Source organism: Arthrobacter sp. TJ-170 (assembly GCF_058269305.1).
On record NZ_JBZCNL010000008.1, the window covers coordinates 1 to 57,259 of the forward strand.

52 protein-coding genes, 1 tRNA gene, 3 pseudogenes and 1 riboswitch (1 of these 57 cut by a window edge) are annotated in these 57,259 nt (G+C 63.2%); of the genes and pseudogenes, 14 read left to right on the forward strand and 42 right to left on the reverse strand.

Translation table 11 applies throughout. From position 1 onward, the window contains the following. Window positions 1-29: 29 nt before the first annotated feature. A complete protein-coding gene (locus AC4D1W_RS14125) occupies window positions 30-467 on the forward strand; it encodes a hypothetical protein (RefSeq protein WP_490899152.1) in 438 nt (145 codons plus the stop codon). Between the two features lie 443 nt (window positions 468-910). Further along, window positions 911-1,461: pseudogene (locus tag AC4D1W_RS14130) on the forward strand (recombinase family protein); the annotation flags it as partial. 996 nt (window positions 1,462-2,457) lie between these two features. On the opposite strand, the gene AC4D1W_RS14135 reads toward AC4D1W_RS14130, so the two are convergent. Beyond that, window positions 2,458-2,832: a cupin domain-containing protein gene (locus AC4D1W_RS14135; protein ID WP_490899153.1), complete on the reverse strand. Its 375-nt coding sequence runs from the start codon at window positions 2,830-2,832 to the stop codon at window positions 2,458-2,460. Window positions 2,833-3,600: 768 nt separating this feature from the next. Here AC4D1W_RS14135 and AC4D1W_RS14140 point away from each other — a divergent pair. Together AC4D1W_RS14140 and AC4D1W_RS14145 are read left to right on the forward strand one after the other, a co-directional pair. Then, on the forward strand, window positions 3,601-4,338 hold the full coding sequence (locus AC4D1W_RS14140; protein ID WP_490899154.1) for a toll/interleukin-1 receptor domain-containing protein: 738 nt from the start codon (window positions 3,601-3,603) through the stop codon (window positions 4,336-4,338). Window positions 4,339-4,489: 151 nt separating this feature from the next. Beyond that, window positions 4,490-5,227 carry a class I SAM-dependent methyltransferase gene (locus tag AC4D1W_RS14145; RefSeq protein ID WP_490899155.1) on the forward strand — a complete coding sequence of 246 codons (738 nt, stop codon included), beginning with the start codon at window positions 4,490-4,492 and terminating at the stop codon, window positions 5,225-5,227. Window positions 5,228-5,265: 38 nt separating this feature from the next. Here AC4D1W_RS14145 and AC4D1W_RS14150 read toward each other — a convergent pair whose 3' ends face one another. Together AC4D1W_RS14150 and AC4D1W_RS14155 are read right to left on the reverse strand one after the other, a co-directional pair. Then, window positions 5,266-5,355, reverse strand: a complete 90-nt coding sequence (locus AC4D1W_RS14150) for a helix-turn-helix domain-containing protein (RefSeq protein ID WP_490899156.1) — start codon at window positions 5,353-5,355, stop codon at window positions 5,266-5,268. Between the two features lie 131 nt (window positions 5,356-5,486). Further along, a pseudogene (locus tag AC4D1W_RS14155) lies at window positions 5,487-5,690 on the reverse strand (recombinase family protein); the annotation flags it as partial. A 131-nt stretch (window positions 5,691-5,821) separates the two neighbouring features. Between AC4D1W_RS14155 and AC4D1W_RS14160 the strand changes: the two are divergent. Continuing rightward, window positions 5,822-7,001, forward strand: a pseudogene (locus AC4D1W_RS14160) (IS30 family transposase). Between the two features lie 756 nt (window positions 7,002-7,757). Here the strand turns inward: AC4D1W_RS14160 and AC4D1W_RS14165 are convergent. Beyond that, window positions 7,758-7,919, reverse strand: coding sequence for a hypothetical protein (locus AC4D1W_RS14165; RefSeq protein WP_490899157.1), 162 nt, complete (start codon window positions 7,917-7,919; stop codon window positions 7,758-7,760). Between the two features lie 71 nt (window positions 7,920-7,990). On the opposite strand from AC4D1W_RS14165, the gene AC4D1W_RS14170 reads away from it, so the two are divergent. After that, window positions 7,991-8,443: an SRPBCC family protein gene (locus tag AC4D1W_RS14170; protein ID WP_490899158.1), complete on the forward strand. Its 453-nt coding sequence runs from the start codon at window positions 7,991-7,993 to the stop codon at window positions 8,441-8,443. Between the two features lie 555 nt (window positions 8,444-8,998). Here the strand turns inward: AC4D1W_RS14170 and AC4D1W_RS14175 are convergent. The 5 genes from AC4D1W_RS14175 to nrdH all read right to left on the reverse strand — a co-directional run bounded on the left by AC4D1W_RS14175 (window position 8,999) and on the right by nrdH (window position 13,566). Then, window positions 8,999-9,217: a type II secretion system F family protein gene (locus AC4D1W_RS14175; protein WP_490899243.1), complete on the reverse strand. Its 219-nt coding sequence runs from the start codon at window positions 9,215-9,217 to the stop codon at window positions 8,999-9,001. Between the two features lie 347 nt (window positions 9,218-9,564). Next, on the reverse strand, window positions 9,565-10,539 hold the full coding sequence (nrdF, locus tag AC4D1W_RS14180) for a class 1b ribonucleoside-diphosphate reductase subunit beta (protein WP_490892331.1): 975 nt from the start codon (window positions 10,537-10,539) through the stop codon (window positions 9,565-9,567). 129 nt (window positions 10,540-10,668) lie between these two features. Beyond that, complete coding sequence (gene nrdE / locus AC4D1W_RS14185) at window positions 10,669-12,819, reverse strand: class 1b ribonucleoside-diphosphate reductase subunit alpha (protein ID WP_490892332.1); 2,151 nt, start codon at window positions 12,817-12,819, stop codon at window positions 10,669-10,671. Then, the gene (gene nrdI, locus AC4D1W_RS14190; protein ID WP_490899159.1) at window positions 12,816-13,274 is read right to left on the reverse strand and encodes a class Ib ribonucleoside-diphosphate reductase assembly flavoprotein NrdI; all 459 of its coding nucleotides are present in this window, start codon (window positions 13,272-13,274) and stop codon (window positions 12,816-12,818) included. The genes nrdE and nrdI overlap by 4 nt, the downstream gene beginning before the upstream one ends. 46 nt (window positions 13,275-13,320) lie before the next feature. Continuing rightward, a complete protein-coding gene (nrdH, locus tag AC4D1W_RS14195; RefSeq protein WP_490892334.1) occupies window positions 13,321-13,566 on the reverse strand; it encodes a glutaredoxin-like protein NrdH in 246 nt (81 codons plus the stop codon). Between the two features lie 425 nt (window positions 13,567-13,991). On the opposite strand from nrdH, the gene AC4D1W_RS14200 reads away from it, so the two are divergent. Further along, window positions 13,992-14,927, forward strand: coding sequence for a LysR family transcriptional regulator (locus AC4D1W_RS14200; RefSeq protein WP_490892335.1), 936 nt, complete (start codon window positions 13,992-13,994; stop codon window positions 14,925-14,927). Window positions 14,928-15,007: 80 nt separating this feature from the next. On the opposite strand, the gene metE is transcribed toward AC4D1W_RS14200, so the two are convergent. Next, entirely contained in the window at window positions 15,008-17,335 is a 2,328-nt protein-coding gene (gene metE, locus AC4D1W_RS14205; RefSeq protein ID WP_490899160.1) for a 5-methyltetrahydropteroyltriglutamate--homocysteine S-methyltransferase, read from the reverse strand. Between the two features lie 34 nt (window positions 17,336-17,369). Then, window positions 17,370-18,314, reverse strand: coding sequence for a methylenetetrahydrofolate reductase (locus AC4D1W_RS14210; RefSeq protein ID WP_490899161.1), 945 nt, complete (start codon window positions 18,312-18,314; stop codon window positions 17,370-17,372). Window positions 18,315-18,653: 339 nt separating this feature from the next. Between AC4D1W_RS14210 and AC4D1W_RS14215 the strand changes: the two genes are divergently transcribed. Beyond that, window positions 18,654-19,766 (forward strand): FUSC family protein, encoded by a 1,113-nt coding sequence (locus AC4D1W_RS14215; protein WP_490892338.1) that lies wholly within the window; start codon window positions 18,654-18,656, stop codon window positions 19,764-19,766. Here AC4D1W_RS14215 and AC4D1W_RS14220 read toward each other — a convergent pair. Both AC4D1W_RS14220 and AC4D1W_RS14225 read right to left on the reverse strand, forming a co-directional pair. Further along, entirely contained in the window at window positions 19,763-20,971 is a 1,209-nt protein-coding gene (locus tag AC4D1W_RS14220) for an App1 family protein phosphatidate phosphatase (RefSeq protein WP_490899162.1), read from the reverse strand. The two genes, AC4D1W_RS14215 and AC4D1W_RS14220, sit on opposite strands and share 4 nt — an antisense overlap. Before the next feature lie 80 nt (window positions 20,972-21,051). After that, window positions 21,052-21,273: a hypothetical protein gene (locus AC4D1W_RS14225; RefSeq protein ID WP_490899163.1), complete on the reverse strand. Its 222-nt coding sequence runs from the start codon at window positions 21,271-21,273 to the stop codon at window positions 21,052-21,054. A 111-nt stretch (window positions 21,274-21,384) separates the two neighbouring features. On the opposite strand from AC4D1W_RS14225, the gene AC4D1W_RS14230 reads away from it, so the two are divergent. Next, window positions 21,385-22,314, forward strand: a complete 930-nt coding sequence (locus tag AC4D1W_RS14230) for a 5'-3' exonuclease (RefSeq protein WP_490892341.1) — start codon at window positions 21,385-21,387, stop codon at window positions 22,312-22,314. On the opposite strand, the gene AC4D1W_RS14235 is transcribed toward AC4D1W_RS14230, so the two are convergent. The 16 genes from AC4D1W_RS14235 to AC4D1W_RS14310 form a co-directional block, all read right to left on the reverse strand. Then, on the reverse strand, window positions 22,311-23,513 hold the full coding sequence (locus AC4D1W_RS14235) for a MalY/PatB family protein (RefSeq protein WP_490899164.1): 1,203 nt from the start codon (window positions 23,511-23,513) through the stop codon (window positions 22,311-22,313). The genes AC4D1W_RS14230 and AC4D1W_RS14235 overlap by 4 nt on opposite strands. A 115-nt stretch (window positions 23,514-23,628) precedes the next feature. Beyond that, window positions 23,629-23,913, reverse strand: coding sequence for a hypothetical protein (locus tag AC4D1W_RS14240; RefSeq protein WP_490892343.1), 285 nt, complete (start codon window positions 23,911-23,913; stop codon window positions 23,629-23,631). Window positions 23,914-23,941: 28 nt separating this feature from the next. Then, window positions 23,942-24,373, reverse strand: coding sequence for a hypothetical protein (locus tag AC4D1W_RS14245; RefSeq protein ID WP_490899165.1), 432 nt, complete (start codon window positions 24,371-24,373; stop codon window positions 23,942-23,944). A 177-nt stretch (window positions 24,374-24,550) separates the two neighbouring features. Further along, window positions 24,551-24,626, reverse strand: a tRNA-Ala gene (locus AC4D1W_RS14250). Window positions 24,627-24,717: 91 nt separating this feature from the next. After that, window positions 24,718-25,419 carry a histidine phosphatase family protein gene (locus AC4D1W_RS14255; RefSeq protein WP_490892345.1) on the reverse strand — a complete coding sequence of 234 codons (702 nt, stop codon included), beginning with the start codon at window positions 25,417-25,419 and terminating at the stop codon, window positions 24,718-24,720. Next, entirely contained in the window at window positions 25,416-25,853 is a 438-nt protein-coding gene (rsfS, locus tag AC4D1W_RS14260) for a ribosome silencing factor (protein WP_490892346.1), read from the reverse strand. The genes AC4D1W_RS14255 and rsfS overlap by 4 nt, the downstream gene beginning before the upstream one ends. Window positions 25,854-25,878: 25 nt before the next feature. Beyond that, window positions 25,879-26,841: a hypothetical protein gene (locus tag AC4D1W_RS14265; RefSeq protein ID WP_490899166.1), complete on the reverse strand. Its 963-nt coding sequence runs from the start codon at window positions 26,839-26,841 to the stop codon at window positions 25,879-25,881. A gap of 99 nt (window positions 26,842-26,940) precedes the next feature. Then, a complete protein-coding gene (nadD, locus tag AC4D1W_RS14270; RefSeq protein ID WP_490892479.1) occupies window positions 26,941-27,585 on the reverse strand; it encodes a nicotinate-nucleotide adenylyltransferase in 645 nt (214 codons plus the stop codon). Between the two features lie 56 nt (window positions 27,586-27,641). Further along, window positions 27,642-27,881: a hypothetical protein gene (locus tag AC4D1W_RS14275; protein ID WP_490892348.1), complete on the reverse strand. Its 240-nt coding sequence runs from the start codon at window positions 27,879-27,881 to the stop codon at window positions 27,642-27,644. Window positions 27,882-28,031: 150 nt separating this feature from the next. Next, on the reverse strand, window positions 28,032-29,369 hold the full coding sequence (locus AC4D1W_RS14280) for a glutamate-5-semialdehyde dehydrogenase (protein WP_490899167.1): 1,338 nt from the start codon (window positions 29,367-29,369) through the stop codon (window positions 28,032-28,034). A 42-nt stretch (window positions 29,370-29,411) separates the two neighbouring features. Beyond that, on the reverse strand, window positions 29,412-30,560 hold the full coding sequence (gene proB, locus AC4D1W_RS14285; protein ID WP_490892350.1) for a glutamate 5-kinase: 1,149 nt from the start codon (window positions 30,558-30,560) through the stop codon (window positions 29,412-29,414). Between the two features lie 44 nt (window positions 30,561-30,604). Beyond that, window positions 30,605-32,203, reverse strand: a complete 1,599-nt coding sequence (gene obgE / locus AC4D1W_RS14290; protein WP_490892351.1) for a GTPase ObgE — start codon at window positions 32,201-32,203, stop codon at window positions 30,605-30,607. 131 nt (window positions 32,204-32,334) lie between these two features. Further along, the gene (rpmA, locus tag AC4D1W_RS14295; protein ID WP_026545518.1) at window positions 32,335-32,595 is read right to left on the reverse strand and encodes a 50S ribosomal protein L27; all 261 of its coding nucleotides are present in this window, start codon (window positions 32,593-32,595) and stop codon (window positions 32,335-32,337) included. Between the two features lie 56 nt (window positions 32,596-32,651). After that, a complete protein-coding gene (rplU, locus tag AC4D1W_RS14300; RefSeq protein WP_299165252.1) occupies window positions 32,652-32,960 on the reverse strand; it encodes a 50S ribosomal protein L21 in 309 nt (102 codons plus the stop codon). Between the two features lie 151 nt (window positions 32,961-33,111). Beyond that, complete coding sequence (locus AC4D1W_RS14305; RefSeq protein WP_490892352.1) at window positions 33,112-34,722, reverse strand: bifunctional hydroxymethylpyrimidine kinase/phosphomethylpyrimidine kinase; 1,611 nt, start codon at window positions 34,720-34,722, stop codon at window positions 33,112-33,114. Beyond that, window positions 34,714-34,829, reverse strand: a riboswitch (TPP riboswitch). Its footprint overlaps the gene before it by 9 nt. A 109-nt stretch (window positions 34,830-34,938) precedes the next feature. Beyond that, the gene (locus tag AC4D1W_RS14310; RefSeq protein WP_490899168.1) at window positions 34,939-38,406 is read right to left on the reverse strand and encodes an Rne/Rng family ribonuclease; all 3,468 of its coding nucleotides are present in this window, start codon (window positions 38,404-38,406) and stop codon (window positions 34,939-34,941) included. Window positions 38,407-38,728: 322 nt separating this feature from the next. On the opposite strand from AC4D1W_RS14310, the gene AC4D1W_RS14315 reads away from it, so the two are divergent. Further along, window positions 38,729-39,367: a vitamin K epoxide reductase family protein gene (locus tag AC4D1W_RS14315; protein WP_490899169.1), complete on the forward strand. Its 639-nt coding sequence runs from the start codon at window positions 38,729-38,731 to the stop codon at window positions 39,365-39,367. Between the two features lie 21 nt (window positions 39,368-39,388). On the opposite strand, the gene dxs is transcribed toward AC4D1W_RS14315, so the two are convergent. The 4 genes from dxs to AC4D1W_RS14335 all read right to left on the reverse strand — a co-directional run bounded on the left by dxs (window position 39,389) and on the right by AC4D1W_RS14335 (window position 47,790). Then, on the reverse strand, window positions 39,389-41,362 hold the full coding sequence (gene dxs, locus AC4D1W_RS14320) for a 1-deoxy-D-xylulose-5-phosphate synthase (protein ID WP_490899170.1): 1,974 nt from the start codon (window positions 41,360-41,362) through the stop codon (window positions 39,389-39,391). 169 nt (window positions 41,363-41,531) lie between these two features. Further along, entirely contained in the window at window positions 41,532-44,339 is a 2,808-nt protein-coding gene (gene acnA / locus AC4D1W_RS14325) for an aconitate hydratase AcnA (protein WP_490892356.1), read from the reverse strand. Between the two features lie 173 nt (window positions 44,340-44,512). Beyond that, on the reverse strand, window positions 44,513-45,817 hold the full coding sequence (locus AC4D1W_RS14330) for a class I SAM-dependent RNA methyltransferase (protein WP_490899171.1): 1,305 nt from the start codon (window positions 45,815-45,817) through the stop codon (window positions 44,513-44,515). Next, complete coding sequence (locus AC4D1W_RS14335) at window positions 45,814-47,790, reverse strand: APC family permease (protein WP_490892358.1); 1,977 nt, start codon at window positions 47,788-47,790, stop codon at window positions 45,814-45,816. Before AC4D1W_RS14335 ends, AC4D1W_RS14330 begins: the two co-directional genes overlap by 4 nt. 83 nt (window positions 47,791-47,873) lie before the next feature. Here AC4D1W_RS14335 and AC4D1W_RS14340 point away from each other — a divergent pair, with 83 nt between their 5' ends. After that, a complete protein-coding gene (locus AC4D1W_RS14340; RefSeq protein ID WP_490892359.1) occupies window positions 47,874-48,548 on the forward strand; it encodes a potassium channel family protein in 675 nt (224 codons plus the stop codon). Beyond that, entirely contained in the window at window positions 48,545-49,207 is a 663-nt protein-coding gene (locus AC4D1W_RS14345) for a potassium channel family protein (protein WP_490892360.1), read from the forward strand. Before AC4D1W_RS14340 ends, AC4D1W_RS14345 begins: the two co-directional genes overlap by 4 nt. A 6-nt stretch (window positions 49,208-49,213) precedes the next feature. Here the strand turns inward: AC4D1W_RS14345 and AC4D1W_RS14350 are convergent, their stop codons facing one another. The 4 genes from AC4D1W_RS14350 to dut all read right to left on the reverse strand — a co-directional run bounded on the left by AC4D1W_RS14350 (window position 49,214) and on the right by dut (window position 51,587). Further along, window positions 49,214-49,876, reverse strand: coding sequence for a DUF3159 domain-containing protein (locus AC4D1W_RS14350; protein WP_490892480.1), 663 nt, complete (start codon window positions 49,874-49,876; stop codon window positions 49,214-49,216). Between the two features lie 71 nt (window positions 49,877-49,947). Next, on the reverse strand, window positions 49,948-50,298 hold the full coding sequence (locus AC4D1W_RS14355) for a hypothetical protein (protein WP_490899172.1): 351 nt from the start codon (window positions 50,296-50,298) through the stop codon (window positions 49,948-49,950). After that, a complete protein-coding gene (locus tag AC4D1W_RS14360; RefSeq protein WP_490899173.1) occupies window positions 50,291-51,052 on the reverse strand; it encodes a DUF3710 domain-containing protein in 762 nt (253 codons plus the stop codon). Before AC4D1W_RS14360 ends, AC4D1W_RS14355 begins: the two co-directional genes overlap by 8 nt. A gap of 55 nt (window positions 51,053-51,107) precedes the next feature. Further along, window positions 51,108-51,587: a dUTP diphosphatase gene (dut, locus tag AC4D1W_RS14365; RefSeq protein WP_490899174.1), complete on the reverse strand. Its 480-nt coding sequence runs from the start codon at window positions 51,585-51,587 to the stop codon at window positions 51,108-51,110. 179 nt (window positions 51,588-51,766) lie between these two features. Here dut and AC4D1W_RS14370 point away from each other — a divergent pair, with 179 nt between their 5' ends. Continuing rightward, window positions 51,767-52,237 carry a DUF3093 domain-containing protein gene (locus tag AC4D1W_RS14370; protein ID WP_490892364.1) on the forward strand — a complete coding sequence of 157 codons (471 nt, stop codon included), beginning with the start codon at window positions 51,767-51,769 and terminating at the stop codon, window positions 52,235-52,237. Window positions 52,238-52,281: 44 nt separating this feature from the next. Here the strand turns inward: AC4D1W_RS14370 and AC4D1W_RS14375 are convergent, their stop codons facing one another. Continuing rightward, window positions 52,282-52,581, reverse strand: coding sequence for a DUF4193 domain-containing protein (locus AC4D1W_RS14375; protein ID WP_490892365.1), 300 nt, complete (start codon window positions 52,579-52,581; stop codon window positions 52,282-52,284). Window positions 52,582-52,868: 287 nt separating this feature from the next. Between AC4D1W_RS14375 and sepH the strand changes: the two genes are divergently transcribed. Then, window positions 52,869-54,143, forward strand: coding sequence for a septation protein SepH (gene sepH / locus AC4D1W_RS14380; RefSeq protein ID WP_490899175.1), 1,275 nt, complete (start codon window positions 52,869-52,871; stop codon window positions 54,141-54,143). Here the strand turns inward: sepH and AC4D1W_RS14385 are convergent. From AC4D1W_RS14385 to AC4D1W_RS14400, 4 genes are all read right to left on the reverse strand, one after another. Continuing rightward, window positions 54,140-54,871 (reverse strand): thymidine kinase, encoded by a 732-nt coding sequence (locus AC4D1W_RS14385; RefSeq protein ID WP_490899176.1) that lies wholly within the window; start codon window positions 54,869-54,871, stop codon window positions 54,140-54,142. The two genes, sepH and AC4D1W_RS14385, sit on opposite strands and share 4 nt — an antisense overlap. 3 nt (window positions 54,872-54,874) lie before the next feature. Next, on the reverse strand, window positions 54,875-56,068 hold the full coding sequence (locus AC4D1W_RS14390; RefSeq protein ID WP_490899177.1) for an alkaline phosphatase family protein: 1,194 nt from the start codon (window positions 56,066-56,068) through the stop codon (window positions 54,875-54,877). A gap of 8 nt (window positions 56,069-56,076) precedes the next feature. Then, on the reverse strand, window positions 56,077-56,754 hold the full coding sequence (locus AC4D1W_RS14395; protein ID WP_490892369.1) for a DUF5998 family protein: 678 nt from the start codon (window positions 56,752-56,754) through the stop codon (window positions 56,077-56,079). A 75-nt stretch (window positions 56,755-56,829) separates the two neighbouring features. Next, window positions 56,830-57,259, reverse strand: partial view of a bifunctional acetate--CoA ligase family protein/GNAT family N-acetyltransferase gene (locus tag AC4D1W_RS14400; RefSeq protein WP_490899178.1) — the 3' end only. It continues 2,267 nt past the right edge of the window; the window shows 430 of its 2,697 coding nt (coding positions 2,268-2,697); its start codon lies beyond the right edge, outside the window; its stop codon occupies window positions 56,830-56,832.

Consider the following 57,259-nt stretch of genomic DNA (forward strand, 5'->3'; position numbering starts at 1 on the left):
CGGCAGTACCCACCAAATAAGGAAACACCATGAAACTCACCAGAGAACATTGTCCTGCGTCCCGACCCGGAAAAGCTGCGGCGGCCCTCCTTCTGGTCGTTGCCGGCTTCCACGCATCACTGGCCGGCGGCGCACCGTGGGCCGCGGCAGCGTATGGAGGAGCGAATTCCGGGGTCTTGCCCGATTCCCTGCGTGCCAGCAGCGCGGTTACCGCCGCGATCTATCTGGCCCTGGCGGCCGTTGCCGGAACGTCATGGGTGCCCGTTGGGATCCGGCGCCGCTTCATGTATGGGACCAGCGCCCTGATGGTCATCGGAGCGGCATTGAACATCGCGTCCCCGTCGCTTATCGAACGCATCATCTGGGTCCCGGCAACCATCCTGCTGGTGATAACACTCTGGCGTGCGGCCAAGCTCGATGCGGCCCAGGTCCTCCGTAAATCAGCAGCACCCGTGACGATGCCATAACGCCACGGCACTGCAGAGCCGTTCAAGCAGCCATCAAAAAAGTCTGGAAATCGGAACAATCAATGTTGTGCCGAGGTCGGCATAACATTGACCTTCTGTTTACAAGCAGGAGTTCCCGGAACTTCCCAATAGCTCCCCAAATTACGCCCTGACCCGCGGAAACAGCGACAAGCCTTGAATAGGTACTCCCTGACCTTCCCGCTCAATTCTTGACATAAATTTGATTCCTCAAGCCTATCCGCGCTGGCAAGGCCGAGTAGCGGCACACCGAAGGGCAGTAAGGCTAGGGGCGCAGAGCTTAGCGATGCCGTGCCTCAGGGGGATGAATTGATGCGTATCTCATTGCGGCTTCTCATCACCTGCTCCCCGAGGTGCGCAGGAGTCGAGATAGCTGGCGATGGCCAACTTCCGGCTATGGGGGTAAGGACGTTGGCGTCTCACTAATACTTCTGCTGCGCCTACTGAGGGACACCGATCGGCAGGTTGCCGATCTACTCGCCGCCGGCGTTCGCCGCGACGATCTAATGTCGATCACGGAGTCAGTGGCGCCCATGCTCGACGACCCCAGTTCGACAAGGCACTCGACGCATTGCATGAAGGTGACACCCTAATCGTCACTACCCTTGATCATCTCGGCCGCTCCACTTCCAACATGCTCTCCCTGGCCGATGAGCTCCGGGCGCAGAAGGTGAATCTGCGGGTCTTGAACCTTGGCGGCGGAAATGTCGATACCGGCACACCCATGGGCTCGATGGTCTTCACCGTCATGGCTGCTCTCGCCCAGATGGAACTCGAGATTAAGCGTGAACGCGTCAACGACTCCAATACCAAGCGCCGCGAGGCTGGCCTCGACCTCGGCGGCCGACGCCCGATTTTCAGCGACAGCCAGATCGCCGATGCTCGCCGGCTCATCGAACAAGGCCAGCCCGCCTCCCACGTCGCACGTGACCTCGGCATGTCGAGAGCTACTCTGTACCGGCGAATCGCCCACCTCGACGCCCAACAATGGATTGCTACCTACCCGAGGGATACCGCCCCGTTGTCGGAAAGCAAGAGACGGAGTCAGTACCTAGCCGACAGATAGAGAAAGCCCCTCAGGAGGGGCTTTCATCCGGTTGGGTATTTAACATCTGGTATCCGTCAAGGTCGATATGCCACTCCCTCCCAGGCGCCGAAAGCGCCTCTGCCGTTTACGTCATTTCAAACTTTAGTGAACCTCCCGGCTGGGGGTCCAGTGGTGTGCCCAAACTTTTCGATCCTCCACGCTACGGGCCTCACACCCGGCTCCCCCAGCGCGCCCAGCAGCTGCTTCTTGGGTTCATCGAAGAGCAACGACTCAAGACCGTCTTTACGACCTTGGCCCCGGCGGCCTTCACGGCCTTCTTGCGCTTTGACACACCACCGATCACAATCGGCAGAAGTGTCAATTCTCGTTCCGGCACGGAATCGCCACGACTGATGTTTAGTACCTAACTTACGCCTACGGAACACACCACTTTTTGTGCAAGCGAAGGAAGCGAGGCAAAAGGGTCGTTTTTGACGAGCGAAGCTCTTCATTGTTTGCCGTTGAAGGCCGCTAAGTAACGGATGTTTCAGACCAGTGACAGCCACCGCAAGACTGCCCCCTTATGATTCCCCAATATCATGAGAAACAGGCTGTTTGAGTCTCCCTCTTGCCGGGAGCAATTCGGGCGGATCGGAGCACGGCCAGATTGGTAATGCAGCCCCGCGATCCTCCATTTGATGTCGAGATTCGCGCGCTGTATGTTCAGGACAGGAAAGCCTGCCGCTCCCCCAATCGACAGGCTTTCCTTTGCGCTACGTTCCAAAGCGCAGTGCCCTCACCACTTCTGCCATAGCATTCCGACATCCGGGCGGGCCGTTCAACAGGTTGATCACGTGTCCCATTTCCTTGGAACCGGAGTCTCAACAGCTATCTGCTCCTCGAACCAATAGCCCCAAGCGGTCGGGACTGACCCCACCCAATCATCTACTCCGGCTTGGCGTATGTGGCCGCACTCATGATTTCGTACCCCACAAACGTCTCGTCGTTTTCAACCCAAGCATCATGGCCAGGAGGAATGGCGTAGGCGTCACCGGCGTGGATTGTGTTGCGCGTCCCGTCTTCCAGCTGGACCGTGAGCGTCCCGGCGGTGCAGAAACCCAGATGGTTGCTTTGGCAGCTGTCGGTTTTGACAACGGTCTTAACGGTCTCGGACCAGCGCCAACCTGGCTCGAAGGTGAACCGGCCCAGCGTGGTACCACCAATGTTGACGACGTCGACTTCTGTCTTAGGCGGACGGCGCTTTTCATCCGGTTCATTGAAGGACTTTGATTCAAGGTTTGTGACAGTTACTGCGGGCATTTTCAGTTCTCCTCAACAGGGAGTGGTTTATAACTGCTCCTCCGGAAGCTCTATGAGTGCTCCGGGAATGCAGGTCCGGCGGAGCCTGGACCGACGTGCTGGAGAGGGGCTGAACCGAACTTGCGTATGAGGTTCTCAGGTTGCTCTTAGCCGGAGGCACTTGTCAATAGGTGCTGTCAGTGACTTCGGCCCCTCCCCGGCGGGCGCCCGTGCACGTTTGAACAGAAAGACATCGGAGGGGTATTTGCTTTGCTTGGAAACGCCGCCGTTGGCGTTGCCGCCCGCTGGCTGAACGTCGCGACCACAGTGTTTGGGACGATAACGGGGAACTCGTTTGGAACGTGCTCGACCTTCACCAACAGTCATAGGCCTCTGACCTGCAGGCATACTGGACGCATGGCCGGAACCAATACGTCGCTAATGCCCCCACCTACGGTCTTTGCGGCGTTCGGTGCGTCTGAGGCCCCAGGAAGTGCTTTACGCCCCGCCGCGCGCCGGCATCTGGCGCATGCCGCTCTACAACAACGACTGGTACCCCGAAGGGCACAGAGACGCCCAATGGAGTTCCTACGAGCAAACCTTCGAACGCGTCATGCAACAAGTTGCCTAATTCCTCACCATCGAAGCGGCGTTCCTGGAGATGTTCTACCCCAGCTGAGCTTGACTACCTCCACGGTCTACCTTCCGGACCCTATGGGTAACCAACGCGGAGTTCTTGTCGGCGCCACCTGACAGGATGGTTGCGTCAGTACTTATGAGGGGGCATACATGAGCAATGAATCAGAGCTCCGACGGCTGCGGTCGGAGGCTTCCCGCCTTCGGGAAGAAGTGGCACGTGCGAGCACGGTTGTCGCAACGCAAAGAAAAAAGGCCGCTACCGCTAGCGAAGCAGCAGGCAAATCCAAGAACCCCTCCACCATCAAGAGCAAACTTTCTGAAGCCCAACGAGCGACTAAAGCAGCCAATGATGCAGAGACGAAACGCGCACAAGCCGAGAAGAAACTCGCTGCGACTGAGGGCAAAGTAAACACTACGCTTCAGCGGTACGAGAAGGATCAACGCCAGGCCCAGCGTAAAGCGCTCGATGAAGTGACTCGACGTACCATCAGCGCCGCTGCCCAATTCGACCCTAGGACTCAGCCCCGTCCAACTCTCTCCATCACCGAAGAAACTGATACACCGTCTCGCGACGTTTTTCTCTCTCATGCAAGTGAAGACAAAGATGACATCGCCCGGCCTCTCATGGACGCCCTCGAAGGTCGAGGGGTAAGCGTCTGGTTCGACGAGCTCCGCATCAAGGTCGGCCAGAGCATCAGGCAGGAGATCGAATCAGGCATTGCGAACTGTCGCTTCGGAGTTGTGATCGTTTCCCCAGACTTCTTCCGCAAACAATGGACGCAAGCCGAACTGGATGCTCTCTTTGGTAAGAAGATGGAGTCCGGCGGAAACCTGATTCTTCCCGTATGGTTTCCAAAGACGAGGTCATCAAGAACTCACCCCTTCTAGGGGGGATTCACGCACTCAACTCATCGTTGCAAACAGTCGAGGAATTGGCGCAGGCAATCGCTGACGTTGTAAAGGCCCAGTAGGGGCGCCTCGAACGGTTAGCTCGGATTGCTCGTTGCGAGTCATAGCTGCCCAGCCATAGGGTTGCCGGGTGCCTGATGCAGTTTTCTCTAACCCACGCCTCGCTCGCGTCTACGATCCATTGGATCCGGATCGAAGCGATCTCGATACCTACACCCACCTGGTGGACGAATTCAGCGCCAGGACCGTTCTGGATGTGGGGTGCGGGACGGGTACTTTCGCCAGCCGTTTAGCGGCCAAGGGCATCCGTGTTCTGGGGGTTGATCCCGCCGTAGCATCTGTGGCAGTTGCACGATCGAAGGTGCACTCCGACCATGCGGAGTGGGTTGTTGGGACGGTGCTTGATGTGGCGGCTGATCCCGCCCAACAGAAGCGCTATGACTTGGCAACGATGACCGCGAACGTCGCGCAGGTCTTTCTCGACGATGACGAGTGGCTATCCACCTTGCACGCCGTTCACTCCTGCCTCCGTGAGGGCGGACACCTCGCCTTCGAGACAAGGAAGCCATCAGACCGCGGCTGGGAACGTTGGACTAAGGAACTGACCCGGCAGGTGGTGGAGGTCGAAGGTGAAGGTGCAGTAGAGGACTGGGTGCAGGTGACCGCCGTCGATGGCGAGTTTGTAACGTTCGATTCACCGACGATCTTCCACGTCGATGGTGAGCGCATCGACTCCACCTCAATGCTCCGCTTCAGGACCGAAGAGGCATTGCGGCACTCGCTAGCGGAGGTGGGCTTCGTGGGCGTCGAGGTCCGCGACCTGCCCTATGCGCCGACCCGTGGCTGGCTGTTCGTCGCGCACGTCTAAACCCTCCGTAATGCTTGTCCGATGTCTTAGGGCGAAGGTTAAGTCTTGTGTGCGAGTGTCCGGTACAGGGTTGATCGATCAACACCGAGCCGACGGGCAACTTCCGCCTTGGGCACTCCCGCGGACACGAGCCCACGCGCCCGTCGCCAACTGCTCGGCCGTGATCTTTCGTGTTCCGCCCTGGTAGACGCCGCGTGCCTTTGGCCGCTCGGATGCCTTCGGCTTGCCGCTCTTTCGTGATGGCGCGCTCAAGCTGAGCGAAAGAGGCCATGATGTTCAGCTGAAACTCCGCAAAAGGGTCCGAGCTTCCAGGAGAGAAGGTCACGCGTTCATTGATGAATTCCACCGCTACACCCTTGGTGGTCAGCTCCCCTACGATTTGGTTCAGATCCACGACCGATCGAGCGAGGCGATCCATGGAGGAGACAACAACTGTGTCCCGGTCGCGAGCATAAGCAATCATGTGTTGCAGTAGTAAGGATGGGACCCCAACGCGACGCTATTGGTCCGATACGGTCCGTTGCGTATGGGTGTACTCCAACCCACAGTTGGCCTCAAGGGGTCGTCGCAACACCTATTTGATGAGGTGTTGCTATGGGAGGAAATCAGGCTTCGAGGAATCGACAGGATCGGTTCTGGGGGCTCCTCCGGCAGGGCTACACGGCCGGGGCAGCGTGTGAGGCTGTGGAGGTGCATAGGACTCAGGGCTATCGGTGGATCAAAGCAGCTGGAGGCCGGTTCCCTGTCGCGGAGCGGCCCCGCTCGGGTAGGTATCTGGGCCAGGACGACCGGTTGAAGATCGCGGACCTGCGCCTGACCGGCGCGGGCGTTCGTCATATCGCCAAGGAACTCGGCCGGGCACCATCGACGATTTCCAGGGAGCTGCGCCGGAACAGCAGGCCTGGTACTGGCGCTTACCGCCCCTACGCGGCGCAGAAACGGTGTGATCAGCGAGCCTGCAGGCCCAAGCCCGGCAAGCTCACCGACGCCCGGTTGGTCGCTGTGGTCGAGGAACGATTGCGGAAGAACTGGTCGCCGCAACAAGTCAGCGATGACCTGAACCGGGTGTTTGCGGGGCGGGAGGAAATGCAGGTGTCCCACGAAACGATCTACCAGTCTCTGTTCGTCCAAGGCCGCGGGCACCTTCGCGCTGACCTGCATAAACACCTTCGAACGGGCCGGGCTGCACGTCAACCCCGCGGCCTGCACTTCACCTCGAAAGGGCGCATCAGGGACAAGATCCTGATCAGTGAGCGTCCCGCTGAAGCCTCCGACAGGGCAGTGCCTGGGCATTGGGAAGGTGATCTCATCGTCGGGTCCGCATCAGGTTCTGCGATCGGCACCCTTGTTGAGCGAACCACCCGCTATTTGATGCTGGTGCACCTACCGGACGGGCACAGTGCGGAGAACGTCCGGGACGGCCTCGTCGCCACGATCAGCACACTGCCGGCACCTACGCCGTTCACTCACCTGGGATCAAGGCACCGAAATGGCCCGCCACCGCGAGGTCACCGTCGCGACTGACATAGCAATCTTCTTCTGCGACCCCCACTCGCCGTGGCAGCGCGGGTCGAACGAAAACACGAACGGGCTGCTGCGCCAGTATTTCCCAAAGGGCACCAACCTCAACGCACACAGCCCCGAACACCTCCTCGACGTCGCCACCGAACTCAACCAGCGACCCCGCAGAACCCTCGACGGCATCACGCCCGCCGCAGCACTCGAAAAGCTACTCTTAGACCCATCGAAACCGTCTGTTGCGACGACCATCTGAAACCGCCCACACCTTTGGTGACTAGCTGGAATCGGGCGGGTGTGAGCACTTGGGCAGGATGTTGGTTTCGGATAGCTCAAAACTGCTGACCGGCACGCCGTCGCGGATCGACTTATGGGATGGTGACAAAAAGCCGAAGCAGTGCATTGAGCGTTACCGGTTCCTCCTCAATGCTGGCGTCAATTCCGCGGCGCCGACCTAGGGTTGAGGACGTGACCTCGACGTCGAATGTTCCAAGATCCCGAAGATCATTCTTAATCCCCCAAGATGAGCGCGTGTCGCCGCGCATGCTGCCGCACTGACGCCGCTTCTATCCGCTCTTTGGCGAATTTCCTTGATCTTCGGGTTTTCGGGCGGATTCACCGAGCAGGAATTAATCGACCTCGATGTAGCCGGATGGGGATGGGCTTACCTTCTAGTACTCAGCGTGCTGACAGAGTTCTTCGCTCTGTTAACCCTTGCTCTCATCAAGCCATGGGGAGAGGTCCTACCTCGCTGGGCGCCTCTGGTTGGTGGTCGTCTGGTTCCCACGATTCCGGTGGTTTCCGTGGCCTTCACCGGCGCAGCTTTGTTGACCTTCCTATGGACTCCACTGCTCTTTTGGTGGAGTACCCCGCACCCCGAGATGACCGCGCCCGGAGCGAACCTGGTTGGCCTTCTGTACCTACCCCTGGTCGCTTGGGGCCCATTGCTAGCTGCGGTCACCATCTCTTATGCCAAACGGCGCCGTGCAGCAGAGACTCCACATCAGCCACGCTAGTCGGCCCCCTTACGGACAGGCTTGGTTGCGCTGGGTGTACCCAGCGCGACACCGCTAATCACGGCGGCCAGGTGCCCCTGGGCGAGGTCGTCCTTGTAGTCGCCGCGCAGCCCCGCCAGGTAGAGCCCAGTGCGGTCCAACCTGATTGTGCGGTGCATCTGCTGGTGCGACCATGGGGATGGGTACAGCGCACTACCCTACAGCCAGCCCGACACTTGGAGTGGTTCTCATGCCCGAACGTCATATCACGGTGCAACGCCGCATGTCTGCGCCCCCGAGTTCCGTATGGGCCGTGTATGCAGACTTCTCGAATCTCGCAAGCCATTGGGATGGCCTAAGAGCCACGAGAGCCATCGGGGACCAGACCAGCGGCGTGGGTGCTCGCCGCCGCGTCGAGCTGAAGCCGATCGGCAGCATGGATGAAACCGTCACCACATGGCAGGAGGGTCGCAGGATCGACACTCAGAATCAGCCCAACGTGTCGGTGCCGTTCAAGCAGGCCGAGTCCTCGCTCACGCTCGAACCTGACGACGACGGAACGTTAGCCACATTCGACTACCGATATGTGCCCAGGGGTGGTCCAATCGGCCGATTCACCGGCCCATTGATCGACAAGATGCTGACGGCGACCTTCACCGACATGCTGGCCGCCACCGAGAAGGCCGCCCTACCGAAGGGTTAGCAAGGACTGAACCGCCCGGGAGCCCGAGGACCCGCGTGTATTTACGGACGGCGCAACTGAGATCGCTGACGGACACCGGGTCCGCGAGTTTGCCAAAGAATCCGCCGAGGCTGCCGGCCTCGACACGGTAGGTGAGGCGCGTTCCACTGGCCTCTGGTTCCAGGACGTTGCTGATGGTGAAGTCGAACTTGCTCTCGACGGAGCGGATGACCGTCTGCCTTGGTGGGTCAAAGTGGACGTTCTCAGTCAGCCAGTCAAACTGACACCGCTAACGAGTATCACCAGCTTGTAGTAGCGGTCCGCAAACCGACGTTTCAGGTTACACCCATGCGTTAGGAAGTTCCTCTAGTGCTTGTAAGGTGGCCATCTGCCTAGGCAGCAACCGGGGCACAGTGGCAGCATTTCGGCATCTAAACGATCGAGAAATGCATGCCGGTTGGATCTCGGCAGGAGCGACCCGCTTGAGCTTTGGGTTTCCCGACTTTAACAATTGTTAGAGATAGGAAAAGTTATGCCGAGAATTGTTAACTTTCCGCCGCACTGGACAACAACAAGTCAGTAATGGCTGACGATGTCGCCGAGCGAGAAGTATGGTAAGTAGATTGCCGCCGCGACTACGCCAATCATGATGGCAATTGTCACTAGGAAGAACGTCCGGATGAGCGCCTCCATCCGACTGGTGATCTCATCGATGACGCGGTCGTAGAGCCTGCCGACCGAGGTCAGCGAGGTGGACGGGTCGCCTGTCTCCTCACCGATCGAGATGAAGTTGATGAGTAACTTCGGGGGAAGATCGCATGCTTGCCCGGTTCTTCAGCGATGCTGTCATCCTGGTTTTTAGCATCGGCAGCTTCCCTGACCGGGCGTTCCATGACGACGTTGCCGACGGTGGTGGAGGTGAACAACCCCCACTACCAGCGACGGAGACGCCAAGGATTGCAATGCCAACCGGTTTCGGCGTAGAAAGCCTTGACCGCTGTAACTGTTGCGAGTCCGACTGACCCATTGGGACGTTGCCCTGATGTCCGTAATCGCCAACAAGCTCTGTTTCCGCCAGTTATCCGGTCCCGTATCGCCAACTAGTCGTCAAATCGCCAACTAGCTTCCGATCTCACACGGACCTAGAAGTCCCAATCCTCGTCTTCAGTGTTGACTGCCTTGCCGATGACATACGACGAACCCGACCCCGAGAAGAAGTCGTGGTTCTCATCCGCGTTCGGTGACAGCGCCGACAGGATCGCCGGGTTCACGTCCGTGACCGACGACGGGAACATCGCCTCGTAGCCCAGGTTCATCAACGCCTTGTTGGCGTTGTAGTGCAGGAACTTCTTGACGTCCTCGGCCAGGCCAACGCCGTCGTACAGGTCATGCGTGTACTGAACTTCGTTTTCGTACAGCTCAAAGAGCAGTTCGAAAGTGTAATCCTTGATTTCCTGGCGTTTTTCCTCGGAAACCTTCTCCAAGCCCTTCTGAAATTTGTACCCGATGTAGTACCCGTGAACTGCCTCATCGCGGATGATCAACCGGATCAAATCCGCCGTGTTCGTCAGCTTGGCACGCGAGGACCAGTACATGGGCAGGTAGAAGCCGGAGTAGAACAGGAAGCTCTCCAGCAGCGTGGAGGCCACCTTCCGCTTCAGCGGATCATCGCCCTGGTAGTAATCCATGACGATGTGGGCCTTCTTCTGAAGGTTCACGTTCTCCGTAGACCACCTGAATGCCTCGTCAATCTCCTTGGTGGAGGCCAGCGTGGAGAAGATGGAGGAGTAGCTCTTGGCATGCACCGATTCCATGAACGCGATGTTCGTGTACACGGCTTCTTCGTGCGGGGTGATCGCATCGGGGATCAGCGAGACGGCGCCAACGGTGCCCTGGATGGTGTCCAGGAGTGTCAGGCCGGTGAACACGCGCATGGTGAGCTGCTGCTCTACTGGCGTCAGCGTGTTCCAGGACTGGACGTCGTTGGACAGCGGCACCTTTTCAGGCAGCCAGAAGTTATTGACCAGACGGTTCCAGACCTCGACATCCTTGTCGTCCTGAATGCGGTTCCAGTTGATCGCCTCAACGTGCGACAGCAACTTAACCTTCTCGGTCATTGTGACCCCTTGTCCCGTTCGTTCGAACTGCCCTTTCAAGGGCGGTGAATTCCATTAACTAATGTACGACGACGGCGAGCCGGCTTTTGAACGCCGGCCCGCCGACGTCGTCGTTGGCTTACTACCGCGTTACAGCATGCAGCTGACGCAACCCTCCACCTCAGTGCCCTCCAGCGCAAGCTGGCGGAGCCGGATGTAGTAAAGCGTCTTGATGCCCTTGCGCCAGGCGTAAATCTGCGCACGGTTGATGTCGCGTGTGGTGGCAGTGTCCTTGAAGAACAGCGTCAGCGAAAGGCCCTGGTCCACGTGCTGGGTGGCAGCGGCGTAGGTGTCGATGACCTTCTCGAAGCCGATCTCATACGCGTCCTGGTAGTACTCCAGGTTGTCGTTCGTCAGGTACGGCGCCGGGTAGTACACGCGTCCCAACTTGCCTTCCTTGCGGATCTCGATCTTCGCTGCCACCGGGTGGATGGACGAGGTCGAGTTGTTGATGTAGCTGATCGAACCGGTCGGGGGCACGGCCTGCAGGTTCTGGTTGTAAATGCCGTGCTCCATGACAGAGGCCTTGAGCTCACGCCAATCATCCTGGGTGGGAATGTGCACCTTGGTAAACAGTTCCTTCACCCGCTCGGTCTGCGGGACCCACTCCTGATCGGTGTACTTGTCGAAGAACTCTCCGGACGCGTACTTCGACTTCTCAAAACCGCCGAAGGTCTGCCCGGTCTCCTTCGCCAGCAGGTTGGAAGCCCGCACGGCGTGGTAGACCACCGAGTAGAAGTAAATGTTGGTGAAGTCCAGGCCCTCCTCGGAGCCGTAGTGCACCCGTTCCCGGGCCAGGTAACCGTGAAGGTTCATCTGGCCGAGCCCGATGGCGTGTGAGGAGTCATTTCCCTTGGCGATCGATGGCACCGAGGTGATGTTGGACATGTCCGAGACGGCCGAGAGCGCACGGATGGCGGTCTCGATCGTGTTGCCGAAATCAGGCGAGTCCATGGTTTTCGCGATGTTCAGCGAGCCCAGGTTGCACGAGATGTCCTTGCCGGTGTCGGCGTAGGAGAGGTCATCGTTGTACGTGGTGGGCTGCGAAACCTGCAGGATCTCCGAGCACAGGTTGGACATGATGATCTTGCCGTCAATCGGGTTGGCCCGGTTCACAGTGTCTTCGAACATGATGTACGGGTAGCCCGACTCGAACTGGATCTCGGCGAGCGTCTGGAAGAACTCGCGGGCCTTGATCTTGGTCTTCTTGATCCGTGAGTCATCAACCATCTCGTAGTACTTCTCGGTGACCGAGACGTCCGAGAACGGCATACCGTAGACGCGCTCAACGTCGTAGGGCGAGAAGAGGTACATGTCCTCGTCCTTCTTCGCCAGCTCGAACGTGATGTCCGGGACGACGACGCCCAGTGAGAGGGTCTTGATGCGGATCTTCTCGTCGGCGTTTTCACGCTTCGTGTCGAGGAAGCGGTTGATGTCCGGGTGGTGCGCGTGGAGGTACACGGCACCGGCGCCCTGGCGGGCACCGAGCTGGTTGGCGTAGGAGAAGCTGTCTTCGAGAAGCTTCATCACGGGGATGACACCGGAGGACTGGTTCTCGATCTGCTTGATCGGCGCGCCGACCTCGCGGATGTTGGTCAACGCGAAGGCCACGCCGCCGCCGCGCTTGGACAGCTGGAGCGCCGAGTTGATGGAGCGCCCGATGGACTCCATGTTGTCTTCGATACGCAGCAGGAAGCAGGAAACCAGCTCGCCGCGCTGCCTCTTGCCGGCATTAAGGAAGGTTGGGGTTGCCGGCTGGAACCGGCCCTCGATGATCTCGTCCACCATGCGGGTGGCTAGTTCCTCATTGCCCCGTGCGAGGTGCATGGCAACCATGCAGACGCGGTCCTCGTAACGCTCCAGGTAGCGCTTGCCGTCGAATGTCTTGAGCGTGTACGAGGTGTAGAACTTGAACGCGCCGAGGAAGGTTTCGAACCGGAATTTCTTCCCGTAGGCACGCTTGTACAGGTCACGGATGAAGTTCATCGTGTACTGGTCGAGGGTTTCCCGCTCGTAGTACTCGTTCTTCACGAGGTAGTCGAGCTTTTCCTCAAGGTCATGGAAGAAGACGGTGTTGTTGTTGACGTGCTGCAGGAAGTACTGGTGCGCGGCTTCCCGGTCGGCCTCGAACTGGATCTCGCCGTTCGGGCCGTACAGATTGAGCATGGCGTTGAGCTCGTGATAGCCCAGGCCCTTGAAACGCTCGGGAAGTGCGGGTGCTTCTGTTTCAGCGACTGTCATGTCCAAAACTCTTCCAATCCTTGGGTTACCCGGTCAACGTCCTCGGACGTGCCCATAAGTTCAAATCTATACAGAACGGGAACACCGCACTTTGCTGCGACGATATCCGCAGCAAGGCAGTAGGTGTCTCCGAAGTTTGTGTTGCCGGCGCCGATCACTCCCCGAAGCAGGCGGCGGTTGTCCGCGACGTTGAGGAACTTGATCACCTGCCTGGGTACTGCTCCCTGGCCGCTGATTCCGCCATAGGTGGGCAGAACCAGCACGAACGGCCTCAGCGCGTGCAGCGTGTCTTCCTTGGTGAGGAGCGGAATACGCGCGGAACGGACGGGCAGTTTGCTGACGAACCGGTGAGTATTGTCCGACGCCGACGAAAAGTAGATAAGCGACGCGTCAGTCTCCAACGGCTCCCCAACTGCCCTTCCGCGGGCACTTCGGATGATGGTTGGTATTGTCATGCCGACTACATCCGCCCTCGCGAATGGGTGAAAGGTGCAGCCCGAACTAGGCTACGGAACTGACCGACCCCTGGGCGAGTTCGTTGATCTTGTCAGGACGGAATCCGGACCAGTGATCCTGGTCGGTGATGACGACGGGCGCCTGCATGTAGCCGAGCGAACGAACCCGCTCCAGCGCCGCAGGATCCTGTGAAATATCGACGCTCTGGTAGGCGATGCCCTTCTTGTCCAGGGCCCGGTAGGTGGCGTTGCACTGTACGCATGCTGGCTTGGTGTAAACCGTGACGGTCATGTCCCTGACTCCCCTTGTGAAGTGCTGTTATTCGGCTAATGTTGGTGAGCTTCATACCGCTCTTCCGACCGTCAAACGGTCGATGCGGAGACTGCCTCGCCAGCAGGTGATTCGATATCTAGATACTACATCTAGTGCAACGTGGCGGCGCCGACCCCAAGATGATGTATTACAAGTATGTCATTTGCTGGTCGATTCGTCCACAGGGAATCCACATGCACGAGGCATCGGAAACCGCTCAAACCCGCGGTTTCAGGCACCCCGGTCCACAGCCTGTGGAGCGCTGTCCACACAGGAAAATCGAGTGCGTGTCGTGTCTGCTCGGCGTGTCGCTGTACCCATCGGGCAGGATCTAACCACACGGAAACGGTCCGGCACGCAATGTGGCAGGTCGAAGCCGAAATGAGGCGTGAGAGGATGTCGACGTGGTCAATCCCGTTCATCTGCGGACCCTGCTTGAGGTCATTCGGCACGGATCCTTTGCGTCCGCCGCCACCCGGCTCGGGTACACAGCATCAGCGGTTTCGCAGCAGATGTCGGCCCTCGAACGGGACACCGGCGTCACTCTCTTCACGCGGTCCGCGCGGAGTGCGATTCCTACGGAGGCCGCCGTCGTAATGTCACGCCACGCTTCGAAGGTGCTGACGGATATCGACACTCTCATGGCGTCAACGGCCAAGGCCGGAGCGGCAGCGACGCAGGAATTGCGGTTGGGTATTTTCCCGAGCCTCGCCACTTTCGCTCTCCCCCGCCTCATTGGCACGCCGCAGTGGAAACAGCTCGGCATCAACCTGAAGGTCTTTGTCGGCGAGCCGGCGCAGACCATTCATGGGCTGCGCACCGGTGGGGAACTCGATCTCGCCCTGGTGTTCCAGGTGGGGCAGGGCGGGCTGGCCTGGCCCTCGTCGGTAAGCCGGCAGTGGATCGGCGATGACAATTTTCGCGTGGTGCTGCCGGCGGCATGGGGAATCGCAGAGGATTCCACGGTCTCGGCCGAGCAGCTGGCGGATATGCCCTGGATCATGCACCACCCCGGCACCTCAGATGCAACGGTCATCGAGAGATTGTTTGCCAGCTGCAACCTGCATCCGCATATCGCGGCGTACTGCGACGATTTCAACGCCAGCCTGGCCATGGCGGCGGCCGGCATGGGCGCTGCGCTAGTGCCCGAGCTTGCCATGCTGAGCTCACCGGAGGGCATCGTTGCGCTGGACGTTCCCGAGATCCGCCTCGCGCGCAGCATCTTCGCCCTGCAGATTGCGGGAAAGCAGACCACCGAGGTGCGCCTCTTCATGGACCAGCTCACCGATGTCCTGAAGGACCGGCAGATCGCCCCGCGGACGAGCAGCCGTCCGGCGTAATCTCCAGCGCATCAGATAATGCAGAAGCGCGGACCGGAAACCGGCCCGCGCTTCAGGTGCTTCTTCCAGCGAGGTAGTTGCTAGGAGACCGAAGCCTCCAGCTGGGAGCGGACAGCCACCGTGGCGTTGACCAGGTTCCGCAGCGACTCCTCGGTCTCGGCGTAGCCGCGGGTCTTCAGGCCGCAGTCCGGGTTCACCCAGAGCTGGCGTGCCGGCACATGCTGGACAGCCTTCTCGAGCAGTTCGACGACCTCTTCCTGGCCGGGAACGCGCGGCGAGTGGATGTCGTAGACGCCCGGACCGACGCCGCGCTTGAAGCCGTGCTCCTCGAGGTCGTGCACAACCTCCATGCGTGAACGGGCCGCTTCAATCGAGGTGACATCGGCGTCAAGCCCGTCGATGGCATCGATGATCGCGCCGAACTCCGAGTAGCACAGGTGGGTGTGGATCTGCGTCTCGGGAGCCGCGGACGACGTCGAAAGCTTGAAGGAGTTGACCGACCATTCGAGGTACTCGGCCTGATCCTCCTTGCGCAGCGGCAGGAGTTCACGCAGCGCCGGCTCATCCACCTGGATTATCTTGATGCCGGCGGCTTCCAGATCGGAGACCTCGTCGCGGAGGGCGAGGGCAACCTGGTTCGCGGTGTCGCCCAGCGGCAGGTCGTCACGGACGAAGGACCACGCGAGGATGGTGACGGGGCCGGTCAGCATGCCCTTGACCGGCTTGTCGGTGAGCGTCTGTGCGAATTCCGTCCACGGAACGGTGATCGGAGCCGGGCGGCTGACGTCACCCCACAGGATGGACGGCCGGGTGCAGCGCGAACCGTATGACTGGACCCAACCGTGAACGGTGACGTCGAAGCCGTCCAGGTTCTCAGCGAAGTACTGGACCATGTCATTGCGCTCCGGCTCACCGTGAACTAGGACATCGAAGCCCAGCTCCTCCTGGAGGTCGATGACGCGCTTGATCTCGTCCTTCATGAGCTGCTCGTACTGCTCGGCGGTCAGGTCACCCTTGTTGGCACGGGCGCGAGCCGAGCGCACCTCGGCGGTCTGCGGGAAGGAACCGATGGTGGTGGTCGGCAGCGCGGGCAGGTTCAGTGCCTCTTCCTGGGCGGCGAGACGCGCAGCGAAGTCACCGCGGGAGAAGTCCGACGGCGAAAGCGCGGCGGCGCGGTCACGCACCTCACTGCGGTTCACACCTGCTGCCCCGGCGCGTGACGCGAGCACCTCATCGGTTGCAGCGATTTCGGCGTCGATGGCTCCCGGGTTGCCGATCGCCCGCGCGAGCGTGACGACCTCGGTCACCTTCTGGTCTGCAAATGCCAGCCAACTGCGCAGCTGTGCGTCGAGCTGCTGCTCGTCCTCGACGTCGTGCGGGACGTGCTGCAGGGACGTAGAGGTGGACACGGCTAGCGCGGGCACGGAAGCTTCCAGTTCGGCCAGCTTGTAGGCGGCGGCCCCGAGGTCGGCCTTCCAGATGTTGTGTCCGTCCACGACGCCGGCGACCAGGATGGTTGATCCGAGGTTTGACAGCTCCTCTGCGGCAGGAACGGCGCCCTTGAAGACGTCGATGTGCAGGGCGTCGATAGCGGTCCCCGCGAGCACCGGCAGCAGCGAACCGAGCGAACCGTACTGGCTGGTGACCAGGATCGCCGGGCGGTTCTGCGCCTCCGTGGCGAGGACTGCGTAGGCACGCTCGACGGCGGCCGCTACCTCACTCTCAGGAAGCGCCTGGTCTGCAACGAGGGCAGGCTCCTCAAGCTGAACCCACTCGACGCCGGCCTCGGCGAGCTTGCCCAGCAGCTCGACGTAGAGCGGAAGCAGGTCGTCCAGGCGGCTGAGCGGGTTGAAGCCGGCAGGCGCCTCGTCGGCAGCCTTGCTGAGCAGCAGGAAGGTGACGGGACCGATCAGGGTCGGCCGCACGGTGTACCCGGCCTTGGCGGCTTCGGCGACGTCGCGCAGAACCCAGTCGTTCGCGAGTGAGAAGGCGGTCTCGGGGCCGATCTCGGGCACGAGGTAGTGGTAGTTCGTGTCAAACCACTTGGTCATTTCGAGCGGCTGGCGCTCCTTGTCACCGCGGGCGAGCGTGAAGTAGGCGTCCAGGCCCAGCGAGCCGTCGCCGTCGTACAGGTCCTTGAAGCGGTCCGACACGGCACCGAAGGTGACGGCGGTGTCCAGCACCTGGTCGTAAAGGGAGAACGACGCCGGGATGGAGTAGTTGCCTGCCTCCAGCCCGAGCTCGCTCAAGCGGGCATAGGAGGCGGCACGCAGCTCGGCGGCGGTGGTCTCCAGCTCTGCGGCTGAAGTGCGGCCGGCCCAGTAGGCCTCGACAGCCTTCTTCAGCTCGCGGCGACGGCCGATGCGCGGGTATCCGACGATGGTGGCTTTCGGGAATGCGGTGGTCATAAGAATGTCCTTTTTCTAGCGGTCGTTAGGTTTGTTAAGCGGTGCGTCCGAGCCCACCCGGAACGGGGGGTCGGCGAAGCTGAAGGTTTTCGAGCACGTCAAGCGCTGCCGCGTGCTCGTTGAAGGTGTACAGGTGGATCCCCGGAGCTCCGGCGTCGAGCGCTGCGTTGGCGAGGTCCACCGTGGCCTGGACACCGATGCGGCGGCGCGCGGCGTCGTCGTCGGCGGCTGCCAGCTTGTCACGCAACTGGTAGTCCATTTCGATGCCGGCAAGCTCGCTCAGGCGGTTGAGCCGTCGCACACTGGTGAGGGGCATGACGCCCGGGATGATGGGAATTTCGACGCCGGCACGACGGGCGGCCGACACCAGTCGCTTGAAGTGGTCGGAGTGGAAAAACACCTGTGTGATTGCGAAATCAGCCCCTGCCGCCTGCTTGGCGAGCAGCGCCTCGATATCGTGGTCGAAGCTCGGTGATTCCGGATGCCTGGTGGCGTATGCAGCGACGCCCACAGCAAGCCGGCCAGCGCATAGATGCGCCGTCCTGCGGCGCTCGGCCTGACGGATGAGGCTCACCAGGTCGCTGGCGTAGGACAGGTCACCCCGACCTACGGTGGGATCTTTCGGGGTGTCCCCGCGGAGTGCCAGAATGCCCCGGACGCCGAGGGTGATGAGCTCGTCGACGAGATCCGTCAGGTATTCGCGGCTGTTTCCCACACAGGTGAGGTGGGCTAGAGGCCGCAGTGAGGTCTCGGCGAGAAGCCTGGAGAGCAGTTCCACGGCGGTGTCCCGGTTGGAGCCGGAGGCGCCATAGGTCACCGAGACATAATCGGGACTGGTCTGCTCAAGTTCACGGATTGTGCGCCAGAGCGCTTCGGCTGCGCTGGTGCTGCGGGGAGGGAAAAGTTCATAGGACAGGGCGGGGTACGGTTCGCAAGCCGGCGGACCCACGGTATGGACGGACTTTGATAGAGGTGACATTCGTATCCTCGGTCGTTAGGACATCCGGTTGCCGCTCGAAACAACACTTAAAAGCAGGCACAACCAGCATGAAATAAGGAAAGGAAGCAGGACAAGACCCAAACACCACGCGGCCGCGCGGCAGGGAACTCCTGCGAAACAAATGTCAGGCCCACATGGGGGCACCCACACTCCCTGCAAAAGGGGAGTCGCTGACCCGTTACGGAAGTAACTTGACGTGAACGTTACGGCACTGCCGAGCCGGCCTTCAACAATGTTGCAGGGGGCTACGCAACATTTCGTCGCGCCCGTCATGAGTACACTCACGAGACTCTCATAAACGGTTGCCATACTGATGAAATGCCACGTTCACTTACCGGCTCGGGGGTACGGACCCGCGCCCGGCAGTTGCTCACCCATGAAAGGGTGCTCCTGGCGATCAAGACCGCCCTCGCCGCGGGCATCGCATGGTGGATCGCGCTGCGGATGCCCGGAGTCGCCGCCCAATACCCGTACTACGCCCCGCTCGGCGCGGTGGCCTGCATGTACCCAACGGTGGCCGGCTCGGCCCGTCAGGGATTCGAGACCCTGATCGGCCTGGCGATGGGGTTTGCACTGGCGTTCCCAATCATCCTCATCGGTGACGTCTCCGTAGTGTCCGTAGCCATCGTCGTCGGCGTCGGGGTACTTGCGGCCGGACTGCCAAGACTTGGTGCGGGCCGTGACTGGATCCCGATCGCCTCGCTGTTCGTCCTGTTGGTAGGCGGCGAGGACCCCCAGGAGTACTCCTTCAGCTATCTCATTCAGATGCTGGTCGGTGTGAGCGTCGGCCTTCTCGTCAACATGCTGGTGTTCCCGCCCCTGCACCTCGACGGCGCCGTCCGCGGTCTCCAGAACTTTCGTGCGCTGCTGGCCCAGCAGCTCTCCGACATGGCCGAAGCAATCAACGAGTCCTGGCCGCCCGAACACGAGGAATGGGCGGAACGCGAGAGCAAACTGTCCCGGCTCGGCCAAGAGGTCCGGTCCGCCGTCCAGCTCGCGGACAACAGCAGGCGTGGGAATCCACGACGGCGGCGCCACAAGCGCGACCTCGCTGCGGACTATCACTGGCTGCAGGCCATGGAGCGAATCGCCTTTTACGTTCAGGACATGACCGAGGTGCTGGCCGGCGTCATCTGGCACACCCCGGAGTCCACTCCCCTGCCCCCTGCCCTGGTACAGCCCCTCGGCGATGCGATCGCCCGCACCGCCGCAGCCATCGAAGAGTGGGATCCGGAAAGCTCCACCATGACAGAGGCTGAGGAGGCCGTTGAACACCTCCTCCAGCAGATAAACATGCAGGCAGCGGAAGGGCGTGTCCAGGCAACGGCGGCGCTCGGTATGGATCTGCGACGGATCCTGCTGACGGTGCGTTCTGAATCCGGACCCACCTACGATGGCACCGCCGACAGTCCCGAGGACCGGTTGGTTTAGGCTTCGTCCTCCGGGTCAATCCGGACGGCGCTTTCGACGATTCCCATGTCGCTCAACTGCTCGGACATGCCTGCACCGTCCCTCGCGTAGATCCACGGGATGCCGGGTGTGGAACCGGAGGGATTGGCCTTGGACCTACCGCCGGCCAGTACTGCCTCGCTCGCGGAGAGCTGCCGGATGGCAATCGCCCGGACGTTTCCCGGATGGTTCCGTGCGAACTCCGCATAGATTGCCTCGTCATGCTGGCCGTCGTCGCCGATCAGCAGCCACTTCACGGAGGGGAATTCTTCGGCAAGCCGCTCCAGCGAGGAACGCTTGTGCTCCCGGCCGCTGCGGAACCAGCGGTCGCGGGTTGGACCCCAGTCGGTGAGCAGCTTGGGCCCGGCGGGGTAGAGATTCCTCGACAGGAAGCGGGTCAGCGCAGGCGCCACATTCCAGGCGCCGGTGGACAGGTACAGCACCGGCGCTGAAGGATGCTTCCGGACAATTCTCTCCATGAGAACCGACATGCCGGGAGTGGGCGTGCGCGCATGCTCGTCCAGGACGAATGTGTTCCAGGCCGCGAGGAAGGGCCGTGGCAGTGCTGTCACCATCACGGTGTCGTCGATGTCGGACACAACTCCGAAGGTTACGGTGTCCTCGACGACCCTAACGGGAGCATCCGCCACCACGGAGTCCCCGGACTTGATCCGGATGGTATGCCAACCGGGCTCCAGCGAAGCTTCGACACGAACGTCGATCACGCCGCCCCGGTCCGCATGCACGACGGCGCTTGTTCCGTCGAACTCCAAAGTCACCTCGGCGTAGCGCACCGGCGCACTGACGAAGTTACGCCAGCCACGAAGCCCTTCCTTGAGGGGCTTCATCATCTCCTTGCCTTCGAGCGGCTTGAGGTCCCGCGGGTTGGACAGAACCACCCGTCCCAGGATCCGGACCCACTTGGTGGTTCCGTAGCCGGTGTAAGGAATGATTGTCTCGACACGGCCGCGCTGGTGTGCGATGCGTGTCTGCGCTGCGTGCCACGTGTCGCCGATCTTCAGGCCGAGATGTGTTCGCTCCCGGATCTCATCCTGGTGTGGCGGCAGCGGCGGAGGCGCGGACTGTACGTTCTCGGACGGAGCCGTGTCAGCTGGAGGTGCACTGAGTGCTTCGGCTGGTGCTCCGTCAGATGGTGCCTGCTCGGAAGGTGCCTGGTCGGTTGCCATGCCTTTAGTCTTGCATGATCGAACCGCGTTGCCACAGGTCAGTGGGATGCCGGCGCGCGATCATAGCTAACGCAAAAGGCCTAGGCCGTGGCTTCGGCGTGCTGCTCGGCAGGTTTCCACACGGTCACCGTCTTGTGGCCGGGATGGAGGAAGGTGTGGTTCCGGGAGGTGACTGTTTCTGCGGTCTTGGTCTCGACGATCCAGGTTCTCCGGCACTGGCGGCACCGCATCTGTCCACTCATGATTCCCCACATTTCGATTGTCTTCAGGTTGCCGAGACCAGTCTGAACCTGTCTACTCAAAGCTTCAAGGGTTTTCGTCGATCAAATGGATTTATTTCTGAAGGTGACATCGCCGCTTCGTTTCGTACCGGCGTCGTCGTTTCCGGGCTCCGCCCGTGAAAAGATCGGAGGGTGGCCGAACGACTGATGCTTCTGGATACTCCGTCCCTGTACTTCCGTGCCTTCTACGGGCTGCCCGACAGCCTCAAAGCACCCAGTGGGATGCCGGTCAACGCCGTCCGCGGGTTGCTGGACATGATCGCCCGCCTGGCGACAGACTACGAGCCAACGCACCTCGTGGCGTGTTGGGACGATGACTGGCGGCCCGCGTGGCGGGTAGACCTCATCCCCAGCTACAAGGAACATCGGGTGGCCAGGAAGGTTCAGGGAGGCCCGGATGTAGAGGAGACGCCAGAGGGCCTGGTTGCTCAACTCCCCCTTATCCGCGAGGTCCTTACCGCGCTCAACCTGCCGATCATTGGAGCGGCGGATCACGAGGCGGATGACGTCATCGGCAGCCTTGCCAGTCAGGCCACCTCGCCAGTGGATATCGTGACCGGTGATCGGGATCTGTTCCAGCTGGTCGACGACGGCACGGCCGTTCGCGTTCTCTACACCGCCAGGGGAATGAGCAAGCTAGAAGCGGTGACCGATGTGACGGTGGTAGGCAAGTACGGTGTACTTCCCGGCCAGTACTCCGACTTTGCCGCGCTGAGGGGTGACACCTCCGACGGACTCCCCGGGGTCTCCGGCATCGGTGACAAGACAGCGGCCAGCCTGCTCAGGGAATTCATTGATCTTGACGGGATCATCGAGGCAAGCAAGGATCCGTCCAGCGCCATGTCTGCGTCGGTACGCCAGAAACTGACAGCTGCTGCCGATTATCTGGCTGTCGCCCCTACGGTCGTGGGCGTGGTCCTGGACCTGGACCTCGGTACTTTCGACTCACGGATCCAGCCGCTTGATGCCGGGCAGGAGGAGACACTGAAGAAACTGGCCACCGAATGGAACCTCGGTGGCGCGGCGGACCGTGTGCTCAAGGCGTATGCCGCCCGGGGTTAGCCCGATCTCCGTTCCCTGAGCGCACGGCCCATGCGCTGGATGGCTTCGGTAAGGATCTCGGGATGGGTGGCGTAGTTGATCCGCGCGTGGCCCGCTCCCCCATGTCCGAACACATGCCCCGAACTCAGGGCGACGCGGGCGTGATCGAGGAAAAACCGTGCCGGTCCGGCAACCTCGGGAACGACGTCGGGATCACCGCTTGATGAGGGCTCGTCCAGGTTCAGCGCACGGAAGTCGAGCCACGCCAGATATGTCCCTTCCGGGCGTCGCAGCGATATCTCGGGGAGATGCTCGGCGACCAACCGGTGGAGAAGATTGCGATTGTCATCAAGTCCGGCCAGCAGGGCGTCAAGCCAGGAACCTCCCTCCCGGAAGGCAGCCGCGTGTGCTAGGACGCCGAGGTGGCTTGGACCGTGACTGACTTCTTCCGGAAGCCGGGCGAGGTCGGATGCCGCTGCCCGTCCGGCGACAAGGAGCGCCGCTTTCAGACCTGCAAGGTTCCAGGCCTTTGAGGCGGAAGTCAGCACAAAGGCGTCATCGCTTCCCTCAACGCTGAGGTAGGGCGTGAAGCGGGCGCCGGAGAGCACGAGCGGCCCGTGGATCTCATCCGAGATGACCCGTACGCCGTAACGGCGGGCAAGGACCGAGAGCTCTTCGAGCTCCTGCCGGGTGTGGACCACACCGGTGGGATTGTGCGGGTTGCTCAGCAGGAACACGGGGCGCTCCGACCGGGCCCGTGCCTGCTGGAACGCGCGATCGAGGCCGTCCAGGTCCAGGCGGTCATCGCCGCCAAGCGGCGCTTGGAAGATGGTCCGGTCGGCATGGGTGACGAAAGCGAAGAACGGTGCGTAGACGGGAGGAGTAATCACAACCACGTCTCCCGGGTTCGTGATCAGCCGCAGCGTCTCAACAATGCCCATCATGACGTCGGGGACGAGGGCCGTCCGGTGGAGTCCGACGTCGTCCCAGCCCCAACGGTCGGCCGCAAAGCCGCGGAACGCCTCTGCGTAGTCATCCCCCGCCGGGTAGCCGGTGTCACCACGGTCTATCGCCTGCTGCAACGTGGCATGGATGGGTGGTGCCAGTGGAACGTCCATCTCAGCGACCCACAGTGGGAGAACATCGGCCGGGTATTGTCGCCACTTGATGCTCGTCCGTTGTTGCAGCTGTTCCAGGGTGAGTTCGGTGAGCGGGTTCATGAGGTCAATCTAAACAAAAATGCCCCGCCGTGAGGCGAGGCACTTGATATTGAGATTTTGGTGGAGCTGAGTGGACTCGAACCCCGCTGTGAAAAGCATCATGACATCTGCGGAGTTAGGCGTCGGGCCGGCTGCTCGTTGTCGCACCACGAACCCCCGCCATCTCTTCCATCATCGACTCGGTGTGACGCATAACGAGCGATGCAGCCACCAGCGCGGCGGAGAACGCCACGAACGCGGCGATTAGGAATTGGTGAATGATCGTTACCATGACGGCCAGGATCGTACCGTCGACAAGCGTCGTGGTGCCGAAGTTCCCAACGATTTGCCGGCTGAAGACGACTAGGAGCACCGCTATCATCCCAAGTGCGATTCCAACCCGCATTGTCTTCCTGGACATGCTCGACGCTTCCATGTGATCCCCCGCCTTATCCAACCACCGCATACTGGCCGTCGAGTTCCTCGGCCAGATGCTCCAGGTCCCAGGTTGTCGGTTCACCATTAGCGACGTCGGTGACGTCGACCACCAACCAGTTACGACCGCGGACGAGGTGCACTTCGCCCTGGTGCGAGTCGGCCCAGATGTCGAAGCTCTGCTGTAGCGACTCCTCGTCCGAGTAGAGGTCCACCTGGACGTTTTCGGAGCACAGTCTTTGCTCAGAGGTCAGAGGGACGCCATCTCCCATGGGAACGATTGGATCGCCCGCTGGGTTGTCCTCACACTCGAGCACCGCGTCAACGGCGTTGTACGCCTCGTCAATAGAGTCGAAGGCTGGCCGGCTTCCGGCTTCCTGCTGCATCCAGCGACTGACTGCGCTGGCGCCATCTCCCCGGGCAGGCAGCAAAGTGGTGTTCGTCATTGCAGTCCCCCATCTACAACATCGCGTCCTATCACTCTGCACGCCTCGACGCCGTTATGTCACCCCTCGAAGCACTTTGAGAAGGCCTGGTTGTGCAACTGTTACCCAAGCTCAGGGTTTCTGGGCGAAAAAAATCCGCTGAAACCGGGCTGCTTCCCTTTGTTCCAGCGGATTATTTGGTGGAGCTGAGGGGACTCGAACCCCTGACCCCCTGCATGCCATGCAGGTGCGCTACCAGCTGCGCCACAGCCCCAAACTCGCTTGCCCCGCCCTGACCGGCCGAAGCAACTTGTCCAGTTTAGACAATTTTCCGGCCCCCGCAAAATCGGCGCGGTTAGGCCGCTTCAGCCCTCCAACGGGGTGGACGGCATGGACGCCAAACCGACGTTGTGCTCGGTTAATTGCCATCTCAGCGGCACCGGCGACGAGGACGGATTCAGCTCTTCGAGCACCGACCAGTGACAGTTCGCCACGCCCGCCAGTGACCCCCACAGCTCCGGCGGAATGCCCATCAGAGCGGCAACCCCGGCTCGAATGGCTCCACCATGGCTGACCACCACGAGGGTCTGGCCCGGCCGCAGTTCGGCAACCGCGTCAAGCGTTCCAGCTTTCATTCGCTCCCCCACCTGAAGCCGGCTCTCTCCCCCGCCGGCGGTGACGCGAGGATCGCCCTCATGCCAGGCCTGCTGGTCTTCCGGGAACCTGCGGCCGATCTCGGCGAAGGCAAGACCCTGCCAGCGGCCGGCGTAGGTCTCCCGGAACCGCGCGTCAGTGCCGGGGGTGACCCCGGTGGCTACGCACAGCGCGGCAGCGGTTTCCCGCGCCCGCTCAAGGTCCGACGAGACAATGAGCGACGGCCACAGGTGCTTCAACTCGTAAGCAGCCTGCGTGGCCTGTTGCCTTCCGAGATCGTCGAGGGCAATGTCTTCCTGGCCCTGGAACAGGCCGCGCGCATTCCACTCGGTCCGCCCGTGCCGCCAGAATACGATCCTGCGGCCCTCCGGCGCGGAGTCACCCGCCGCGCTGTCGACGGCGCGTGGACTCACTCGGCGTCGGCAGGCGCTGTGTCGGCAGCTGCCGCGTCAGCAGACCCATTGCCGGGGGCCGCAGGGTTTGCGCCGTCCTCCAACTGGAGATCCACCTTGGGGCAGTCGCCCCACAACCGCTCCAGGGCGTAGAAGACGCGGTCCTCCTGGTGCTGGACGTGGATGACCACCTCTGCGTAGTCAAGCAGCACCCAACGGCCTTCGCTCCGGCCCTCGCGCCGAACGGGCTTCAGATCCTGCTTGGAGAGTTCTTCCTCAATGCCGTCGACAATCGCGTTGACTTGCCTTTCGCTGGGGGCCGAGGCCACGAGGAAGACATCAGTGATCGCGAGGCGTTCACTGACATCCATGGCCACGATGTCCTGTGCAATCTTGTCCGTTGCCGCACGTGCTGCGGTGCGGGCAATCGCAATGGACGATTCCGATGCGCTCACTAATCTCCTAGGGTGTGGTCAGCGGCTAAACGCCGCTGACAATCATCATGATTCCGGTAATGAGCGCGAGTGCGCCCAAACCAACTACCGAATACTGCACTATCCGCGTGCGCTGAACGCGAGCCAGGCCCGCGGTCATGGCGTCAAGGGGATCCAGTCCGTGGGCGCTGCGCGCACGGATGGGGGTAACGCCGTCGGACGCCGCCCGCTGGAGCGCCACTGCAGGCGCCGATGGACCCTGCGAAGGGCTGCTCGAGGCGGGCGGCGTCTTGGTCACGACAGGAATATGGGAGGTTGACGGCGCCGCAGCGTCCGGGCTCTCCTCCAGGGGGCGAATGAACTCCACCGGTGAGACGATCGAAAGGTTGTGCGCCGTCGTCGGGTCATTGAGTAGCGGCTTGCGCTGACGGTTTTCCTGCGTGAGCTGCTGAATCTTCTGCGCACGTGTATTGAGCACGGCTGCCCGCTCGGCAAGCGCCTTCTGCTGGGCAAGGATATCCAGGTCCACCGAGAAGGGGTCTTCCTTGGCGGCTGCTTCCATCACCGCGACCTGATTCTTCGCCTGGTTGATGATTGCTTCACGGGCTGCCAGCGCCTGCTCCACCGTCATCTCGCCTCGATGGGCAGTCTCTGCCTGGCCGTCATGGTCGGGTGTCACTGCACCTTCGTTCTGCAGCGCCTTTTCCCGGGCGGCCTGCTGCTGAAGACGAAGCTGCCGCCGAGTTGGAACGCTGGAGGGCAGCTCAGCCGGCTGGTCCGCCAGCGCACGATAGTTGCGGAGCATCTCCCGGTCGCGGGCACGGACCTGCGACACACGTTCCGTTGAAGCAGCCGACGACGGCGCGTCCAACGGTGCATCGGCCGCCCGCCGGCTGCGCCGCTCGCGGGTCGGCGCAGGCTCAAGGCTGGCGACCGCCGGTTTGGTGAGTCTCGCAAGCGGTTGGTGTCCGGACCCTATGGAAGCCTCGGACCCTTCAAGGGACGGCATTTGATGATCCGCGCCAGAAGTCGCGCGCGCGTGCCGGAGTGACCTCCGGCTCTGTGCGGACTCGTGACCGTTACTCATTACTTCTTCACCCAGTGGTTGTCATGTTGTTGTGGACACTTCAGGTTGGACCGGCGTTCCCGTGTTGGGCCTGCCCTTCCGGTAGAGCCCATGCTTGGCGATGTACTGCACAACCCCATCCGGAACGAGATACCAGACCGGTTCATCATCGGACACCCGCCGCCGGCAGTCCGTCGAGGAGATCGCCATCGCCGGCACCTCCATCAGGCTGACGTCCTTGCGCTGGGTACTCAGTTCATGCCCCGGCCTCGTGACCCCGACAAAATGTGCAAGCGACCACAGCTCATCAACGTTCTTCCATGACAGGATCTGCGCCATGGCGTCCGCGCCGGTGATGAAGAACAGCTCCGCCTCCGGACGGGTTGCGTGCAAGTCGCGGAGGGTGTCGATCGTGTAAGTCGGGCCCGGACGGTCGATATCCACCCTGCTCACCGTGAACCGCGGATTCGATGCCGTGGCCACCACGGTCATGAGGTAGCGGTGCTCAGCCGGGCTGACTTCCTTGACGTTCTTCTGCCACGGCTGGCCGGTAGGGACAAACACCACTTCGTCCAGATCGAACGCCGCGGCTACCTCACTGGCCGCAACGAGGTGACCGTGGTGGATCGGATCGAAAGTTCCACCCATCACCCCCAGACGCCAGCGGGCTGAACCGCCGGAGCTCAAAGCGCTCAGGTGAATCCCCTGCTCGGTAATGGACTTGGGAGGAGCGCTCAAGGAGATCAGAGCCGGGAAGCTTCGCCGTGATCGTGCTTGTTCGGGTGCTGACGATGCGGATCCGCGTGCTCCGGAACCGCCTCATGGCGGTGCCCCAAACTGGTGAACGCGATGGTGGCGAACATCAGCACCAGCAGTGCTCCCATGATGAGGGCACCGTACGCAATGGCAGGCATAGGGAGCTCAGCGTGGTGTTCAGCAGCTTCGCCTGCAACCACTGCAACGTTGAGGATCTGGGTCAGCATTCTTCTCCCCTTGGGAACGAGGTGTCCGCACGCCGGCCGGGCACGGATCGAGGCGTAATTCAGTACAGTTTCCGTACTATCCTACGCGCTAACGGCATACCGCTCGAACTGCGCGTCAGGCGCAGCGCGCCCGAGCCGCCCGTCAGCGACTTACCGCCGAATTTGCCCGTCGCCCTGGATGATCCACTTCGTGGTGGTGAGTTCGCGCAGACCCATCGGGCCGCGCGCGTGCATCTTCTGCGTGGAGATACCCACCTCCGCACCCAGGCCCAGTTCGCCGCCGTCCGTGAAGCGGGTGGAGGCGTTCACAATGACCGCGGCTGAATCCACACCGGCGATGAACTGTTCGGATCGTGCCAAATTATTGGTGATGATTGCTTCAGTGTGACCGGTGCTCCAGGTCCTGATGTGTTCCAGGGCTTCGTCCACCGTGTCCACCATGGCCACCGCAATATCCAGGTCCATGTACTCACGTGCCCAGTCGTCGTCGTTCGCCGGCTCCGCCGTGACGCCCTCCGGAAGGATGGCCTGGACCCGGCTGTCCGCGTGGATCCGGACGCCGGCCCGGGACAGTGCTTCCAGGACGGCGGGGGCTGCCTTGGCCTCTCTGTGGACAAGAAGGGTTTCAACCGTGTTGCACACGCTGGGCCGCTGGGTCTTCGCATTGAGCAGGATGTCAACAGCCATCTCCTCGTCCGCGCTCTCGTCGAGGTAGATATGGACGTTGCCCTCGCCGGTCTCGATGACGGGCACCGCGGCATTCTTGACGACGGTCTGGATGAGGTCGTGGCCGCCGCGGGGAATGAGGACATCCACCCGGCCGCGGGCCTTCATCAGGACGTTGGCTCCCTCGCGGCCGAACTCGTCGACGGTCTGTACGGCGTCGGCCGGCAAACCAGTGCGGTCGAGGGAGTCGCGGATGATGCCAAGCAGCGCGGCATTGGTATGCGCGGCTGCGCTTCCCCCGCGGAGGATGACGGCGTTGCCGCTCTTGAGCGCGAGGCCGGCGATGTCCACCGTGACGTTGGGACGCGCCTCATAGATGGCCGCGACCACGCCGAGGGGGACGTGCACTTGCCGGAGGCGGACGCCGTTGGGCAGCGTCTGGCCCCGTTCTACCGTTCCCACCGGATCGGGCAGCCCCGCAAGGTTCTCGAGCGCTTCAGCCAGCCCGGCGATGCGCTCTTCGCTCAGGCTGAGCCGGTCCAGCAGCGCCTTGGACGTGCCGTTGGCGCGCCCGGCCTCGAGGTCCTGCTGGTTGGCACGCAGGATCACGGCCTGTTTGGCAACCAGTGCCTCGCCGATCGCCACGAGCGCCTTGTCTTTATGGGAGCGATTGGCCCGGGCAATGATCCGGGAGGCGGTGCGGGCACGGTCCGCGATGGCGTGCACAGCCTGCTCGACGTTCACCGGTGTGGCCGGCTGCTCGCCGTCTGCAGGGTCGGTGGTGGTCTGGTGGGCAGTCTGCTGTGTAGTCACGTCAGTCATCCCTCCAGTCTAACGAGGGCGTCCACACAACCCCAGCCGGGGTCAGTCAGAGGTGACGGCGTTCAGGACCACCAGGTCATTGACGTGAACCACCGAGCGCTCGTATTCGCGGCCGAGCTCCCTTGAGAGCTCGCCGGTGGACCTGCCCAGCATCCGGGGCAGTTCGAATGAGCTGTAGTTCACGAGCCCCCGGGCGATCACCGTGCCTGCGCGGTCCACCATCTCGACCGGGTCGCCGGCCTCGAACTCGCCGCCGACTGACACGATCCCTGCCGGCAGGAGCGAACGCCGCCGCTGCCCCACAGCCTTCGCCGCGCCGTCGTCGAGAGTCAGCGTGCCCTGAATGCGGGCCAGATGAGCCAGCCACAGCAGACGGATCGGCTGGCGGCGGCCGTTCGTGGTGAACCAGGTGCCGACGTCCTCACCCGCGAGGGCGCGTCGCGCGTTCTCCGTAGAAGTGACCAGAGCGGGAATGCCGGAGGAAGCAGCGATGGTCGCGGCTTCAACTTTCGTAACCATGCCGCCGGTTCCGACGCCGGCCTTCCCCGTCCGGCCGATGCTCACGCCCTCAAGGTCCTCGGGTCCGCGGACTTCCGGGATGCGCTTTGCTCCCGCCTTGGGCGGACCGTCGTACAGGGAGTCGACGTCGGAGAGCAGGACGAGCGCGTCGGCCTTCACCAGGTGCGCCACCAGGGCGGCGAGGCGGTCATTGTCGCCGAAGCGGATTTCGGAGCTGGCTACCGTGTCGTTCTCGTTGACAATCGGGACCACACCGAAGTTCAGCAGCCGTTCCATTGCACGGTGGGCATTTGCGTAGTGGCTTCGCCGCATCAGGTCATCGAGGGTTAGCAGAACCTGGCTGACCGTGACGCCGTGAGCACCGAACGCGTGGGTGTAGCGGGCCATAAGCAGCCCCTGTCCCACGCTGGCAGCTGCCTGCTGGGACGAGAGCTGGTTGGGCCGCCGCGCAAGGCCCAGCGGAGCCAGGCCGGCTGCGATCGCGCCGGAAGAAACGAGGATGACCTCGGTGCCTTCGTTGTGGCGGGCAGCCAGCACATCGGATAGAGCGAATAGCGCTTCGTCGGAGAGTCCTCCGGAGAGTGACGTGAGAGAGGACGAACCTACCTTGACAACAATTCTCTTGGCTTTCGCCAGTCCGGAACGGGTCTTGAGTGGGCGCTTTACGGTCATCTATTCCTTCTGTCGGTTTCTATTGTCTAAGGTCAGGCGGTGTGTCAGGCTCCGTCGTCAGGGTCGCCATCAGCGCCGCCGTCACTACCCGCGGGCTTGGGGCCGGAGTTCTTGTAGTTGACAGACTCAGTCCAGATGCCGGCCTTCCTCTCCGCCTCGAGCTCAGCGCGCGCGGCAGCCCGGGCGTCCTTACGGGTCTGGTGATCCTCACGCTTCTGGTCACGTGTGGGACGCACAAACTCCGCGAGACGGATGTCGGTGCCGCGGGGTGATGCCAAAAGTTCAGCACCCCCCATCATGGTGGGCTCCCAGTCAAAGACGACGCCGTCGCCTTCGCCGATCACCACGGTGTCGCCGGGCTTGGCACCGCTCTTAAAGAGCTGTTCCTCAACACCCAACTTAGCGAGCCGATCGGCAAGGTAGCCAACGGCCTCGTCATTTGTGAAGTCGGTCTGCTTGACCCAGCGCTCAGGCTTCTCTCCCAGGACACGGAAGAGCGGTTCGAGGTTCTTTTCCTCTCGCCGGATCACGAATCCCTTTTCGTTGACTGCACGGGGGCGGAGGACCGCGGGCGTGACAACCGGCGGCGCGGACTCGAGCTTCACACGGGCATCGCGCACAATCTCGGCCATGGCGAATCCGAGCTGCCGGAGCCCTTCATGGCTCGCAGCGGACACCTCGAACACCCGGTACCCGCGGGATTCGAGTTCAGGGCGCACAAACTCGGCCATGTCGCGACCGTCAGGCACGTCGACCTTGTTCAGAGCCACGAGGCGGGGACGCTGGTTGAGGGGCACAACCTCGCCGCCGGGACCGGCGTAACTCATATCGACGGCGTAGCGATCAAGTTCACTTTCGATGATCTCGAGATCCCGCAGGGGGTCCCTGTCAGTCTCAAGCGCGGCGCAGTCCAGCACGTGCACGAGGGCGGCGCAACGCTCGACGTGGCGGAGGAAGTCGTGTCCCAGACCCCTGCCTTCGCTTGCTCCCTCGATGAGTCCGGGAACATCGGCGATGGTGAAGCGGACGTCGCCGGCCTCCACGACGCCCAGGTTCGGGCGAAGGGTAGTGAAGGGGTAATCCGCGATCTTCGGCCGGGCAGCGGACATGGCAGCGATCAGGCTGGACTTGCCCGCCGACGGGAATCCGACAAGTGCGATGTCAGCGATCGACTTCAGTTCCAGGACGACGTCACGGGCATCACCCGGAATGCCCAGGAGTGCAAAACCGGGGGCCTTGCGCTTCTGCGACGACAGCGACGAGTTGCCCAGGCCGCCCTGTCCCCCGGCTGCGGCGACGAACTCGGTCCCCTCGCCGACCAGGTCAGCGAGCACCTCGCCGTCACGCGTCTTGACGACCGTGCCGTCCGGAACGGGAAGGATAAGCGTTTCGCCCTTACGGCCCTCACGCCAGTCGCCCATACCGTTTCCACCGTTGGTGGCGTGCCGGTGCGGGGCGTGGTGATAGTCCAGGAGGGTGGTTGTCTGCGGGTCGACGCGCAGGATGACGGCTCCGCCGTCACCGCCGTTTCCGCCGTCGGGCCCGCCCAGCGGCTTGAATTTTTCCCGCTTGACCGAGACGCACCCGTGTCCGCCGGTGCCGCCCGAGACGTGCAGAACTACCCGGTCAACGAAGCTTGCCACGGTGTACTCCTCTTGAGAATCTCACATCAATGCCGATTTTATCCGGCTTAAAAGAAAGTGGGGTGAGCCGGTCTGGCTCACCCCACCCTAGTGCTTTTGTATAACGCTGCTATGGTGTGCGGTTGCGAGTACTACTCGGCAGCCGCACCCACGATGTTCACAACACGACGCCCGCGGCGGGTGCCAAATTCAACGGCACCGGCTTCCAGCGCGAAAAGCGTGTCATCGCCGCCACGGCCAACGTTGGCGCCGGGGTGGAAGTGGGTTCCGCGCTGGCGGACGATGATTTCGCCTGCCTTGACGACCTGTCCGCCGAAGCGCTTCACGCCGAGGTACTGGGCGTTGGAGTCGCGACCGTTGCGAGTGGAACTCGCACCCTTCTTATGTGCCATCTGTTATGCCTGCCTTTTTCTGAAACAGAATCTATGGATCGAGTAACCGGTGAGGGCTACTTGATGCCCGTGATCTTGACCTTGGTGAGCTCTGAACGGTGACCCTGGCGCTTCTTGTATCCGGTCTTGTTCTTGAACTTCTGGATAACAATCTTCGGGCCCCGAAGATTCTCAACGATTTCGGCAGTGACAGTTACCTTTGCCAGGTCCTGTGCTGCTGAAGTCACCTTGTCGCCGTCTACCAGAAGGAGAGCAGGCAGCTGGAAGCTGCTGCCGGCCTCACCGGGGACGCGGTCAAGGGTAACGAGGTCTCCCACGGAAACCTTTTCTTGGCGGCCGCCTGCGCGGACAATCGCGTACACCACTTGGGAACTCACTTCTCTCGACGATCTAACTGTTTGCATACTGTTCCGGGACCATACGCTGTTGATAGCGCAGCCGGAGGGGTGCTTGTGCACTCACGGCACAGTCACGCCCCAAAATAGTCATACGAGGGCGCAGCACCGAAGATCAAGATTACGGCAATTTCGCGGATTCCCGCAAATCAAGGCGAGTCGGCGCGTCGAAGAACTCATGCTCGTACCAGGCCGAGGCTTCGAAAGCGTCGATCATCGCCGCTTTGTCTGCGGTCGATGCACGGGCGAAAGCGGCGTCTGCGAAGGCAATCGCACGCGCAGTGGCCTCAGCGAACGCGGGATCGGCGTACGTCCGAATCCATTCAGCGTAGGGGTGCTCCGTACTGGCTCCCGAGTCGCTCCACTGTGCGTGGAGGGCGGTGCCGACGTGCGCGTAGAGCCAGAAGCACGGCAGTACCGCCGCCACGAGGACCGCGTAGCCGGCGTTGGCGGAGGCTGCCAAAAGGTGGTCCACGTACGCTTTGGTCACCGGACCCTGCTTCGTCGGCAATTCCCGCCCGGAGAGCCACGTCCGATGGAGTTCGGACTCCACCTCAAGGCAGTTCAGCGCGGAGCCTGCCCAGAAGAGCTGTTCAGCTTCGGTGGGTGCAAGGGAGCTGGCCCTGGAGAGCACGCGGGAGTAATCCCTCAGGTAAAGAGCATCCTGTGCCAGGTAGTAGGCGAATTGATCGTCGGGCAGGGTCCCGTCCCCGAGAGCACTCACGAAGCCCAGCGTGTCGATTGCTGAACGATGGCGGGAAGTGAGCTCCCACACCTGCTCACTGAAGGGGCGCGTGTCCTGCGCGGTCCCCGGAGTGTTCGAAGTCCGGGCCGGCACGAACTCGTGGAAGTGGTGGATCGGCCCGTTGCCCTCCCCTACGTTGAGTTCATCCGCGCGTTCGAGCGCGCCCCGAAGCCATCTCTTCACGATGAGCAGTGACTGGTGCCAGTCCCGGGTTTGCACCTGGACTGTAGCCAGTGCCGCGGACAGCGAGCAGCCGGTGCCGTGCGTGTTCCGCGTGTTGATGCGGGTGCCGCCCACCACAGTGACGGTGCTGCCGTCGGCGGACGGGCCAACGAGCGCATCGGGGCACGCCGAGTCGCCAGACTCATCCCCCGCCCCGCTCTCGAGGTGACCTCCCTTGACCAGCACCGAGGTGCCTGCGGACGCTGCGAGGCGTTTACCCTGCTCCAGGGCAGCTTCCCAGCTCGCGGCAACCGGCTCGTTCAGCAGGACTGCGAGCTCGGGCAGGTTGGGAGTCACGAGGTCCGCCAGCGGCACCAGGGCGCGCAGCTCGTCTTCGGCATCCGGAGCCAGAAGCCGGTCCCCGCTCGTTGCCACCATGACCGGGTCGAGGACGACGACGGCGCCGGACGCCCGCGGCAGCCACCGGCGAACCGTCCGGATGGTCTCCACGTCACCGAGCATGCCGATCTTCACCGCGTCGATGGCAACATCGTCGCTGACAGCGGTCAGCTGCTCTTCCAGGAAGGCCGGCGGCGGGGTGTGCACGCTGCGCACTCCCCGGGTGTTCTGGGCGACGAGTGAGGTAACAACGGCCATGCCGTACCCGCCCTGCGCGCCAATGCTTTTCAGGTCCGCCTGAATGCCGGCGCCTCCGGTGGGGTCAGTACCGGCTATGCTCAGCACGCGCGGAATGATCCGCACCCGAGCTACCGCCGACAATGGTTCGTTGTGTTCTACAGGTTCCACGAGCGTGCGAATACTCATCCGCGACATCCCTCCGCTAGGCCAAAGGCCGCCTGTCCGGCGGCCATCTCTAGATCAGGTTCAACGCGTTTCATCTCAGCCCGGACCGGGCACCGCGTGTCACTACGTCCCAGCCTACCCTGCGGTGCGGGCGCGGGTCATGGAAGACCACAGGCATAACGAAACACGCCGCTCCCTGGTGGGGGGAACGGCGTGTTCTGCGCATTAGAGGAAGACCTAGAGCTCTGAGGCGGGGACTCCGACTCCGAGGATCATCGGCTCTTCCGACTGCTGTGTCTTCGGTGCAGGCTTCCCGGCCCGCGCAACGTACTGCGTTCCGGTTGACGGCGCGCTGGCCTCACCGGCGGCTCTTTCGATCGTGGCGTTCGCGGCCGAGCCCTGCGCGCTGCTGGCAGCACGGTGCCGCCGGGCACGACGCCCGGACGAGGGCGCCGCACCGTCCGCTGCGGCGACGTTCTGCTTCGCCGCGTCCGGACCGGAGGTAGCTTCCCTTACGGGATCGACGGGCACGCCGTCGACCTTCACAGGCTCCTCCGGGGCCGGAGCGGCGGGCTCAGTCTCATCGCCGGCCGGGAAGCGGTCGAAGGCCTCCGTCAGGCTTTCCAGAGTCAGCCGCGGCTCCGGTCGAATCGAAACGGGTGCGTTTTCCGCGCGCGGCAGGACCACCTGCTCGCCGTTAATCGTCAACACCGCGCCGGGCGCCAGCGCTTCACCCATCGGGTGGTTCTCGAGCTCGTGATCGTGCTCATGCGCGGCGTGGGTAGCGGCGGCAATATTCGCGAGGGCTGCCCGGGCAGCTTCAGCGCGGGCCTGGCGTTCAGCGTCGTCGGGCTTCTGTTCCGGCGCGGGAACGTGTTCCTCCACCGGCTGGCTCTTCGCCCGCCGCTTGCGCTCGCTGCGGGACATCTTCTCCTGCCGCAGGTGCTGCTGGTGGTTCTCCGGCGAAACGACGTGCCTGCGGTGCTCCACCGGCTCCTCGTGGGTGACGACGCCGCGACCGCCACAGTGCTCGCAATTCTCGCCGAACACCTCAAGCAAGCCGGTTCCCATGCGCTTACGCGTCATCTGGACAAGGCCGAGCGAGGTGACCTCGGCGACCTGGTGCTTGGTGCGGTCACGTCCCAGGCACTCCACGAGCCGCCGCAACACGAGGTCGCGGTTCGCTTCGAGCACCATGTCGATGAAGTCGATGACAATGATGCCGCCGATGTCCCGCAACCGAAGCTGCCGGACAACTTCCTCGGCTGCTTCGAGGTTGTTCTTGGTGACGGTTTCCTCAAGGTTGCCGCCGCTGCCGGTGAATTTGCCCGTGTTCACGTCTACCACGGTCATGGCTTCGGTCCGGTCGATCACCAGTGAGCCGCCCGAAGGCAGGAACACCTTGCGGTCCAACGCCTTGTGGATCTGTTCATCGATGCGCCGTGCAGCGAAGATGTCCTCGTCCTTGGTCCACTTCTCAAGCCTGCCCACGAGGTCGGGAGCAACGTACATGACGTACGCCTCGATGGTGTCCCATGCCTCCTCGCCGGAAACGATCAGCTTGGAGAAGTCCTCGTTGAAGACGTCCCTGACCACCTTGATGGTGAGGTCCGGCTCTCCGTAGAGGAGTTCCGGAGCGAGGGTCTTGGTCGACTTCGCCTTGCCCTCGATCGTTTCCCACTGCGAGCGAAGGCGGTTGATGTCGTGGGTCAGTTCCTCTTCGCTGGCACCCTCGGCCGCCGTGCGCACGATGACCCCGGCGTTCTCGGGCAGGCGGTCCTTGAGGATCCGCTTGAGCCGGTTGCGTTCGACGTCGGGAAGCTTCCGGGAGATGCCGGTCATCGAACCGCCCGGCACGTACACCAGGTAGCGCCCGGGCAGTGAGATCTGGCTGGTCAGGCGTGCGCCCTTGTGGCCCACCGGGTCCTTGGTGACCTGTACCAGCACCGAGTCGCCCGACTTCAGCGCAAGTTCGATGCGCCGCGGCTGGCCGTCCAGGCCTGCTGCGTCCCAATTGACCTCGCCGGCGTACAACACGGCATTGCGTCCGCGCCCGATATCGATGAACGCTGCCTCCATGCTGGGCAGGACGTTCTGCACCTTGCCGAGGTATACGTTGCCGATCAGCGAATCCTGCTGGGTCTTGGACACGAAGTGCTCAGCGAGGACACCGTCCTCCATGACGCCGATCTGGATCCTGTCGTCGCGCTGCCGGACCACCATCTGGCGGTCGACGGACTCGCGGCGGGCAAGGAACTCCGCTTCGGTGATGACATGACGACGCCTGCCCGAATCCCGTGACTCACGACGACGCTGCTTCTTGGCTTCGAGGCGCGTGGAGCCCTTCACGCTGGTGACGCGGTCCGACGGCGCTTCCTGGCTCTGCCGGGGCGCGCGGACCCGAGTGATGGTGTTTGGCGGATCATCGTCCGAGCCGCCGGTCAGTTCAAGGTCCTCTTCACCGCGGCGGCGACGGCGGCGACGGCGGGAGGTCACCGACTCGCTCTCCTCGTCGGATTCGGCGGGACCCTGCGTCCGCGGCTCGGACTCTGCGCCTTCGCCCTCAGCGGACCGGTTGCGGCTCCGGCTGCGCCGATTCCGACGACGCCCGCGTCCACCGTCGTCGTCACCTTCGGTTTCATCTTCCGGCTCGGCCTCGGGGGTGGTCTTGGGTGTAGTCCGCGGCACGACGGCTGTGAGGTCGGGGGCGTGGAAAAGCAGCGAAACCGGCGAGTCCGGAACCGCGAACGGGTCCAGTCCGCGCCGGTCATCCGCTTCGTCGCTAGTGGAAGCCTCTTCCTCAGCGGCCAGCGGGGAGCCGGCTGCGGCACTCCGGTCGCTGCCGGGAGCGTGCGAGCCACCCTCGACACCGGCTGCTGCACTGTCTGCCTCGCCACTGGTCATTTCGGCTGCATCGGGCGCCTGCTCGGGGCCGCGCGTTCCCCGACGGTTACGCGAACGTGTCGAGCGGGAACGTCGGGGCTCTTCTTCGGAGACGGTCTCGACAGGAGCATCGACGGACTCAGCGTCCGTTCCTGCGGACTCCGATACTGCGGACTCCGATACTGCCGGCTCGGTTGGCACCGGTTCGGTTGCTGCCAGCTCGCCAACGGCGTCCTGAGTCGTTGCGGCTTTGGTGCTCACACGACGGCGTCGGACAGGGCGTTCCGGTGCGGCTTCCCCGGCTGCGGTTTCGTCAGTAGCGGGAACCTCTGCAACCGGCTCTGCAACCGGCTCGGTGCTGTCTGCGGCGGGAGATTTGCGGGTGCGCCGGGCGCGTGCGGGCTTGCGCCCCGCCGGGGCATCATCCCCCACCGGCTGTCCGGCTTCAGCGGCGCCGGCATCTCCGGAAGGAACCGGCGCGGCTACCACGGCCGGGTCTGTTCCGACCGACGGAGGTTGGGTCGGCGACTCGGGCACAGTGGCCTCGGGCTGCGTTGCCCGACGATTGGTGCGGCGGCGCACTGGCTGCGGGGCGTTCTCGGCATCCCCAGGTTCGGGTGACGCTCCCGGGCTCTCGACTACAACGTCGTCGACCTTCTTGCGGCGCGTACGCGCCGCCTTGCGTGCAGGTGCTTCTTGCTCCACTGCATCCGTCAGGACCTCGGAGGTGTCTGATGCGTTTGTATCCATATTCGGCTGTGCTCCACCCTCGGGAACCCCGTCCACATTCCGGCGCCCCGAGGCGATTGGTCGGATGTCCACGGCGCTGATGCTCGCGTCACCCGGAAGTCGTTATTGTGCCGTCCGAGGTCGCGCCAACCATGGGGCGCGGCATCACTCGAAGACCAGTGGCGCTTTTCCTGCCGATCGCTGAAAACCAGCGCGGGTTCTACCCGGCGGATTCTGCGGGGTTCACCATGGAAGTGCCAAATCCGCAGGAGCGTCGCCGGAAGAACCGGAAGCCTGTCACTGGACCGGCGCCGGAATGTGGTTCCTGCGCCAGCCACGTTCATTGTCTCACATGCCCATCACCGCCCGCTGTACCGGCCGTTAGACTCGCTGGTGGGTGACCACAGGAGGGTACATGGACAAGGGTTCCCGGGCCGGCCGAACCGGCTCCGACAGCCTGAGGGAAAGCAGCGTGCCCGCCTTCGCCACAGATCGGGGTATGGCCTGGGTGATGGCGGTATGCGGCGTCGTCGGCTTCCTGGCCTCGGGCCAGCTGGTTCTCGAGCGACTTGCCCTGTACCAGGACCCCAGCTACGTGACCTCCTGCGATATCAGCCCGTTCGTCTCCTGCGGTGAGGTCTTCCGCACCTGGCAGGCAGCACTGTTCGGCTTCCCGAACCCGCTCATCGGCATCGTCGCTTTCCCGGTGATCCTGACGACGGCGATGGTCCTGTTCTCAGGCGCGCGTCCGGCCCGCTGGTACTGGCGCGGACTTCAGGCCGGAGTGAGCCTCGGTTTCGTGTTCGTTGCGTGGCTGTGGAGCCAGGCACTGTTCGCAATCCATATCCTCTGCCTGTACTGCATGGCAGTGTGGGCGGTCATGATCGTGCTTACCGTCCTGCTCACGGCGCGAAACGTCATCAAGGGAGATATTCCGGTTCCGGCGGGCGTCCGCCGCTTCCTTGCAGAATGGGCATGGCCGCTGACCGCGCTTCTCCTGGTGGGGGCCGCGGCGTCGGTGTTCTTCAGCTTCTCCCGGGCATTCCTCGGCTGAGACGCCGGGCCGGGCGAGTGATCAGAGCTTGGGCAGCTGCCCCGTAGCCGAGGGCACCTCGCCGGGCAGCGGACGGGCCACAGGAACCTTGGTGCCGAGCACCTGCTCGACGATGTCCTGCGCGACCTTGCGGGCCGTCAGTCCAACCCGCTCCATCACTTCACTGCGCGAACCATGATCCAGGAACTCGACCGGCAGGCCCACCTCGTTGAGCGCCGTGTCGACGCCCGCCGACCGCATCTCCTGGCGGATTCGCGAACCGACACCACCGGCACGCACCCCGTCCTCGATAACGACGACGATGCGGTGCTCTGCAGCCATCTGAATGACCGAGCGGGCCACGGGCAGCACCCACCGGGGATCGATGACGGTGGAGCTGATCCCCTGTGCTCCCAGCCTGTTAGACACATCGAGCGCCATTTCACTCATGGCACCGACGCTGACAATGAGGACATCGTTCTGGCGTGAGCCTGCCGGCCTGCGGCAAAGGACATCCACACCGTCGGAAAGCCGCTCGACGGCCTCAACCTCAACGCCGACATTTCCCTTTGAGTAACGCACCACCGATGGCGCGTCGCTGATGGCAACGGCCTCACGGAGCTCCTCCCGAAGCCGGGTTGCGTCGCGCGGCGCGGCCAGATGCAGCCCGGGAACGATCTGGAGCATCGAGAGATCCCACATGCCGTGGTGGGACGCGCCGTCCGGGCCGGTCACGCCGGAGCGGTCCAGAACGAGAGTCACGCCCGCCTTGTGGAGGGCGACGTCCATCAGGAGCTGATCGAACGCACGGTTCAGGAAGGTGGCGTACAACGCGACCACCGGATGCAGACCGCCGAATGCCATGCCGGCGGCACTGGTGAGCGCATGCTGTTCGGCGATGCCGACGTCGAACACGCGGTCCGGATGCTTTGCCGCGAACTTGTGGAGTCCAACCGGAATGAGCATGGCGCCGGTGATTCCGACAATGTCCTTCCGCTCATCGGCAATGGCCGCGATCTCCTCGGCGAACACCGACGTCCATGACTGCAGGCCCCCGGCGCCGATCGGCTCGCCCGTCTCGGGATCGATGATTCCGACTGCGTGGAACTGGTCTGCCTCGTGCGCCCGGGCTGGTGCGTACCCGTGGCCCTTCTCGGTGATGGCGTGGACAATGACCGGGCCACCGTAGTTCTTGGCGTGGTTCAGCGCATTCTCCACCGCCGCGAGGTCATGGCCGTTGATCGGGCCGATGTACTTCATGCCCAGGTCCTCAAAGAGGCCCTGGGGCGCCCACCAGTCCTTCACGCCTTTCTTGGTTGCGTGCAGGCTCTTGTAGGCGAAGCGTCCGACGGGCCCGCCGTTCTGCAGTTTCCGCTTCCACCAGTCCAGAGTGCCCTCATACACGCGGTGAGTACGGACGGAGTCGAGGGTAGGACGGAGGGAAGCGAGATAATCGGCCACGCCGCCGATGGTGGGCGCGTAGGAACGCCCATTGTCATTCACGACGATGACGACGCGGCGCCGCTTGTCCGCCGCAATGTTGTTGATGGCCTCCCACGCCATGCCACCGGTGAGCGCACCGTCACCAATGAGAACGACGGCGGAGCGGTCCTCCTCGCCGTTCAGCAACCGCGCGCGGGAGATTCCATCCGCCCAGGACAGCGAGGACGAGGCATGTGAGCTCTCAACGACGTCGTGCACTGATTCAGCACGGGAGGGGTAGCCCGAAAGTCCGCCCTGCTGCCGGAGGGAGTCGAAGTCCTGGCGGCCTGTGAGGAGCTTGTGTACGTAAGACTGGTGGCCGGTGTCGAAAACGATGCTGTCGCGCGGGGAGTCAAACACACGGTGAATGGCGATCGTCAGTTCGACGACACCAAGGTTCGGGCCGAGATGGCCGCCCGTACGAGAGACAGTGCGGATGAGGAAGGCTCGGATCTCCGCAGCCAGACGGGAAAGCTGCTGTCCTGACAACCTGGTGAGGTCTTGTGGGCTGTGGATGGTCTCAAGGAGTCCCATCGCGCCTCCTTCTGATACTTGTGATCTGCGACACCTATGCGTGCTCACTCGCCGTTAACTCTAACGTGGCCCGCCGTCACTCCGTGCCCCGCCGTGACCGCGCCGCCCGCTCAACACAGAACACGCCGCCTCCGTTACCGGAGACGGCGTGTTCTGGCGGAGCACTCGGTTAGGACGCTGCTGCCAGCTGGCGCAGCACGTACTGCAGGATGCCGCCGTTGCGGTAGTAGTCGGCTTCACCCGGCGTGTCGATGCGCAGAACTGCGTCGAACGTCACGGGGTTGCCTTCCTCTTCCGGAGTGGCGGTCACCTTGACGGTTGCCGGGGTGTTGCCATTGTTGAGCTCCGTGACACCCTCGATGGAGAACGTTTCGGTACCGGTAAGCCCAAGCGTTGCGGCGTTCTGCCCGGCCGGGAACTGCAGCGGGAGCACGCCCATACCAATCAGGTTCGACCGGTGGATACGCTCGTAGCTTTCGGCGATGACCGCCTTGACACCGAGCAGCGCGGTTCCCTTGGCAGCCCAGTCACGGGATGATCCCGAACCGTACTCCTTGCCGGCGAGGACCACGAGCGGCGTTCCTGCGGCCTGGTAGTTCATGGCGGCGTCATAGATGTACGCCTGCGGGCCGCCGGTCTGGGTGAAGTCGCGGGTGAAGCCGCCCTCAACGCCGTCCAACAGCGTGTTGCGCAGCCGGATGTTCGCGAAGGTGCCGCGGATCATGACCTCGTGGTTGCCTCGGCGGGATCCGTAGGAGTTGAAGTCCTTCCGGGCGACACCGTGCTCGAGGAGGTAGCGGCCGGCCGGGCTGTCGGACTTGAACGAGCCTGCGGGGCTGATGTGGTCGGTGGTGACGGAATCGCCGAGCCTGGCGAGGACGCGGGCTCCTTCAATGTTGGAAACCGGCTCCGGCTGCGCCTGCATGCCCTCGAAGTACGGGGGCTTGCGCACGTAGGTGGAATCGCTGTTCCAGGCAAAGGTGTCACCCTCGGGAGTATCCAGGGCCTTCCAGCGCTCATCGCCGTCAAACACGCCCTCGTAACCCTTGGCGAACATGGCCTCGTCGATGGAGGAGTCGATGACCTGCTGGACTTCGGTGGGGCTCGGCCAGATGTCCCGGAGGAAGATGTCGTTGCCCGACTCATCCTGTCCGAGGGCATCGTTCTCGAAGTCAAAGTCCATGGTCCCGGCGAGAGCGTACGCAATCACCAGCGGCGGCGACGCGAGGTAGTTCATCTTCACGTCGGGGTTGATCCGGCCCTCGAAGTTGCGGTTGCCCGAAAGCACTGCAGCGACCGAGAGGTCATTGTTCTGGATTGCGTGGGAGATTTCCTCCTCAAGCGGGCCCGAGTTACCGATGCAGGTAGCGCAGCCATACCCGACGATGAAGAATCCGAGCTTCTCCAGGTAGGGAGTGAGTCCGGACTTGTCGTAGTAGTCAGTGACAACCTTCGAACCGGGAGCAACAGACGTCTTGACCCAAGGCTGGGAGGTGAGGCCCTTTTCGACCGCGTTGCGTGCAAGCAGTGCTGCCGCCAGCATTACCGAGGGGTTCGAGGTGTTGGTGCACGAGGTGATCGACGCGATGCTCACCGCACCGTGGTCCAGTACGAACTCGCGGCCATCGGCCATTTTCACATTGACCGGTTTGGACGGACGTCCGCTTGCCGATGCCGCAGCGGAGTGCTTCAGGGTGGAGGTCATGGCCGGCACATCAGAGGCGGGGAAGGATTCCTCCAGGGCCTCGTCCAGCGCCGCCTCGTCACCGTGGCCGGTGTAGTTGTGGATGTCCTTGCGGAACTGCTCCTTGGCGTTGGTCAGCGCGATGCGGTCCTGGGGGCGCTTGGGACCTGCGATGGACGGAACAACCGTGGACAGGTCGAGCTCGATGTACTCGGAGAAGCGGATCTCGCGCGAGGGATCATGCCAGAGGCCCTGTTCCTTCGTGTAGGACTCCACCAGCGCGACGCTCTCTTCCGAACGCCCGGTGAGGCGCAGGTATTCGAGCGTGACGTCGTCGATGGGGAACATTGCTGCCGTCGAGCCGAACTCCGGGCTCATGTTGCCGATGGTGGCGCGGTTCGCGAGCGGAACTTCTGCGACACCCTCGCCGTAGAACTCCACAAACTTCCCGACGACGCCGTGCTTGCGCAGCATCTCGGTGATGGTCAGGACGACGTCGGTTGCCGTTGCACCAGCCGGGATTGCGCCGGTGAGCTTGAAGCCCACAACGCGCGGGATCAGCATCGATACGGGCTGTCCCAGCATCGCTGCCTCGGCCTCAATGCCGCCAACGCCCCAGCCCAGTACACCCAGACCGTTGACCATGGTGGTGTGTGAGTCGGTGCCGACGCAGGTGTCAGGATAGGCGCGCAGCACTGTGCCGGTTTCGGTGTCTACCTCGCGCGTCATGATGGTGCGGGCCAGGTACTCGATGTTGACCTGGTGCACAATGCCGGTTCCGGGCGGAACAACCTTGAAGTCGTCGAAGGCGGTCTGGCCCCAACGCAGGAACTGGTAACGCTCACCGTTGCGCTCGTATTCGATCTCCATGTTGCGCTGGATGGCATCCGAGTTACCGAAGACGTCAATCTGCACGGAGTGGTCAATCACCATCTCCGCGGGTGCCAGCGGGTTCACGCGTGCCGGGTCTCCGCCCAGCTCCTTCACGGCTTCCCGCATGGTCGCCAGGTCCACAACGCAGGGCACACCGGTGAAGTCCTGCATGAGGACGCGCGCCGGGGTGAACTGGATTTCTGTGTTCGGCTGGGCGTCGGCGTCCCAGTTCGCGAGGGCGCGAATGTGATCCGCAGTGATGTTTGCGCCGTCCTCGGTGCGCAGCAGGTTCTCGAGCAGAACCTTGAGGCTGTACGGAAGGCTCTCGGCGCCTTCAACTGCGTTCAACCGGAAAATCTCATATTCGGCACCGGCGACGTCTAGTACGCCTTTGGAACCGAAGCTGTCCACACTACTCATGTCAGGACTCCTCTCGCCGTCTTCTATCCTTGTTCCGGCGGGCGCGAGCTGCTAGTTAGGAGCACCTAATACTCCGGCAGGAGCAGGTATCGGTTTCGCAGGTACGTGTTCGCTGCGAAGTCCACCCGGAACAACCTTTTTCATCCTATCCGTTTGTGGGCAGCCCGGGGCGCTCACACCGGACGGAGCACCGCCACTGACTCCATGTGGTGGGTATGGGGATACAGGTCGAAGACGCGCAGGGAGTCAAGCTGCCATCCCGACGTCGCGAGGTACGCGACGTCCCGGGCGAAAGATGCCGGATCGCAGGATACGTACACCACGGCCTTTGCGCCGGTCCCGGTGATTGCCCGGACAGTGTCCTTTCCGGCTCCCGCCCGGGGCGGGTCAAGCACGACCGCGTCGAAGTGCGGCCTGCGCTCACGCAGCACCTTCTCTACCTTCCCCTGCACAATGTCCACGTGCGCCTGACCGTGGAGGTTCCTCCGTGCATCGCGGCTGGCCGCAGTAGAACCTTCAACGGAGAGTACCGAACCTGTCTCCCCCACACGTTCGGCAAGGGCAGCGGTGAACAGTCCGGCGCCGGCGTACAGGTCCGCCACCCGCTCACCGGGTGCGGGATCGAGGCCCTCCAGCACTGCCCCGGTCAGGACCCGTGGCGCACTGCGATGGATTTGCCAGAACCCCTCCCCCGTTACCCGGAAGCTATGGGCTCCCACGACTTCGCGGACCCACGTACGGCCGCGCAGCCGGGTAACGGACCCCGATTCCGGGTTCCAGGTCGCCACCGAGGCGCCCTCGATCCCGTCGGCCAACGCGCGGATCTCGCGGCCTGGTGGATCCTGCTGGGTCTTCAGCAGCACCAGCGGCTCATCATCACCGGAGCCCGCTGCGACCTCGACACCATCCACCCCGCTGAAGTCCAGGTTCCACAGGGCGAGTTCGTTGATCGCCGGAACGGCCAGCGGCATGTCAGCCACAGGAATCAGCACGGCCGAACGGTGCTCGTGCATGGCAAGGTGCCCGTCGGGATCGACGGCGAATCCAACGCGGGTACGCCACCCGAGTCCATCGGGAGTCTCATCCGGAACGGGTTCCACCGTGACCGGACGGTCAACCTTGCCCAGACGCGCAAGCTGCTCGGAAAAGATGTCGGCCTTCAGGCGGCGCTGGGCAGGCAGGTCAATGTGGCCGAACTCCGCCCCGCCGACGGGCCGGGTGCCGCGCATTCCGGCGAGGACAGCATCCGCGAGCGGCCACGGGTGGTTCACCCGGTCCGGCGAGGGCTGCACCACCTCGGTGGCGTCCGCGCGCCAGAAGCGGGCGCCGTCGTCGTGCTCGGTCAGGCGGGCCTTCACGACTTCGCCCGGCAGCGCGTGGCGCACGAAGATCACCCTGCCCTCGTGCCGGGCAACGCAGTGCCCGCCGTGCGCGGGCGGTCCGATGGTCAGTTCGAGTAGTTCTGGAGTCTGGGTCACCTGAGGTCCTGGAATTTTCGGGCTGCTTCGGAAGAGGCCAACTGCCATGGCACGCTTGCCACCATAACCCCCGGTTCGAAATGCAGCCGGGTCTTGATGCGCAGCGCCGTCTGGTTGTGGACCAGCTGTTCCCACCACTTTCCGACGACGTATTCGGGGATGTAGACAACGATGAGGTCGCGCGGTGAATCCCGCCGCATGGACTGGATGTAGTCCATGATCGGCTGGATTGTGTCGCGGTAGGGAGAAGCGAGGACGGTGATCGGCACCGGTACCTCGAGGCGGTCCCAGTCTTCCAGCGTGCGTCTGGTCTCCTCCGGGTCGACGTCGACCACGACCGCGTCGAGTCTCGAGGGGCGGGAGGCGCGTGCGAAGGCGAGCGCGCGCAGCACGGGCTTGCGCACGTGCGAGACGAGGATGACGGCGTGGACGCGCGAGGGAAGGGCGCGCGCCGAAGCCGCATCGTCGATGGCCAATTCGCGGGCGACCTTGTCGTAGTGGGCCTTGATGCTGAACATGACCACGAACAGCACAGCCATGGCCAGTACCGCGATCCAGGCACCGAACTCGAACTTGGTCACAAGCACCACCACGAGTACGGCGGCTGTGAGCACGAATCCGATCGAGTTGATGGCACGGGATTTGTTCATCCGCCAGCGGCGCTTCTTGTCGACGGTGCTGCGCAGCTCGCGGCTCCAGTGCTTGATCAAGGCAAGCTGGGTTGCGGTGAAGGACACGAAGACACCCACGATGTATAGCTGCACCAGCTGCGTGACATCAGCCCGGAACACGAGAATCAGCAGGATCGCACCAAGGCCAAGTGCCATGATGCCGTTGCTGAAGGTGAGACGGTCCCCGCGGGTACGCAGTTGGCGTGGAAGGTACCCGTCCCTGGCGAGGATCGATGCCAGTACGGGGAAGCCGTTGAATGCACCGTGCGCCGCCAGCAGCAGGATGAGCGCAGTCGCCGCGACAACGACGATGAACGGCAGGCTTCCCCCGTCGAAAATGGTCCGGGCGAGCTGGCTGATGACCGGATTCTGGACGTAGGACTCCCCCACAGGCTCACCGTTGAGCAGCAGCTGCTCGGACGGGTTCTGCACCACGTGCACACGCGTGGCGTTCGCCAGGTAGATCACTCCAGCTGTCATCAGCGACGCGACCACGCCCAGGATGAGCAGGGTGCTTGCCGCGTTCCTGCTGCGTGGCGCTTCAAAGCTCGGCACGTTGGCACTCGGGGCTTCGACGCCGGTCAGCGCCGCTGCGCCGGAGGAGAATGCACGCAGGATGAGCAGCGCGCCGGCAAGCCCCACCAGCCCGCTCTCGAAGGCGGGGTCCGGGATGATCTCGAAGCGCGCGCTGGGCGCCTCACCGAGCGTCCCGGTGAGACGCTGCACAATGCCGGCTGTGCAAAGCGCCAGGATGGCGCCCATGAAGACATAGGACGGCACGGCCAGGACGCGCGCGTCGCGCGTGAATCCGCGCAGGTTCACAAGCACCAGGACGACGACGGCGCCCACCGCCAGGGCGCTCTGCGTGCCTGCCAGCCCCGGCGCCAGAGAAATCACGTAGTGGGCGCCGGCCGAAACTGAAACCGCGACAGTGAGGACGTAGTCCACCATGAGCGCCGCGGCCACTGTTACGCCCGCGCCGTCGCCCAGATTGCGCCGGGCGATCTCATAGTCACCCCCGCCGGATGGATACGCGTGGACCGACTGACGGTAGGACGCGATAACCACCAGCAGGACCACAATGACGGCAAGGCCCACCCAGGGCGATACGGCAACAGCGGCCACGCCGGCCAGCGCGAGGGTGAGGAGAATTTCGTCCGGTGAGTAGGCGGCCGAGGAGAGCGCACTGGTCGAAAACAGCGGCATGGCGATCCTCTTGGGCAGCTTTCCATGCCGAAGCCGGTCATTGCGGAACGGCTTGCCCACCAGCACCCGCTTGGCGGCGTCAAAGAAAGTCAGCACAGCCCACAGACTAGCGCGTTTGTACTGTCCTCCCTCCACTACGCTTGGAACATAATCAGCAGTAGACAACCAGGGGTGGCGCAGTGGCGCATTTCGTAATCATGGGCTGCGGCCGCGTCGGAGCCAGCCTGGCGCACACGTTGGACGAATCAGGCCACAGCGTGGCGATCATCGACCAGGATGATCGCGCCTTCCGCAGGTTGCGGGGCTCGTTCGGCGGCCGCAAGGTGACGGGCGTAGGGTTCGACCGGGACACGCTGAAGAACGCCGATATCGAGAGTGCCTACGCCTTTGCCGCCGTCTCCAGCGGAGACAACTCCAATATCCTCGCCACGCGCGTTGCCCGCGAGATCTTCCACGTACCGCACGTAGTTGCGAGAATCTATGACCCCGGACGTGCCGAGATCTACCAGCGGCTCGGCATACCCACCGTGGCGGCGGTCCGCTGGAGCGCGGACCAGGTACTGCGCCGGATCCTCCCCGAACAGAGCATCAACGGGGACTTCCGTGAGTCCTCCGGGCGGCTGATCCTCGGGGAGCTTGCGCTCCACGAAGGGTGGCTCGGACGGTCGATCAAGGAGATTGAGGCCGCGGCGGGTGTCCGCGTCGCCTATCTCACCCGCTTCGGCGAGGGGATGCTGCCGGGCAGAGGTACCAGTTACCAGGAAGGCGACGTGGTCCACGCCATGATGGAAACCGCCGCAACGGACGAAGTGGCGCGGGTGCTGTCCAAGCAGCCGCCGGAGGAGCAGGAATGAAGGTCGTCATCGCGGGGGCGGGAAGTGTCGGGTCATCGATCGCCCGGGAACTGCTGTCCAACAACCACGACATCCTGTTGATCGACGAGAAGCCCGAGGCAGTGGGCCGCAGCGGGCTGAAGGGCGCGCGCTGGCTGATCGGCGACGCCTGCGAACTCACCACCTTGAAGGACGCCAAACTGGAGGAGGCCGACGTCGTCGTTTCCGCCACGGGTGACGACAAGGTGAATCTCGTGGTGTCACTGCTCGCCAAGAGCGAGTTCGGCGTGGGACGCACCGTTGGGCGGGTCAACAACCCGAAGAACGACTGGATGTTCGATGACTCCTGGGGCGTGGACGTTGCTGTGAACACACCGCGCCTCATGACCGCCCTCGTGGAGGAAGCAGTTGAGATCGGCGACCTCGTGCGTCTGCTGACGCTCCGCACGGGAGTGTCAGCCATCGTCGAGTTCACTGTGGCGCAGGATTCACCTCTCATCGGGCGACTGCTGGGATCGATCGAGCTTCCGGCGGACTGCACGGCGGTGGCGATCCTCCGCGACGACACACCAATTACCCCGAGCCCCGATGATGTCGTTGAAGCCGGCGATGAGCTGTTCTTCGTAGCGACCATTGCAGCCGAGGACGCACTGCGTTCGGCGCTCCGGCCTGTTTCCTAGAGCAAATTAGGCCGGAGGGTGCTGCTGCTTTTCGAGCGCCGGCCGGGATACCAGCCAGGCGAACCAGAGTCCGAGCGCGTAGAGCGGGACGCCCATGGCAACCCGGGTGGCGCCGAGCGCTGCGATGTTGTCGGCAAGGTACAGCGGTACCTGGACGATGAGCCGCAGTGCCAGCACGGTGATGATCAGCCAGGTGGCGATCGAGTACGCCCGAACCCTCGGTGCGTGCTTGCGCCAGTCCGTGCCCTCGCCGCGGATGAAGCCGAAGAGCAGGCCCGCCAGCGGCCAACGGACAGCGATGGAAATGACCATCCCCACGATATAGGCGGCGTTGGTGAAGAACCCGGGAAGAAAGAAGTCCTGCGCATTGCCAGTCCGGTTGGCTACGAATGCACAAATACCTACGCCGACCAATCCCGACAGGGCCTGCGTAAGGGGCGTCTTGGTCAGCAGGCGGATGACCGTGAACACGGCGGAGACTGCCAGGGCAACGATCAGTGACAACTGCAGGTCCCGCAGGATGGTGAAGACGACCGTGAAGAGCAGGCCGGGCAGAATGCTCTCCGCCAGCCCGCGTACACCTCCGATCGACTGCAGCACGTCAATGCGCCCGCTTTCGTCCTGACGGACTCCGGCCTTCGCCGCATACTGACCCGCGATGGCTCCCATACCCTGGTCCGCGGCGGGCTCGTCGTGCTTGTCAGACGCATCACTGCAGGGACGGTCCTCAGCGGGTTGGTTCACGGTGACTCCTCAGGACGGCCGATGATCTCGTACCGCGGGTTGTGAATAGTGGGGATTCCATCGACGATGCTGACCATCCCCTCGAAAGCGAGCGAAATTCCGGGGTCGATGCCGGGTATCCTGCGCTGACCGGTCCACACGAGCTGGACACGGCTGTCCGCCTGTGCGGCTCGATGGCCGGTGGTGGAGCGATCGGAGTGCACGGCCACCATTGCCGAGAAGTGCGGCGCAGCAGTGCGGGGCAGGATAGTCACCCGCTCGACGAAGCCGTTGCCGGCAAACCGTCCGCGACTCGGCAGCGGGACCTGCGACCCTGCCGGATAGCTGGGTGGACCCTGGTCAGCCAATGTGGGTAATCTCGGGACCTCGCTGCAGCGGGTCATCCGGTGTCGCCTTGGGCTGTTCGGCCTGCTGCTTCTGGGCTGCGGCATCCTTCGGCAGCCTGAGCGGCAGCAGTTCACGTGGAGGCAGCGGATGGTCTCCGCGAACCACCACGACGTTCCGGAAGAGCTGCTCCATTGGCTCTGCTACGGTAGGATCCACGGCAGCCGGGCCCCCGAAGACGCCGCGGAGGAACCAGCGTGGCCCGTCCACGCCCACGAACCTGGCGACGCGGAATCCGGCACGGCCGTCGGGCGTCTGTGCCGGGAGCTTGGCGATCAGTTCGGTCCCGAACTCGCCCTGGCGCTCGGCAACGGTTCCGCCCTGCGAGCCTACGGATGCCGCGATCTGTCCCCGGATCTCATCCCAGAGCCCTTCGGAACGGGGAGCGGCGAATGCCTGGAGCTGCAGGTTGGAGCCCTTGATGTCCAGCGTGACCGCGATAACCCGTTTGGTCCGTTCCTCGACCTCGAGGCGCAGCGATAAGTTTTCGGCAGCAGCAATGCGCAGCGCGCCCAGGTCGATATAGCCCTCGGCTGTTTCTTTCTCCGAGTCATCGAACGGGCCTGTTGCTTCACGGCCGGCCGCCGTCTGGTCCTCAGCCGGAGCATCGGTGGCCTCGGATTCTTCGCGGACGTCCTCAGCCTCTTCAGCGGGGCTCGATGCCGTGCTTGAACTTGTGTCTGATTCATTCTTCTTCTTGCGGCGCCCGAAGATCATGGTCGGGTTCCTCCTTCAATGGTCATCGGCAGCCTGTCGCTGCCAGTCGATTGCTTCAGCGTGTTGAACCGGCGGTGGGAGCAAATCCTCCGGTTGACCCGAATCCACCGGCTCCGCGTACTGAGCTGGGCAGCTCATCCACAGCCACGAACGTTGCGTACTCCACCTTCTGGATGACCAACTGGGCGATCCGGTCGCCCCTGCGGAAGGACAACGGAGTGGAGGCGTCGGTGTTGAGGAGCGTCACGGCGATCTCCCCCCGGTAGCCCGCGTCAACGGTGCCGGGGGCATTGACGACGGTGATCCCGTGCTTCGCTGCCAGCCCGGATCGGGGATGGACAAATGCTGCGTAACCGGGCGGCAGGGCGAGCGAGACGCCGGTGGGAACCAGTGCGCGCTCTCCGGGCTTCAGTTCGAAGTCGATGCGGGTGCGAAGGTCTGCGCCCGCATCCCCCGGGTGCGCGTAGGCAGGGGGTTCCAGGCCGTCGTCGAGCATTTTGATCTGTACGGACAATGCTTCAGCGGTATCAAGCATGTCTTCTCCTGCACGGTTTTCTGATGGCGGGCCTGGCGTGCGCCGCCCAACGGCGCGAAGCGCCGAAAGTGCGGAATGCATCGGAGCCCTCTGCTCCATTTACTGTATCGCTTCCGTCCGCTCGTCCACGCCTCCATACCAGGATGAAAAGCCGCCGGAAAGGTGCTTAGCTAGCTGACATGCCTACAGGATCTGCCGGTGAATCCGTCGTTTACGAAGAGAAGTTGTGGCCGGCACCGTGGATCTGGATGGTGGTTGCGGGCGCGGCTGTCGCCTCGGTCTTTACTTTCATTCCGATCAGCGTCCAGGCAGCGATCGTGGCTGCCATCGTTGTTGCTGCCGTCCTGACGACGCTGCTCATTCTGTCCACCCCTCTTATCAGGGTGACCCCGACGGAGCTTCAGGTGGGCAAAGCCCAGATCGAGCGGAAGTATCTCGGGGATGTGGAGGCATTCACCGGCGCCGATGCGACCGCCCAGCGTGGAACCGAGCTTCATGGAAAGGCGTACCTCTGCATCCGGGGATGGATTTCCCCAGTCGTCAAGATCACCATCAACGACGCCGAAGACCCTACTCCGTACTGGTTAACGTCAACGAGGCGGCCCGAGCAGCTGACAGCCGCCCTGACCGCCCCGTCGCGAGGAGCGTAAGGGAGCGCTGACGCTCCCGCTTTCAGTCTTTGGGTCCTGCGAAATCAGCCTTCGCAGTCCTTGCAGAAGACCAGCCCGTCCTTCTCCTTCGCGATCTGCGAACGGTGGCGCACCAGGAAACAGGAGGAACAGGTGAATTCGTCAGCCTGGGCGGGAAGCACCCGCACGAGCAGTTCTTCGCCGGAGAGGTCGGCGCCCGGAAGTTCGAAGCCCTCCGCTGCATCGGCCTCGTCCTCGTCGACAACCGCGGATTGCTTGTCCGTGCGACGCGTCTTCAGCTCTTCAATAGAGTCTTCGCTGAGTTCGTCGTCGGTCTTCCGCGGCGCATCGTAGTCAGTCGCCATAGTAAGTTGTTCACGCTCCGGTGGGTGTATGTGGTCTATCGGTGGTCTATGAGTGTCACGGTGGAATCGGCGATACAGGAACGGTGCCGTTAAGGACAGGATCCTGTCCGTGTCACAACGCTGAAGCGGTCCAATTTGTGCCCGTACCGCAGAGATTGTTGCGGATCGCCCCTTTAAAAGCGAATCGGCACACAAGTTCCGCGCCACACCAAGGATGAAGTAGGAACGGGCCTCTTTGAATGGCAGAGTTTCACCGGAAGTAATGTATGTCGGCTGGAGGGTTTTTCATGCAGGAGCTACGGCTGGTAGGCGTGGATGAGGGCGGAGGTCATCTGCTGCTGAGCGGTGAGGGTGGAGCTTCGTTCCACCTGCCTATCAACGAGGCGCTGCGGATGGCGAGCACCAGGCCATCCACACGTCCGGCGCAACAGAAACCGTCCGCAGACAAGGACAAGCGGCCGGCCCTGAGCCCCCGCGACATCCAGGCGAGGATCCGTGGCGGTTCAACTGCCCAGGAAATCGTGGACGAAACCGGCGTGGACCTGCAGCATGTGCTGCGCTATGAAGGCCCCGTCCGGGCTGAACGTGACTACATGGCCCAGCTGGCGCAGCGCGTCGAGGTTGCCTCTCCCCTGCCTTCCAATGACGGCTACCGCTCCGCCTTCGGGGAGAACCCGGCCCAGCTCGATGACATGGTCCGCTATCGCCTGCAGGCCTTTGGAGTGGATCCCGACACCGCCGAATGGGATGCGTGGCGCAAGCCTGATGGCCTCTGGACCGTCGTCGTCCGGTTCGAGTTGCCCACGGGGTCTGCCGCTTCTGTCGGAGAGGAACCACCGGCGCAGTGGACGTTCAACCCGTCCCGGCGCACCGTGCTGAACGCCAACCGCTGGGCCCAGGTACTGAGCGAACTCGAACCGCTCGACGGGCCGCTTCCCTCGCGGAGGCTTAGCGCCGTTGCGGACCGGGTCTTTGACTTCGAGACGGATGCGGCCGTTGAGGAACCGGAAGGCGCTGACGCCGGGGCCGATGCCGATGAGCTGCTGGAAGTACTGCGGTCGCGTCGCGGGCAGCGGCTCGGTGTGGATGAGGACGGCGATGACGCGCTGGCCCTCATGCTTGCCAAGGGCCACATTCCTGCCGCCCACCCCCGCCAGGGGCACGATGGCACAGAAGAGGCCGACGCCTCACCGGCTGCCGCGGAGTCTCGGAGCTTCCCCGGTTTGAGCCTTGCTCCCTCTATCTTTGAGGGAGAGCCTGCTGAGGCCACGTACGACGACGGCACGCCTCGCCTGTTCGAAGGTGTCAGCACGGATACGCGTGAGATCAGCGTGATCGCCCGCCCGCAGTCCTTTGCGGGTGACGGGGAGGGCACGCCTGCTCCGGCTTCGCGTCAGGAGAACCACCGCCCAGAGCGGGCAGCCGAGCGCTCCCCGGAACCTGATGAATCACACCCTGCGGCACCCAAAACGCCGGATCACCACGCCGATCGGAAGATGAAGCCCCGGCGTTCCAGCGTGCCCAGCTGGGACGAGATCGTCTTCGGAACCAAGGGCGATTAGAGTCGCGCGGCTGCCGGATGAAACGGCAAAGGCTCGTCGCTACCGGCGTGCCTGCGAGCAGTATGGGCGGTCACGTTGCGCATATGGTGCCGCCGGCACAGCGTTTCGTAACTGATTATGGGGCCGGCGGGTAAGCCGAGTTCGTCCAAACCGCCGCCGGTCAGCCGGGGCTGGCCCGGATCGTGCTCAGCAGTGAGCGGATCGACATCCCCGACTACCATCTGTTCACCCTCGACGACCATGACGCCGTCCACTGTTCGCGCGTTGTGGGTGGCCCGGCGACCGCACCAGCACAGCGCCTCGACCTGCAGGATCTGGGTCCTGTCCGCCAATTCGATCAGCCGCTGCGACCCGGGGAAAAGCTCGGTGCGGAAATCGGAGGTGATGCCGAACGCGAATACATCGATATCCATGTCATCGACAATGCGCGCCAGCTGTTCAATCTGCTCGCGGGTGTAGAACTGCGCCTCGTCACAGATGAGGTAGTCGACGCGCGTGCCGTGGGTGCGCCGTCGGACGAGTTCCTCCCAGAAATCAGTTTCCGGGCGGACTTCCACGGCCTGGGCGCTGAAGCCAAGGCGACTTGAGATCACTGATTCGCCTGCACGATCGTGCGAGCTGAAAAGCAGACCACCGCGCCCCCGGGCGCTGTGGTTGTAGTCCATCTGCAGGGCAAGGGTCGATTTTCCGCAATCCATGGTTCCGGAGAAGAAAACCAGTTCGGCCATTGGTCAGCGTCCCACCATGCGCACCGGGCCGGGGCCCGGCTTCGCGAGGGTCAGCAACGGTACCTCCCGCTCGGCGCGCGTAATGGAGCCGTGCTGCCCGATAACCTCAAGAGCGGATGCCGGAACCCTGCGGGTGTCGTAGAACGCCACGGGTTCCCGGGCAGCCACCAGTACGTTTCCAATCCGCGGCTCGACCTCCGGAGCAACCTCGCCGAAGAATCCCGCAGTAATTGCCTCGGCCCGGGTGAGAACCCACGCCCGCGCCCCGTGCTCCTGCCGCCAGGATTCAACCAGACGCTCCAACCCGGTTTCGGTCAGATCGGGTTCTGTGTAGAGGTGCACCATCCGCGGCTCGCCACCGGTATGCGCCACGCCGTCAATCAGCGCAGGATCAGCCGAGAAGTCGACGTGCTGCTCCGGTGCTACGTCCACCATTCCGTGATCGGCAGTCAGCAACAGGAGTGTGTGGGGCGGCAGCTTCGCGGTAAGAGACCGCATTGTCCGGTCGATGTCTTCAAGCCGGTCACCCCACTCGGGTGATGTGCAGCCCGAGCGGTGCCCGGTCTTGTCCAACTCGTTCAGGTAGAGGTACACCAAAGCCTGATCGGTGGCCGCGAGTGCCTTGCACACCGCCTGAACGCGTGCTTCGGGAGTACTCCCCGCCACGTACGTGCCGCCGCGCAGCGCCGCCCGGGTGAGACCCGAGCCGTCGAATCGAGTGAGGCCGACGCTCGTGACGGGCAACTGCGCTGCCACCCGTTCGAACACTGTGGGGTGCGGCTGCCAGTGTTCCGGCTTCACCGCAGCATCCCACCCGCCGAGCATGTTCACGACCCTGCCCTGAGCGGGATCGAGGACGTCATAGCCGACCAGGCCGTGCTGCCCGGGCGCCATACCGGTGCCGAGCGAGGCGAGGGCTGCCGCCGTCGTACTGGGAAAGACGGAGCCGAGCTTGCGCGACGAATCCAGGAACCGGCGCAGGAAAGGCGCGTGTCCCGAGCGCTGCCGCAGCAGGGAGGCGCCGAGACCGTCGACCAGCACCACGCAAATCCTCCGGGCGGACGGCAGGTCGAGGGTGTTGGTGAATCCGGGAACGTCAAGGGCTGCAGCGGAGCTGGTGAAGACCTCGGCAATCGTTGAGCGGCCGTACGCCGGGGCAGCCGGGAGCGGCTCCCGGTGGAGAGGAGTTGCTGTCACGGGTCGAATTACCGCCCGTGGTGCGCGCGGCTGAAACGGGTGGTCAGCCCGGGCTGCCTCCGGCTGGTGCCCTGCTGATTGACGACGACGCCGGCGACGGACGGATTGGCCGTACTCACAGTACGAAGCGCCCGGGCGAAGGACTTGGCATTCTGCACGGCCTGCAGCCCGTCTGCTTCCGCGCTCACACGCAGCACAATGTCTTCCTGCGCGATGGTTCCGGTGTATCCGTGGTCGGCATCGCACTGCGGATCACCACAGCTGGCCGGGCCCATGTCGATACGCTGGCCGCCGGACCAGGCGATTCCGAGTGTGAGCTCGCGCGCTGGGTCAGACGGCTTGTAGCTCTGCGGCTGCGAGTAAAGGTAGCTAAGCACCACTGAGCGGATCTGGCTGACCGGCACCGACTCCGTGGATACCTGCGCCGTCATCTGCTCCCCGGCGTCGTCCAGCTGCTGGTCATCAACGTGCGTGACAACAAGCATGTCTTCGGTCAGGACGAGGACGGTGATGTGCCGGCGCACCTCCGTGCGCTCGAAGTGGGTCTCCAGATGAACCACGTGGGATAGCGGTTCCCTGCCGTCCAGGGCATCATGGACGACGTCGGCCACCAACCGGGGATAAAAACCCGCTCGTTCCAGGGAGGCATCCAGGTCGCGGCGTTCCGCCGACAGCGATGGAGTCATGGTTCCAGTGTGACTTATGGCTATGGCGCACGCCTAACCGGTGCAGCCCCCGGGGGAGCAGCCGACTGCCGGCGGTCAGTCGCGCATCGCCCGGCGGGCGCTGTCAGTGCGCTGCTGGGGGTTTCCGACGCTGATCTCCGCATTCAGGACGGCAAGCCCGGCCGGTGAAACCAGGACAGGGTTGAAGTGCATCAACGCAATTTCGGGGTGCCTGTCCTTGAGTAGGGCTACCCGCAACAGCAGATCCTCCACGGCCGGAATGTCCACCGGCGGCAAGCCCTGGTAGCCGAACAACCGCCTGCTTGCCCGCGGCGTCCGGACCAGGTCAGCAGCGTCGACGGTGGTAAGCGGAGGGATGCCGTGGGCCCAGTCATCGAGCAGGTTGACCGCATCGCCCGCCATGCCGAACGAAACCACCGGTCCCAGGAGCGGATCCTCGATCGCCCGCACGACACACGCTTGCCCGGCCGGCGCCATGGTCTGCACCTCCAGGCCATGGTCACCG

Coding starts and splice junctions, on each gene's coding strand:
- AC4D1W_RS14125 (WP_490899152.1), top strand. CDS start 30: ATGAAACTCACCAGAGAACATTGTCCTGCGTCCCGACCCGGAAAAGCT.
- AC4D1W_RS14135 (WP_490899153.1), bottom strand. CDS start 2,832: ATGCCCGCAGTAACTGTCACAAACCTTGAATCAAAGTCCTTCAATGAA.
- AC4D1W_RS14140 (WP_490899154.1), top strand. CDS start 3,601: ATGAGCAATGAATCAGAGCTCCGACGGCTGCGGTCGGAGGCTTCCCGC.
- AC4D1W_RS14165 (WP_490899157.1), bottom strand. CDS start 7,919: ATGCACCGCACAATCAGGTTGGACCGCACTGGGCTCTACCTGGCGGGG.
- AC4D1W_RS14170 (WP_490899158.1), top strand. CDS start 7,991: ATGCCCGAACGTCATATCACGGTGCAACGCCGCATGTCTGCGCCCCCG.
- nrdF (WP_490892331.1), bottom strand. CDS start 10,539: ATGACCGAGAAGGTTAAGTTGCTGTCGCACGTTGAGGCGATCAACTGG.
- nrdE (WP_490892332.1), bottom strand. CDS start 12,819: ATGACAGTCGCTGAAACAGAAGCACCCGCACTTCCCGAGCGTTTCAAG.
- nrdI (WP_490899159.1), bottom strand. CDS start 13,274: ATGACAATACCAACCATCATCCGAAGTGCCCGCGGAAGGGCAGTTGGG.
- nrdH (WP_490892334.1), bottom strand. CDS start 13,566: ATGACCGTCACGGTTTACACCAAGCCAGCATGCGTACAGTGCAACGCC.
- metE (WP_490899160.1), bottom strand. CDS start 17,335: ATGACCACCGCATTCCCGAAAGCCACCATCGTCGGATACCCGCGCATC.
- AC4D1W_RS14210 (WP_490899161.1), bottom strand. CDS start 18,314: ATGTCACCTCTATCAAAGTCCGTCCATACCGTGGGTCCGCCGGCTTGC.
- AC4D1W_RS14215 (WP_490892338.1), top strand. CDS start 18,654: ATGCCACGTTCACTTACCGGCTCGGGGGTACGGACCCGCGCCCGGCAG.
- AC4D1W_RS14220 (WP_490899162.1), bottom strand. CDS start 20,971: ATGGCAACCGACCAGGCACCTTCCGAGCAGGCACCATCTGACGGAGCA.
- AC4D1W_RS14235 (WP_490899164.1), bottom strand. CDS start 23,513: ATGAACCCGCTCACCGAACTCACCCTGGAACAGCTGCAACAACGGACG.
- AC4D1W_RS14240 (WP_490892343.1), bottom strand. CDS start 23,913: ATGTCCAGGAAGACAATGCGGGTTGGAATCGCACTTGGGATGATAGCG.
- AC4D1W_RS14245 (WP_490899165.1), bottom strand. CDS start 24,373: ATGACGAACACCACTTTGCTGCCTGCCCGGGGAGATGGCGCCAGCGCA.
- AC4D1W_RS14265 (WP_490899166.1), bottom strand. CDS start 26,841: ATGCCGTCCCTTGAAGGGTCCGAGGCTTCCATAGGGTCCGGACACCAA.
- AC4D1W_RS14275 (WP_490892348.1), bottom strand. CDS start 27,881: ATGCTGACCCAGATCCTCAACGTTGCAGTGGTTGCAGGCGAAGCTGCT.
- AC4D1W_RS14280 (WP_490899167.1), bottom strand. CDS start 29,369: ATGACTGACGTGACTACACAGCAGACTGCCCACCAGACCACCACCGAC.
- proB (WP_490892350.1), bottom strand. CDS start 30,560: ATGACCGTAAAGCGCCCACTCAAGACCCGTTCCGGACTGGCGAAAGCC.
- rpmA (WP_026545518.1), bottom strand. CDS start 32,595: ATGGCACATAAGAAGGGTGCGAGTTCCACTCGCAACGGTCGCGACTCC.
- AC4D1W_RS14305 (WP_490892352.1), bottom strand. CDS start 34,722: ATGAGTATTCGCACGCTCGTGGAACCTGTAGAACACAACGAACCATTG.
- AC4D1W_RS14315 (WP_490899169.1), top strand. CDS start 38,729: ATGGACAAGGGTTCCCGGGCCGGCCGAACCGGCTCCGACAGCCTGAGG.
- dxs (WP_490899170.1), bottom strand. CDS start 41,362: ATGGGACTCCTTGAGACCATCCACAGCCCACAAGACCTCACCAGGTTG.
- acnA (WP_490892356.1), bottom strand. CDS start 44,339: ATGAGTAGTGTGGACAGCTTCGGTTCCAAAGGCGTACTAGACGTCGCC.
- AC4D1W_RS14345 (WP_490892360.1), top strand. CDS start 48,545: ATGAAGGTCGTCATCGCGGGGGCGGGAAGTGTCGGGTCATCGATCGCC.
- AC4D1W_RS14350 (WP_490892480.1), bottom strand. CDS start 49,876: ATGGGAGCCATCGCGGGTCAGTATGCGGCGAAGGCCGGAGTCCGTCAG.
- AC4D1W_RS14360 (WP_490899173.1), bottom strand. CDS start 51,052: ATGATCTTCGGGCGCCGCAAGAAGAAGAATGAATCAGACACAAGTTCA.
- dut (WP_490899174.1), bottom strand. CDS start 51,587: ATGCTTGATACCGCTGAAGCATTGTCCGTACAGATCAAAATGCTCGAC.
- AC4D1W_RS14370 (WP_490892364.1), top strand. CDS start 51,767: ATGCCTACAGGATCTGCCGGTGAATCCGTCGTTTACGAAGAGAAGTTG.
- AC4D1W_RS14375 (WP_490892365.1), bottom strand. CDS start 52,581: ATGGCGACTGACTACGATGCGCCGCGGAAGACCGACGACGAACTCAGC.
- sepH (WP_490899175.1), top strand. CDS start 52,869: ATGCAGGAGCTACGGCTGGTAGGCGTGGATGAGGGCGGAGGTCATCTG.
- AC4D1W_RS14385 (WP_490899176.1), bottom strand. CDS start 54,871: ATGGCCGAACTGGTTTTCTTCTCCGGAACCATGGATTGCGGAAAATCG.
- AC4D1W_RS14395 (WP_490892369.1), bottom strand. CDS start 56,754: ATGACTCCATCGCTGTCGGCGGAACGCCGCGACCTGGATGCCTCCCTG.